We start from the raw sequence: 57,671 nt of genomic DNA on the forward strand, positions 1-57,671 counted from the left end.
TCAAATCAAAACGGGCCATGAGCCAACTCCTTTCAAGGAGCTTGAATCACGACCCGCCAGACTTGGGAATCCCGTTTATGGGTACAGAACCTAGGACCACCGATACATTGCGGGAGAATTCTCGAGTCAGCTTCGTCAAGCTAGAGCATCATCCAGACGGATTGAATCGGCCGGGGGCATCGTGCCCAAACTCTGATTCAGACTGTCCGCCAGATGAGGAGGCCGGCGGATATGTCGAAGGCGCCACCTGTTGATATTCACAGCCGTGTTGTCGCGGCGGGGAAAAGCGGGCGCGAGCCGCTGGCGTCACCTCGATCGCTCCGTTCGTGCTGTCTGGTCCGATTCGCCGGGACGCTTTCGAAGCTTATGTCGAACCGGTCACCGCTCCCCAGCCGTCTCGGCAGATCCATCTTCCGATTCTCTGGGTGAATTTGTTTTCTGGCTTCGGTCTCCCGTCGCTTTGATGTGGCAGGATAGTAGAATAACCCTACCTCGCGGCATTGAAGGATTGCGCTACTCCAACCAAGTGCGTTAAAAATTGTCGTACACACGGCTCAAGAATGGTTTGCCCTTTTTGCTCGACGCCCTTGCGAACGAAAGAGCGTAACACGGCGTTGCAAACGCGATGCCTGTTGCGTTTTATTGGCCGCCTTCGATACTGAGTGTCCGACAGCTTACCAGGTTATAAACAACGAGATCGCGTCAATGACCAAAGATGAACTCAACAAAAAAATCTGCACAGTTTTTGGCGAGGTGTATGAACAGCAAGAAGGAAGCCTGGCGCCTGAATTGGAAGCCAAAACGGTGCTTATGGAGACCGGTTTGGACTCCCTAGGATTCGCGATTCTTGTGACAGCACTTGAAGAAAATTTGGGTTATGATCCGTTCAGCCTTTCGGATGAGGCCTACTATCCGGTGACCTTTGGTGATTTCGTAGACTTTTATTTCAAGAGTCAGCCCGAATGACGCTCAAGGGCTGCCTTGCTGCACTGGATTCCGAGCGACTGCTTTTGAGAACTCCCGAGCGCTCTATCAGCGTTGCGGAGCTACTCTCTTATCCAGATGTCGAGGCATTAGCTGGGCTTCGAGTAGCTCTCTGCTTCAAATCTGCTGAACAAGCCATGCAGGCTATTGTCGCACTGGACGGCGTCGCGCAGCAGATTGTTTTCCTTTCAGCATACTCTGATGACAAAGATTTGGGCGCGTTGATTACCCAATCTGAATGCGATCTTGTCCTGACCGATCTCGGAGTACGCCTTAACGCGATCACGGATACTCCGGTCGCCGACTCTCTGGATCAGGTCGCGGAGCTCGACCTCGATACGCGGTCCAACCTTTGTGCGAGCCGATGGGTGATGACCACGTCTGGCACGACAGGTAATCCCAAGCTCGTCGGGCATACGTTTGAGAGCTTGACGCGATCTACCAAATCAGACCCGGAACGTGGTGCAACGCAGCGGTGGGGAATGCTCTATGAGTATTCAAGGTTCGCAGGAATGCAGGTTGTGCTGCAGTCAATGATCTCCGGTGCTTGCCTGCTTCTGCCGGCGAGCGGATCTGGCCTCGCTGAACAGATTGCGTTTTTTGCGGACAGTGGGTGCACTCATGTGAGTGCCACGCCCACACTATGGCGAAAGATACTCATGACACCAGGTCATGAGCGGCTCGATCTCAGACAAATCACCCTGGGTGGCGAGATCGCGGATGACCGGATCCTGCTCAGCCTGTGCAACACCTTCCCGCAAGCCCGGGTTACCCATATTTTCGCGTCGACGGAAGCCGGTGTCGGATTTGCGGTTTCCGATCGACGCGGCGGATTCCCGGCGAGTTTCCTCACGGACCCGCCGGCAGGGATCGGAATTCGAGTTGTCGACGGACGTCTGTTCATTCGAAATTCGCAGGTCGCCCCACGATATATCGGCACGGACACCAGTTTTGCCGAAGATGGATGGGTCGATACCGGCGATGCTGTTGAGCTGCGCGAGGACCGTATTCTATTCTTGGGGCGGGCTAGCGGCGTGATCAATGTTGGTGGCGACAAGGTTCATCCTGAAGAGATCGAGAGTTTGTTGTTAGCGCATCCCAATGTTTCCGCCGCCCGGGTGTACTCGAAATCCAACCCCATCATGGGTGCGCTGGTTGCCGCCGATCTTGTCCCTGTCGATTTGCAGGACAAGACGCCATCTCAGCTGAAGGCTGAAATCAAGTCCTTCATAGCCGAGCGTACCGAACGTCACAAGGTTCCCGCTTTCATCTCGCTCGTCGAAGGGTTTGATGCAAATGCTGCGGGCAAGATGCTGCGAGTGAAGCAATGAAAAATATTCTGTTGACGGGTGCGGCCCGAGGTTTGGGTCTGGCGATTGCTGAGCGGCTGGCCGCGTCCGGCGAGTATCGAGTTATTGGAATCGGGCGCACGCTCTCAGATGAATATCTGTCGCTGATGGATTCAAATGCCAGCCTATCATTTTACTCATTTGATCTCAATGACTTGGACGAAATATCAGGACTTGTGAGCTCGATCACCTCCGATTATGGTGCGCTCTATGGTGTGGTGAATAACGCCGGTATCGGACTCGACGGCGTTCTGGCGACTCAGCACAATAGCGAGATCTCGCGCGTCCTCAGGGTGAACCTGGAAGCTGCAATCTTGATGACCAAATATGGTTGCCGTTCCATGCTAAGGCATAGAACGGGGCGTATTGTGAATATCTCATCCATTATTGCCTCAACTGGATTTAGCGGTCTGGCCGCATATGCGGCTTCTAAAGCCGGGTTGGAAGGTTTCACGCGCTCATTATCCCGGGAGCTCGGGCGCGCGCGTATCACCGTGAACTGTGTCGCGCCGGGGTATATGGAAACAGATATGACGACCGGATTGGATGACGCCAAAATGGCTTCAATCCGTCGTCGTGCACCGCTTGGATTGCCGTTGGTGGAGGACGCTGCCGGTGCGGTTGCCTACCTGCTCTCCGAAGACGCAGCTCGTGTCACCGGTACAATTCTGACCGTCGATGGCGGAAGTACAGCCTAGGCGAATGCCAGGCTATCTCCGTTTGGGTTGTGGGGAAAAGTCATATGAACGCGCTTTCCATTTCGGCTACACCATGGGACGAGAGGCCATTAGGGTTGCGCACCGCCGAGTTTAAACATGCTCCGATCGAACCCGGTCAAAAGTGTGATTGGCTCGGCATCCAGAATACAGAGGTGGCCGGACGTCTTCCCGATGTGATCTATGGCCGGTTGCCGGCAGATGACATCGAGGCGCTAGCAGCTGCGCAACACGCCGGCTTCCATTTTGTGGAATGCTCGATGGATCTGGCATTGAAACTCAATAATGCTTGGTCGCCACCGAAATACGCCTCAAAGCCTTTGAGTATCGAGCCTGCCAAATCGGCCGACATCGAAGCTGTCGAGGAGTTGGCCGCGTCCATGTTCGAGTATGGCCGGTTTGCGGAAGACCCAGTCTTCGCGCGCGAGAAAGTCGCTTTACGGCAGCGCAGTATGGTCCGGGACCTGCACAAGCAGGGGGCTAGCGTCCATATTACGCGCGCTAATGGTCAAGTCGCTGGCTTTATGATCTCGAAGCGAGATACTGCTGTCGCGACATCGCAGCTTATTCTAGGTGGTGTTGATCCGAACTTTCGGATGCTGACCTATCGTTTTTGGGCAACCTGCCTCGAAAGTCAGCGTTCTACGGGGAGCACGCTCGTAACAACCCGCGTTTCGGCCGCAAATGTTCCGGTCCTCAATCTGTATAGCGCGTTCGGATTCTCGGTGACCTCGACACTGTGGGGCGTTCGCTGGCTTCGGCGAGGCGCCAAGAGCGAGTAGAGATATCGTGGACTGATACCTACCGGAGCCGAATGCCAGGGCTCGAAACTGTGCCTTCCAAGTCAAGACGGCGGCGTGATCTCAGCGTATTCCATATTCTGAACACACTATTTTATCGACAATGAAGATTGGCCGATCCTTGGTCTCCGCAAGAGCCTGACCGACGTACAAACCGACAAAACTGATGAGGAAAATCTGGACCCCACCGAGGAACGTCATCAGTATCGCCAGTGATGCGTAGCCTGGCACCTCGGTGCCCAGAATGACCGCGCTGAAAAATGTATAAACACCAAACAAAACCGCCATTGCGCTGACGGCCGATCCGATACCGGCCGCGAGCCATAGGGGCTTCTCGGAGTAGGCGACGATGGTCTCGATGCCCAGTCGAGCGAGCTTGATGAAGTTGTAGCTCGATTGGCCAACAGCGCGCTCATCGCGAGCTATCTTCACGAAAGCCTTCGAAAAACCGAGCTGGCTCATAATCGCGGGGAAAAGGCGCAATTGTTCCGGGTATTCGCGGTAGGCATGTGCGACGCGGTCAGAGAATATCCTGAAATTTCCCACTTTTGCGGAGACTTCCAGTCCGGATGCCCAGCGCAGAACTCCATTGAAGAGCGCTGAGCCCAAATTGCGTCCGGCGCCTAGTCCCGAGCTGATACGTTCAGCAATGACGATGTCGTCGTCGCCCTCTAATGCTGCCGAATGCAGCTCGGCTATCGCCTCTGGCGGGTCTTGCAGGTCGCAATCCATTACCACGTACCAGCGAGCATTAGCATGCGCCATCCCGGCCGAGATCGCTGCGTGTTGACCAAAATTCCGGCTTAGTCTGACTCCAGATACGCGTGCGTCACGGTAGGCCTGAGCTGTGATCAGGGGCCAGGACCCATCTGGGCTCCGATCGTCGACGAGGATGATTTCATACTCGTCCGTGATAGCGCCCAATGTAGCATGCAGCCGTTGACACATTTCATCCACAAAGGCCTCGCCCTTGTAGAATGGCACGATCACGGCGATCTCGGCCCGGTAAGCGGGTGCTTCATGGGCTTGAACATGTGGAGCAGCAAGTCTGGTCGGGCGCTGAGACAAATCGATTTCCTCAAAACTCTCGGATTTCGTTGCGACGGATCCACGTGCAATATTTGGCCGCATATCGCGGCGTGTAACCGCTTGCAATACAGGGCTGCCCGCAAGCGTCAGGACTGTGACAAGATTTTCAGGGCGCAACTTATAATTCGATCCTGATCGTTTTTGACGTTAAAATACACTGGCAATCTCACTAGTCGGTCGCTGAGCTGATTAGTATGAGTCATTGAGCCGACAAAACGCCCATACTTTTTTCCAGCCTCCGCGGTGTGCAGTGACGCATAGTGAAAAGGCGTCATGATGTCTGCTTCACGCATTGATGCGATGAAGGCGGATCGCTCATCTAGGTCATTTAGCAACATGTAGAACATGTGCCCGTTGGCTTCGCATTGCTCGGGCACCACCGGCAAGCAGACTCTCTTGTTTGCAGCTCAATCCGCAAGTTGTGGTGACGGATCGGTTGAAGTGCTACAAAGACACGATGAAACGGATCGGCAATGCCGGTCTCCAGGGCCTTGGGCATGGCTCAACAGCCGCGCCGAAAACTCCCGTCCGCCCTTCAGGCGAAGGGGCGGGCGACGGGCGGATTTCAGAGTGCTGAGACCCGGCAGAAGATCGTTTCGGCCCAATCATCCGTCCAAAGCCACTTTAGCCACGAACGTCACCCAACCGCAGAGCGGCATTCAAGGAGAGCGGCTCCGTCGCCTTGGCCAAATGGCGCCAGCGTGCGGCCTGATCCAGGTTTCAATCCCGTCAATCGAGACCGATCCGGTTTCGTCTGACGCCATCCGCCGTCCGGCGCCCGATCAACCGTGAGGGCAGGCGAGGCTATTCATCGATTGCGATAAAGACGCGACCTTCCCATGGTCGGAGCTCCAGCATGGTGTCGGCCTCAAAACGGATCGACTCGCCGGTTTGCCAATCGCGATACAAGCCCTGGTGCGGCCCCTCGTGCAGCACGGTTTGAACCGGAGCAGCGCTGAAATTGATGGCTGTCAGAACAGCATTTCTGCTGTCCTGCCTCAGGAAGCTGAAGACAGAGCTTTCGTGTGAGTTCTCGATGTTGTGCATCGGCGCGCCGGCGGCTCCGGCCCAAAGCGCGCTGTTCGCGTGCCGCAGGTCAACAAGGTCGCGGAACAAGGCATTCAATGGATGCTCGCGCCACTCGATCGGATCACGTTGGAAGAAGGCGAGGCGGTCCTGATTGCCGGCCTCTTGGCCGTTATAGATCAGGGGGATGCCGGACCCGGTGAAGGAGAGGATGATTGCTGCCTCCAGCGCGTCGCCGAAGCGCTCGAATTGCGTGCCCTCCCATGAGTTCTGATCATGGTTGGACGTGTAGCGCATGCGGTAGGCGTCGCGCGGCCAGCTATTGGCTTCTTCGTAGAAATAGTGACCACGCAGGGCGCCAGCATCGGCATGGCCCATCGCAACGTCATGCATTGTATTGTTCCAGGTCCAGGCATAGGTGGCATCGAAGGCATCGCGATGAAGGTCGCGTTGTTCCCACTCGGCGAGCATGAACACCGGACGGATTGCGTCGAATTCGGCGCGCACCCGCTCCCAAAAATCGATCGGGACGAAGCCGGCGACGTCGCAGCGGAAGCCGTCAAATCCGACCTCGCGAACCCAGAAGGCCATGCTTTCGGCCATGTAGTCCCGGAGGTCCGCATTGCCATAGTCGAAGTCGGCAACGTCGCTCCAGTCCGTGCCGGGCGGCGGCTGCATGTCGCCGCGCCAATCGCGGGAATACCAATCAGGATGGGCCTCGATGAGTGGATTGTCCCAAGCCGAGTGATTGGCGACCCAATCGAGAATGACATGGAAGCCAAGTTCATGGGCCGCATCGATAAAGGCGCGCATGTCCTCCATCGTGCCAAGCTCTGGGTTGACTGCGCGGTAATCGCTGATCGAGTAGGGGCTGCCCAGTTCGCCCTTGCGCTCAGCGACGCCGATCGGCTGCACCGGCATCAGCCAAAGAATATCAACGCCCAACTCTGCGAGGCGAGGCAGTTCGGCCTCAGCCGCAGCGATCGAGCCCTCACTCGTGAACTGACGCAGATTGATCTGGTAGAGCACTGCGTCATGGCTCCAGTCCGGGTGCTCGACGCGAACCAGCTCACTGTCGCGGGTTTCCGGTGGCACCGTCTGGGCGAGACTTGCCGAGGCGCTGGCAAGGCCAATGAGGCTGGCGGCCAATGCGTTGCGAAATGCGGACATGTGATCTCTCCCGTAACAGGCGGGCAATATGCGGTGAAATTGCATAAAATTGCAATGTCGATGTGGCGTCGTAATTTGTGCTTTGTATCGCGAAATGGGAAGGGTTCATGGTGCGGTGCATCAAAAATTTGGTATGTTTTGCAGCCCAATGGATATCGACAAGCCTGACCAAAGTCGGCCAAGCTGGCGCCTTGTTCCCGATCCAGATGAGGGCCGAGCTCAATGTCATCCCAATCCTTTGAACAAGAGAGCGGCTTGCCACGGATTGCCATCATCGGCGGCGGGTCGGCTGGCTGGATGGCGGCTGCCGCGATTATCAAAGCAACCAAGGGAGCGGCATCGGTCACGCTGGTTGAATCTGAACAGATCGGTGTCGTCGGTGTCGGGGAGGCGACCATCCCCCCGATCAAGCTGTTCAACCAGATGCTGGGTATCGACGAGAATGAGTTCGTGCGTGAGACCCAGGGCTCGTTCAAGCTGGGCATTGAATTCGTCGACTGGTCCCGCAGGGGGCAGCGCTATTTTCATCCGTTCGGAACCCATGGCCGGGACTTTGATTCCCTACCGCTTTACCAGTACTGGCTGCGGGAACGTCGGCGCGGCGATGAAACGTCGCTTGATGCTTATTCCATGGCCTGGGTGGTCGCGCGCGAGAACCGGTTTTCGCCTCCTGCCCGCGACCCGCGTCTCGTCCAGTCGACCTTCGACTACGCCTACCATTTCGACACCATTCTCTATGGACAGTTCCTGCGGCGATATTCCGAGGCGCGCGGCGTGGATCGTGAGGAAGGGCGGGTTGTGGAGACCCGCCTGTCCGAAACCGGTGATGTCGCTGCGGTTGTCATGGAAGACGGGCGCGCGATCGAGGCTGATTTCTTCATTGATTGCACGGGCTTCTTCGGTCTGTTGATCGAGCAGGCCCTCAAAACCGGCTATGAGGACTGGACCCATTGGTTGCCCTGCGACCGCGCGATGGCCGTGCCCAGCGAGACCGCAGGAGATTTCACCCCCTACACCCGGTCGACAGCGCGCGAGGCCGGGTGGCAATGGCGCATCCCGCTGCAGCAACGCACCGGCAATGGCCATGTCTATGCCAGCCAGTTCATCACTGACGACGAGGCCAGCGATACGCTTCTGGCCAATCTCGACGGCAAGCCGCTGGCCGATCCGCGACCGCTTCGTTTCACCACCGGCCGCCGCCGCAAATTCTGGAACCGCAATGTGGTGGCCCTGGGTCTGTCTGCCGGTTTCATGGAGCCGCTGGAATCCACCAGTCTTCACCTGATCCAGACGGGTATAAACCGCCTGCTCGCCCTGTTCCCCGGCACTGGGGATAACCGCCTTGAAGCGGCCGAGTTCAACCGGCTCACCGGCGAGGAATATGAGCGCATCCGCGACTTCCTCATTCTCCACTATCATGCGACGACCCGGGATGATGCGCCGCTTTGGCGTTACACGGCCAATATGGACATTCCTGACAGTCTGGCTTGGAGAATGGAGCATTTTCGCGCTACGGGACGTCTCGTCTCGCCCGGCACCGAACTCTTTCTCAACCCGTCCTGGATGGCCGTTTATGCAGGTCAGGAGATTGAGCCCGCCGGGCTGGATCCGTTGGTTGTGGGCAGGCAGGTCGATGGTGTCGAGCGCCTGGCCGGGTTGCGTCGGGTCATGGCGGAGGCGGTGGCGCCGGTGCCGGATCACCGCGCCTATATCGAGCGCTTTTGCAAGGCTGACGCCTAGCTGTCCATCGCCGCCGGGCAATGCTTGGCCAGAAAATCCGAATGTGTCGGTAGTGTTGCGGCGGCCTGGCCAACGATCTTCTGGATGTTGCCAAGGAAGTCGCTGAGCTGGCCCGCCGCCAGGGCGTCGGCCATTGGGTGATAGCCTTTCGGATTCACGCCCTGGCCCAGCATGACCTGAAGCCAGCTGGAGTCGGTGAACAGGTCTTCCTCGCGATGATAGAGGCGACCATTGGCGCGGAACAGGTCGAGCTTGGCGCTCAGCGTGTCGGGCACGGACATCGCGGCGCAATCCTGCCAGAAGTCGGAATCGGTCCGCTCATTGAGGTGGTAGTGCAGGATGATGAAGTCGCGCACGCGTTCATATTCGAGCGCCATCTGACGATTGTATTCATCGCGGTCAGCCGCCGCGAGATCACCATCCGGGAACAGGGCGATCAACCGGCTGATGCCAGACTGGACGAGGTGGATCGAGGTGGACTCCAGGGGTTCAAGAAAGCCGGATGCCAGGCCCAGGGCTACGACATTGCGATTCCAGAACTGCTTGCGCCGACCGGTCACAAACCGGATCACGCGGGGCTCGGCCAGCGCCTCTCCCTCCAGATTGGCCAGCAGCGTTTCGGTTGCCGCCGCCTCGCTCATATGGGCGCTGGAAAAGACATGGCCATTGCCGGTGCGGTGCTGCAGCGGGATACGCCATTGCCAGCCGGCGTTGTGGGCAATCGCCTGGGTGTAGGGGCGGATCGGCGCCTGTGCATTCGAACTGGGAACCGGGATGGCCCGGTCGCACGGCAACCAATGGGCCCAGTCCTCATAGCCGGTCTTGAGGGCTTGCTCGATCAGCAGGCCTCTGAAACCCGAGCAGTCGATGAAGAGGTCGGCCTCCAGGGTGCGACCGTCCCTCAGCCGTACGGCGGTAACATGGCCGCTTTCCGGGGCCATGATCGTGTCGTCGATCAGGCCTTCAACCCGGATGACGTCGCGCTGTTCGGCATAGTCGCGCAGGAATTTCCCGTAAAGCGAGGCATCGAAATGATAGGCATAAGCGATCCCGGACAGCGGGGAATTGCCAACTTTCTCGAGCGGGGCAAAGCGCATCTGGCGCGCAGCTGCGGTGTTCAGGCAGTAGTCCCAAAGGCTTTCGCTCGCGCCTCCGGCTCGGGCGCGCAGCCAGTAGTGATGGAAGGGAACTTGCTGCAGGTTGAGGCCGATCGACCCGAAATTGTGGAGGTAGGCTTCACCCTGGCGCCGCCAGTTGATGAATTCGATCCCCAGCTTGAAGGAACCGTTGGTGCGCGCCACGAATTCGCGCTCATCAATGCTGAGCGCGGAATTGAGGTGTTTGATCTGCGGGATGGTCGCCTCGCCGACACCGACGGTGCCGATCTGTTCGGATTCGACCAGTTGTATCTTGATCGTTTCACCGAGAAAGCGTGACAGCGCGGCCGCTGCCATCCAGCCCGCCGTGCCGCCGCCGACAATCAGGACTGATTTGATGCGATTGGGTGTCATGCGGACTGACCTCGATCTTGCGTTCTGAGCCCGGACCGGGACGCAGGCACGCAGCAGTCTGCCGCTCCGACCCGCAAAGAAAAACCCCTGCCGGCACGAGGCAGGCAGGGGCAAAGGGGGTGCGCTTCGGGAAGGAAGCGGCTATCGACGCCAGCTGAAGCCGACGAGATAAGTGGCACCATACTGCTGGTAGTCCTTCACCTGACGGGGGTCGTCATTGAGGAAGGTCACAAAGGCCTCGTCAGTCAGATTATTGCCCTGCGCAAAGATCGACAGGCCATCAAGCGGACCCGGTCCGAACTCATATCCGATCTGTGCATCAATGACCGATTCCGCTTCAACATTGCGGAATTCGCGATTGGCACCGAAGCCGGTAACTTCGCCGAGGAATTCAGACCGCCAGCGGTTCGAGACCCGGGCTTCGAAGCCGCCGCGCTCATAATAGACTGTCAGGTTGCCGACATTCTCCGACAGGCCGGGAATGGCAATTGGTGCTTGGTTGGGATCCGGTTGGACTTCACTTTCCGTGTAGGAGTAGCTGGCCAACAGGCCGAAACCGCCCAGCCAGGGCGCGACGGCGTCGCCCGGGATGTTGGTCGCCACTTCGATGCCGCGGATATAGCCGCCATCCGTGTTGACGGGCTCATAGAGGATGCCGGTCGTGACCTGCGGATTGGCCGCAATGAAGGCCGAGTCGAAGAGTGCGTTGGCAGCGTCCGTCATGTCGATCTGGCGTGCCGAGGAACCGAACACGTAGTTGTCGATATCCTTGTTGAAGATCGCCGCCGAGATGTAACCCCCACCGTCAGCGAAATAATGCTCGATCGACAGGTCCAGGGCGTCGGCAGTCACCGGACGCAAGCGCGGAGAGCCACCGGACACGGTCAGGCAGGACTGGCCACCGGCGAGGTCGTAATTGGCGCCGTTGAAAGCCGGGTTCCCGGTGCCGTCGTCGGTGGTGCAGACTTGGGTGTTGATGCCGATTTCCTGCGATGCCCGCAGTTCGTCCATGCGCGGGCGCGCCATGGTGCGGGCCGCGCCGACACGGATGAAGGTGTTCTCAGCGACTTCAAACGAGAAGTTCGCGCTCGGCAGAATGTGCGAGTAGCTATCTTCCTCGGAATAGCTGAGCAGGGCGCCTTGACCGGCTCGCGGGCCGGTGGATGACTGCTCGGTATGCACGATCTGGAGGCCGAAATTGCCGCGCACCGGGGTGTCGCCGAGGACCGAGTCCACATTGGCTTGCAGATAACCGATGACCTGCTGCTCCTCGACATCCCAGGACTTTGTGAGAACGTCGGCATTGAGGTTCGGCCGCAGCGCGTAGACACCGCTGTTCAGCATCGCGAGCGGATCATAGCTCACCATGCCGGTGATACCGATGAAGTCGAGGCTGGTCGGCTCGAGCAGCAGATCGCCCGGGATCGCGGTGGTGTTGGTCGCACCCGGATTGGCCAGGTCGATGAAGTCTTCGTCCGAGCGCTTGGATTTCTCGCGGTCCGTGACGTAGACACCAACTTCGACGCTGGAGAAGAAGCCTTGCGAAATTTCGCGCTCTGCTTCGACGCGCAGTGCCGTCAGCGTATCCTCGGTGGACGGGCGCTTGATGAAGCCAACCTGCCCCCAACCCTGCGGGTCAGTGAGCAGCATCAGGCTCGGATCGGCATAATCGAGGCTGGAACCGAAGACGAAACCGCCGCTACCGCCGACTTCAAATGCCAGCGTGTCTGACGCGCCATTGCCGAAGCCCGCGCCGGTGCCGGCATAGGATTCATAGTCGGTGTCATCGCGCTCGACGCTGGAGTAAGAAAGGTCGACCGTGCCGACCCACTGGTCATTCAGGCGTTGCTCGTGATTGATGCCAAAGGACATGACGTCGGCTTCGCGGAAGCGGGTGTCATTGCGGACAACGCCCTGGACGTCGGAGAAAGTGCCGGCCGTGACGAGGCCATCTTCAACCGTATAGCCAGGCTGCAAGGTCGCGCCGCCCCAGGCCAACGGCAGCTCGATTCCACGCAGGATGCCGGTGTCTTCGAACTGGGAGTAGAAGGCGTCAATCGTAGTGTGGGTATTGGCGTTCGGCTCGAATTCCAACGTGCCGACAAAGGCGGTCCGCTCAAGTTGGCGGCTCTCGACATACGGCTTTGCGCCACCAAGCAGGAGGTCGCCCGCACCGACGGTCGGATAACCCCACGCGTCCCAGCGCTCACTCTGCGTCGGAGAGGATTGCGTGGCAAAACCGATGGCCAGGCCGATCGTGTCGTCGGCAAACTGGTCGATATAGAAGCCGGTGACGCGGTGGCCGCTGTCTTCCGAACCGGCGTTCAGGGCGCCATACTGGTTCCACTCATAGCGACCGGAAATGGCAATCGTCTGCTCGTCATTGTCGAGCGGGCGCACGGTCCGAAGATCGGCAGTCCCGGCCAGCCCCTGGCCGACCAGCTGGGCGTCCGGGGTCTTGTAAACAACGACGGAGCTGAGCAGTTCCGACGGATACTGGTCGAATTCAACGCCACGGTTGTCGCCGGCCGTGACCTGTTCGCGACCATTGAGCAGGGCCGTGGTGAAGTCCGGCCCGAGGCCGCGCACGGAGATTACCTGGGCGCGACCGCGAAGGCGTTGCGCTGCGAGGCCCGGCAGGCGTGCCAGCGACTCGGCAATCGAATTGTCAGGTAGGCGGCCGATGTCCTCAGCGGAAATGGCTTCGACGATCGACGTCGATTCGCGCTTCACGGCGATCGAGTTCTCGATGGCACTGCGGAAGCCCGTGACGGTAATGACGTCGCTGGCGTCCCCGTCGGTCTCGTCCTGGGCAGAGGCCGGCGCGGCCAAGGCCGTCGACAGGGCCAGTGTGGAAGCCGCGCTGGCCATGAGCCAGCCACGACGCGTGGTGCGTTGATTGATCATTTAGTCCTCCCTCCGGCGTGTCGACACGAAGATTGTCGCCGCCATTCCAGTGCAAATTAATGAAAATCAATCCAGACGACAACTGGCAATATTGCGCTTTTTGAATCCAGCGGTGATGTGATGCGAGAATGTTACACAGCGTCCATGTGCATTGTCGCGTTGAAAACTTGACGATTCCCGCGATCCCGCCAATTGACAAGATTGCCAATGGGATGCAATTTTTTGCAAAATTGCTAAAACATGCGATTGCAAGCATGGTGTGAAATCAGCGCCTTGGTGCGCGAGGAGGACTGAGTGGAGTTGGACGCGCAATCCGAGGAGCGGTCGCAGGACCAGCCGGCGTCTGAATGGTGGAAGGGCGCGGTGATCTATCAGATCTATCCGCGCAGCTTCTTCGATTCGAACAATGACGGAATCGGTGACCTGCCCGGCATTACTGCGCGACTCGAATACGTCGCCTCGCTTGGCGTTGATGCGATTTGGCTATCGCCCTTCTTTACCTCACCAATGCGGGACTTCGGCTATGACGTCGCCGATTATCGCGGCGTGGACCCGATTTTCGGGACGCTCGACGATTTCGATGTGTTGTTGGAGCGGGCGCACGCGCTGGGCTTGAAGGTCCTGATTGATCAGGTCTATTCCCACACATCCGAGGTCCATGCCTGGTTCCAGCAAAGCCGCTCGAGCCGCAGCAATGAGAAGGCCGACTGGTATGTCTGGGCCGACGCCAAGCCCGACGGTTCGCCCCCGAATAACTGGCAATCGGTCTTCGGTGGCCCGTCCTGGACCTGGGATGCGCGGCGCGGCCAGTACTACATGCACAATTTCCTGCCCGAGCAGCCGGACCTCAATGTCCACAATCCGGCCGTCCAGGAAGAATTGCTCGACACCATGAGGTTCTGGTTGGACCGCGGGGTCGACGGTATCCGTCTTGATGCCGTCAACTTCATGATGCATGACCCGGCGCTGCACGATAATCCGCCGATCAAGAATACCGGCACCCGCCGAACCCGACCGTTTGATTTTCAGCACCATTATTTCAACCAGTCTCACCCGGATATCCCTGCTTTCCTCGAGCGCATGCGCGTGCTCGCGGACAGTTATGAGGGGCGCTTTCTGGTCGCCGAAGTTGGCGGCGAGCGGGCGCAGGAAGAGATGGAGCTCTATACGCGTCGTCCCGGACGTCTCCATTCGGCCTACGGATTTCTCTATCTCTATGCAGAATCGCTTGACCCGGCCCTTGTCGGCTCGGCAGTCGACCTTTGGCCGTCAGACGGGGTGACCGGCTGGCCATCCTGGACATTCTCCAACCATGATGCGCCGCGCGCGGTGTCACGGTGGGCTGCCGAAGGCGATCGTGAAGCCTTCGCGAACATGGCCTTGTTGTTGCTCGTCGCCATGCGTGGCAACGTCTTTATCTATCAGGGTGAAGAGCTTGGCTTGCCGCAGGCAATGGTGCCGTTCGACCGGCTCCAAGACCCTGAGGCGATCGCCAACTGGCCGCAAACGCTGGGGCGGGACGGCGCACGCACGCCGATGCCATGGACCCGTCGGGCTTGCCATGGCGGTTTCTCCGAGGTGGAGCCCTGGCTGCCCGTTGATGCCCGCCATTTTGATCTGGCAGTCGATGCACAGGAAGCAGACGCCGGCGCAACCTTGCATCTCGCTCGTCGCTTTGTACGGCTGCGGGAGCGCCATTCGGTGCTGCGCACTGGCGCAATGCGCATGGTCGAGACCGGCGTTGACGGGCTTCTGGCCTTCGAGCGAGGCTCTGGCGATCGGGTCATTTTTTGCGTCTTCAACCTGACCTGTGAACCGGTCAGCTGGGACATGCCTGCAGGCTGGAAAGTGATCGAACAGGTCAATGCCGCAGGCGGGGACGGGTGTCTTCCGGCCTATGCTGGTGTGCTCGCGCAACGCATCTGAAGTGTCAGCCGCCGCAGCTTTCACGAATGATCAGATCGGTGGCAAGTCGCTCCGAGCGGCGTGCTTGCGGGCCGCGGAAGTCGAGCAGTTTGGACAGCATCAGGCGCCCCGCAGCGACCATATCCTGGTCGACCGTGGTCAGGGCCGGGTGGGCGTAGCGGGCAAAGGACACATTGTCGTAGCCGACGACTGAAACATCATCCGGAACCGAGACCTTCGCGAGCTGCAGCGCCCTCAGGGCGCCGAATGCAAGGACGTCGCTGGCGGCGACGATCCCGTCAAACGGCACGCCATTCTTGATCAGTGCCTCGACCGAGGCTTCAGCAGACTCGATGTCGAAATGGGACGGGATGACCAGCGCGTCATCGGCTTGCAATCCGGCGGAGAGGAGGGCGTCACGATAACCGCGAAAGCGCTGCATCACTTCTGGCGCTTCGGACTGCCCCAGAAAGACGATCTTCTCCCGGCCAAGTCGGATCAGGTGTTGGGTGGCGCGGCGACCGCCGGTGACATTGTCGCTGCCAACCGAGCAATAGCGCTGTTCGGGCAGTTCAGCGCCCCAGACCACGAACCGCTTTTCGGTTTCGGCCAGACGATTGAAGGCGCCGTGAAGGTTGGATTGGCCGACAAAGATCACGCCCTCGGCGCGATGGGTCGTCATCGCCATGTGGAGGTCGTCATAGCTGGCGGGAGCGACGTGCGAGATGTGGACGTCGCATTCGCGCTCACGGGCGGCATCGCCAACCCCGGTCAGGAGCTCGAAAAAGAACGGATCCGACAGGCGTGTGTCGCGACCTTGCGGGCGCGGGACCACGATCGAGATCGTGGCCTTGGCGCCGATAGGCCCGGCGGGCATATGGCGTCGGAAGGGATAGTCGAGCTCGCGCGCCAGCTTCCAGATTGCCTGCTTGGTGCGCATATTGACCGACGGGCTGTCATTGAGCGCGCGCGAGGCCGTGGAGACGGAAACGCCGGCGCGTTGCGCCAGATCTTCCAAGCGTGTCGGCTTCTTGCTCACGTCTTGATCCAACCCTCTCAAATCATTGGTGTCAGCAATGCACGCGTGCGGCAAAACTGGCAAGTTCATCGCTCCGGACCGTGCGGCCCCGAGGATTTCCCATATTTGAAATCTTTTGCGCTTGTCTGGCAAGTTCGTGAACCGAACTGCGCCATGTTTCTCCGGCTGTTTGGAATTTTTCTACATTTTTTCAGGTAATTGCTTAGGGCTATCGACAAGCCAGTCAGACTGGATAAGGATGTGAAAAATTATGAAAAGGGGAGGCTGTCATGCAAAAACCGGCACTCGGTTTCTGGCAGATCTGGAATATTTCCTTTGGGTTCTTCGGCATACAGATCGGGTTCGCGCTGCAGAACACGAATGTCAGCCGCATCTTCCAGACGCTCGGCGCGCCGATAGAGACGCTACCGCTTTTGTGGTTGGCGGCGCCGCTGACCGGCCTTCTGGTTCAACCGATCATTGGCTATTTCTCCGACCGCACCTGGACCGGCCTCGGGCGTCGACGCCCATATTTCCTGGCCGGCGCGGTTTTCACGACGCTCGCCCTTTTGGTGATGCCTAATTCTCCCATGCTCTGGCTTGCCGCAATCATGCTGTGGCTGCTGGATGCGTCGATCAATATCTCGATGGAACCATTCCGTGCCTTTGTCGGTGACATGTTGCCCAGTCGTCAGCGCACGCAGGGCTTCGCCATGCAAACCATCTTTATTGGTGCCGGTGCGACCGTGGCGTCGGCAGCGACCTGGATACTTTCGGACGTGTTCGGTGTGTCAGATGTTGCGGCCGCGGGCGTTGTTCCGGACAATGTGAAGTATTCTTTCTATATCGGCGCCGTCGCACTGTTCGTGTCCGTCATGTGGACGGTCATCACGAGCCGCGAATATGCGCCGGACAAGCTGGCCGCCTATGACGAGGCCGAGCGTCAGTCGATGGGCTTGCCGCGCGATCCGGAGCGTCCGCCCCAGTCCAGCCGCCGCTATCTGGGCTCGGGCTTTGGCTATCTCGTGGCTGGCATTGTCGCGAGTGCGGCGGTCTATCGCTTCAATGGTGCCCAGGAGCTCTACGTCTTGACCGGCGGGGTGGCCGCGCTCGGGCTTGGATTTATCCTGCACACGGTTCTGCGGGCAATTGGCCAGACCGAAAACTTCTTCAGCCATGTCTTGGAAGACCTCAACACCATGCCGACGGTGATGAAGCGCCTGGCCTGGGTTCAATTCTTTTCCTGGGCCGCGCTTTTCATGATGTGGATCTATTCCACGCCGGCGGTGACCAGTTTTCATTTCGGGGCCACGGACCCCGGTTCGGAAGCCTATTCCGACGGGGCCAACTGGGTTGGTCTGTTGTTTGCCACCTATAACGGCATCGCTGCCATCTATGCCCTCTTGTTGCCGTTCATGGCGAAGCGTTTCAATCGCCGTGTGACGCATGCGATCAATCTTGTGATTGGCGGGGTCTCGCTGGCGAGCTTCTACTTCATCACTGACCCGACCCTGTTGTGGGTTTCGATGATTGGGGTCGGTATCGTCTGGGCCTCTATCCTGACCATGCCCTACGCTATCCTGTCCGATGCCCTGCCGGCCGATAAAATGGGTGTCTATATGGGGATTTTCAATTTCTTCATCGTCATTCCGCAAATCGTGGTCGGAAGCCTGATGGGGATCGCCCTGAGAATGCTCCTTGGCAATGAGCCGATTCACGCTTTTCTCGTGGCTGGCGTTTCGCTGGGGCTTGCGGCCGTGGCGGTTATCTTCGTGCCGGGGCGGCGCGTCGCAGTTGAAAGTAGCGCGGCGCCTGCCGAGTAGGCGTTTTCGCCCGAATGGATGCAAAAAGGGCCCCGGCGGAGATTTCCGCCGGGGCCCTTTTCATGACGGCTTCGACTGGGTTATTCGGCCAGACTGGCGCGGCAAATGACGTAGTCGAGCGGCGGAATGTTGAGGCTGAGGCTCCCCGGGGCGTCGCTGACCATGGGGCAGGTTCCCGCGAGGCTGTCCCAAGACGTGGCGCGGCCATCAACTTCAACGCGGATATCGCGGGCGTCGGTCTCGCCATTATAGGCGATCACATACTCCTCCCCGCTGTCGTAATCGACACGACTCATGACCAGCAGGCTGTCTTCATTGTCGGCGTGACGCACAATCTGGTCGCCGCGTCGCAGCGTGCGGTGAGTCTGCCGCAGGGCCGCCATCTCGGCGATCGCCTGGTAGAGTGGGTGCTCAGGATCGAAATTGCGGTCGGCGGTCGTGGCATCGGTGCCGATCAGGTCATTGTCATTGTATTCTGCGACCACACTCTCGAACATGTTTTCGCGCGCCAGCTGGTCGCCGCCATCGGACACAAAGCCCTGCTCGTCGCCATAATAGATGGTTGGCGTTCCGCGTGAGAAGAACATCAGCGCATTCGCGAGGCGCAGGCGGGCCAGCATCTCGCCATCGCTCATGTCGGGATGGGCTTCGCGCAGGAAGCCAGCGAGGCGCCCCATATCGTGATTGCCGAGGAAGGTCGGCAGGGTCGAGGCGGTGTCGAAGCCGCCTTCGAGAACATGGTCGATGCGGAAGAGTGACTGGAAGCGTTCGCCGGGTTCATTGCCGACAATAAAGCCGCGCGCCGTTCCCTGGAAGGCGAAGTCCAGATAGGCGGGCAGGCCGGCCTCGGTCGTGTAGCGAGCCAGCTGGCCGGCGTCGAATTCATAGACCTCGCCGAAAATGTGGAAGTGCTCGATGCCGAGCGAATGTGCGTGATCGAGGATTTCCCGGGAGAAGCGTACCCAGAATTCGGGCTGGACGTGCTTGGCTGTGTCGATGCGAAAGCCGTCGACCTCGAACTCGGTGATCCAGTCCTTGTAGATCTCGATCATGCCTTCGAGGACGCGAGGGTGTTCGGTGTTGAGATCATCCAGGCCGGAAAAATCGCCATAGAGCTCGCTCTCGCCAAACCAGAAGCTCTCGCCGCGATTATGATAGAGCGTCGCGTCATTCAGCCAGGCCGGTGTCCGGGTTGGTGCGCCGTCCGGCAGGTAGGGCGTGTAGGCCCAGTTCGGATCGGTCAGCCGGGCATAGTTTGCGGCCGTCTGGTTGATCGGGTCGTCGCCAACAAAGCCGTCATTGATGGGCGTGCCGTCGGGGCCGCCCTGCGTTGTCCACGGATAGTCACCAATCCGGCGGTAGGGGCATTGGCCCTGGGGGTCGATATAGAGTGCGGAGGTCGGGTCGTGGCACTCCCGATAGGCGAAGACGTCCGCTGTATGGTTGGTGATGATGTCCATATAGACACGCATGCCGCGGGCATGCGCCGCGTCAACAAAGGCGCGAAATTCCTCGCGAGACCCCAGATGGGCATCAGGCCGCGTGAAGTCGGTGATCCAGTAGCCGTGATAGGCTGAGGATTCCTGGCCGGGTCCGCCCTGAACCGCCTGGTTCTGGAAAATCGGTGTCAGCCAGATTGCGGTCATGCCCAGGCCCTGAATATAGTCCAGTTGCGCTGTCAGTCCGGCCAGGTCGCCGCCATGATAGAAGCCGCGCGCGGTCGGATCGAAACCGTGATCCAGGCGGTCACCCTCAATGCCGCCCAGGTCGTTGGACGGGTCCGCATTCTCGAAGCGGTCGGGCATCACGAAATAGATGATTTCGTCCGCCGGCGAGCGATCCGCTATTTCGATGTGCTCGGCACCACTTTCGGTTTGGCTGGCCGCACAGGCTGTCAGGCAGGTCGCCGCCAGCAGTCCGATCGTCAGTTTCGATATTTGCGAAGTCATGACAATGCGCCTCCCCGCGCGATATTCTTTTGTATGTATATGCTATCCTGATGTCATGTGAGGCGGCAAGGTCTTCGTGCGTCAATAGAATTGCATAAATTTGCAAGATGTGGGCACACTGGGTGAAAATACCGGGAGGACATCATGATCGCACGTCAATCACGCGCCGCCATTCGGCTTGGCGCCGCCTTGCTGGCCCTGTCCGTGGTGGCGGTACCCGCCAGTCGGGCCGAGCCGGGGCCGGACAGCCCGATCGCGGGTGAGGTCATCGAGGCTCCGCTGGTTGTCACGTCGCCGGACGGACGCTTGAGCGCGGTCTTCTGGAGCGAAGGCGGTTTGCCGCGCTATCGTGTCCAGTTTGATGGCGAGGATGTGATTTCGCCGTCCATGCTTGGTCTGCGTTTCGCTGTCGCCGGCAATCTCGACACCCGGCTCTGGCCTGTCGACAGCGAGACAACAAGCGCCAATACGCAGTGGGAATTGCCCTGGGGCGAGCGCCGGGTCGTTCATGATCAGCACAATGAGCTCCTGGTCAGCTATCGCCATGAGCGCGATGCCAGCCGCGGTTTCGACGTGCGCGTACGGGTCTTCGATGAGGGGCTTGGCTTTCGCTATGAAGTGCCGGTCCCCGATGGCGAACATCGCGCCATTGTCGATGAGGTCACCAGCTTTGCCATGCCACAGGAAAGCGAGACCTGGTGGACGCCGGCCGGGGATTATAACCGCTATGAGTATGTCTACCGCACCACACCCCTGATCGACGTCGATACGGCGCACACGCCCTTCACGGCCCGGCTGCCCAATGAAGGCGTGCATATCGCGATCCACGAGGCGGCCCTGGTGGATTATTCCGGCATGCGGCTGGACCAGCAACGCGAAGGCGTTTTGACCGCCGAGCTCGCACCGGGTCCGGACGGGATCGCGGTCCACAAGAACGGATCGTTCACCACGCCATGGCGTACCATCCAGGTCGCCGAAGAGGCTGTCGGCCTGATCAACTCCGATCTCATCCTCAATCTCAATGAGCCCAATGTACTGGGTGATGTCAGCTGGGTTGAGCCGGGCAAATATATCGGCATCTGGTGGGGCATGCACATCAACACGATGACCTGGGGCTCTGGTCCCGAGCACGGTGCGACGACGGAGAATGCGATCGAGTATCTCGATTTCGCCGCCGAAAACGGCTTCGCGGGGGTACTGATCGAGGGCTGGAATATCGGCTGGGACGGCGACTGGTTCAATAATGGCGCCCTGTTCTCCTTTACGGAAAGCTATCCGGACTTCGACATTGAAGCGGTCACCGATCACGCCCGGACGCGCGGTGTTCGCCTTATCGGACACCACGAAACCTCGGGCCATCTGACCAATTACGAGACCCAAATGGAGGATGCGTTTGATCTCTATGAACGTCTCGGTGTCACCCAGGTGAAGACCGGCTATGTCGCTGATGCCGGCAATCTGCTCCGGATCGACGAGAATGGCGAAGAACGCCATGAATGGCATTACGGGCAGTATGCGGTGAACCATCATATCCGCGTGCTCGAGGCAGCGGCTGCCCGTCATATCTCCATCAATCCGCACGAGCCGGTGAAGGATACCGGCCTGCGCCGGACCTATCCGAACTGGATTTCCCGAGAGGGCGTGCGCGGTCAGGAATTCAACGCCTGGGGCAATCCGCCCAACCCGCCGGAGCACACCGCGATGCTGGCCTTTACCCGCATGCTGGCCGGACCTGCCGATTTCACACCGGGTATCTTTGATCTGACCTTCAACGGCCCTGACAGCCCCAATCGGGTACAGACAACACTGGCCCGCCAGCTGGCGCTTTACGTGGTGCTCTACAGCCCGATCCAGATGGCGGCCGACCTGCCGGAGAATTACACTGCCAATCCCGAGCCCTTCCAGTTTATCCGCGATGTGCCGACGGACTGGGAAGAGTCGATCGCCCTGCAAGGCGCGGTCGGGGACTTCATCGTTACCGTGCGCCAGGAGCGCGGTGGCGCTGACTGGTATCTCGGCGCTGCCACGGACGAGGAGGCCCGGACCCTGTCCGTGCCGCTCGATTTTCTCGAGGCGGGCCGTGCCTACGCCGCCGAGATCTATCGCGATGGTCCGGACGCCCATTGGCATGACAATCCCTATGATGTCCTGATCGAGACCCGTACAGTTGATGCGGACACGGTTCTGGATCTGCCGCTCGCGGCAGGCGGTGGTGCCGCCATTCGCTTTGTGGCGGAGTAACGGCATGCGCCTCCTCCTGACTCTTTTCGTCCTGGCCCTGGTCACACCGGGTCTGGCAGCTCAGCCGGTTGCCGGAACGGTGCTTCGTCTCGAGCCGATGGGCGCCGACGGGCTGGAAGCCCGTCCGATCTCGATCTATCTGCCGCCCGGCTATGCGGACGGTGAACGGGCCTATCCGGTGATCTACGCCATGGACGGGCAGAACCTGTTTGAGCCGGGCTATTCCTATGCTGGCGTCGAGTGGGGGCTGGACGAGACGATGGATCGCCTGATCGCCGCGGGGCGGATCCGGCCGGCCATCATTGTCGGAATCTGGAACACGTCGGCCCGGGCCCGTGAATATGCTCCACAAGCGGTGTTCGACCGCTTCGCGGCTTCGGCGCGGGCGCAAGCGCTGGAGAGCTGGGGAGGCGGGGTCGTGTCCGACGCCTTCCTGCGTTTCGTGGTCGAGGACATCAAGCCTCTGATCGACAGCCGCTACCGGACCCGGCCCGAGGGTGCGGACACCGCCCTGATGGGGTCGAGCATGGGCGGGCTGATCTCGTTATACGGGCTCACTCAATATCCCGACACCTTCGCGGCAGCGGCCGGCCTGTCCACCCATTGGCCGATCTTTGCTGACGCGTCTTTCCAGGACCCGCACATCGCCGACGCCTGGCGTGAGCAGGCCCTCGCGGCCTGGTCGGACTATCTGGAAGATGCGCCGCTTGACCCGGCTCGTCATCGCATCTGGCTCGATCATGGCACGATCAATCTGGACAACCTCTACCCAGCCTACCAGGTCGCGATTGATGCCGTGATGGCGCAGCGAGGCTTTGATGATCGCGCCCATTATCGCTCAACCCGGTATGACGGCGCTGACCACAATGAGGCGGCGTGGAATGCCCGGCTTGCCGATCCGCTGGTCTTCCTGTTGGGTGTCGGACAAGCGGACGGGACGTCGTCGGCTGACCCGCAGGCAACGGACCGGACAAGCCGAGATGGTGGATGATGGATTTCCCGGAATAGCACCGGTTGCCGAGTTTGACGGCATCGACCGGACGCGTTTCGAAGCGGAAATCCAGCCGGCGGGCGAGCCGGCTATCCTGCGCGGATTGGTCAAGGACTGGCCCTTGCTCAAGGCGTCCCGGCAAGGTGCCGGGGCGCTTGCCGACAGGCTGAAGCAGACAGCGCCGGACACTCCGGTCCGTACTTTCCGCCAACCCCGTTCGGCGGGGACCCGCTTCTTCTACAATGAGGATTTCAGCGGTTTCACATTTGAGGTCGAAACGCCGCCGCTGGGGGTTTTGCTCGATACGCTTGTGTCCGGACAAGACGCGGCGGAACCGGATGCCCTGTTTGCTGGCGGCGTGCCGGTGCGCGAGGCCCTGGCCCCGATCGCCCGCGACAATCCAATGCCCTTGCTCGACCCCGCCGTTGAGCGCCTGACCTCCCTGTGGATCGGTAACCAGACACGCACCGCACCGCATTGGGACCTGCCGCAAAACCTGGCCTGCGTGGTATCCGGTCGGCGCCGTTTCCTGCTGTTTCCGATCGAGCAGATTGCCAATCTCTATATCGGCCCGCTCGATGTGACGCTGGCCGGGCAGCCTGTCAGCCTGGTTGATCCGCGTCATCCGGATATCGACCGCTTTCCGCGCTTTGCCGAAGCCATGAAACAGGCCCGCATCGCTGAGCTGGGCCCGGGTGACGCGCTCTACATGCCGTCCATGCAGGTCCATTATGTCGAGACGCTCGACCCGTTCGGGATGATGATGAATTTCTGGTGGCGTGACGGGCCTGAGCATCTCGCGACGCCCTTCATGACCCTGCTGCACGGCCTGTTGACACTGCGTGGCATGCCGGCGCGTGAACGACAGGCCTGGAAGCTCATTTTCGACCGCTATCTTTTCCAGGACGATGAAGATCCGATGGTGCATCTTCCGTCGACCGCACGTGGCCTGTTTGGCGATCCGACACCGGACAAGCTCGCACGTATCCGCGCTATTCTCGGGCGTTCGCTGAATCGCTGAACCGCGTCAGGGCACCCGGACACCGCGCCCCGCCTCAAGGATTTCATACCAGTCCTGCACGTCCATCTCGATGGCGCGCATCTCTTGCACCTGTCGTATCAAACGGTCCCGGCTGCCCGTTCCCAGGATCGGGATCGCGCCGAGCCGGCGCAGCCAGGCCAGGGCCAGTGCGTCGATGCCGGGACTGTCGGGGAGCCGCGCCTGCATGGCCTTCAAACAGGTGCGCACCCGTACCGACACCGCATCATCGGCGTTGAAAAGGCGCTGTCCGCCCAGCGGCGACCAGGCAAGGGCCGCCATGCCCAGTCGCCGGACGTGATCGAGCTGGCCATTGTCGAGCGGTGTTGTGTGAAACGGTGACAGCTCGATCTGATTGGCGGCGAGTGTCAGATTGCCGGCTGCGGTCAGCGTTTCGACCTGGTGGCACGAGAAATTGGAGACGCCACAGGCGGCAATCTTTCCGCTGCTGATCAGGCCTTCGAGTGCCCGGGCGGTTTCCTCGGCCTGCATGAGGTAGTCTGGTCGGTGCAGGAGGTAGAGGTTGATGCGCTCGACGCCCAGCCTCTCCAAGGAGGCCTCGGCCTGCTGCTGCAACCAGGCCGCATCGGCGCGATAATGATGCAGCCGCACGCCGGGTTGGCCGGGGGAGGCGAAGCGAACCCCACACTTGCTGATCACGCGAAGGCGCGACCGGTCACTGCTGGGGAGCGTTCGCGCGGCCGCACCATGCAGGGCTTCGACAGCGCCATCATCATAAATATCGGCATGATCAATCCAGGGGGTCCCCAGCTCCAGACAGGTCGCCAGCATGCGCGCAAACCCGTCAGTGCTGGCCGCGTCGCGGCTCCGGCGTGCACGCATTGCGCCCCAGATGGCCGGTGTGGTGTGGATGTCCATGAGGCGCTCCAAGGATTCGAATCAGGCGGTCAAGTTTCGCACAGAGCCGTGCCGACCTGTAGGCGCCACAAGCGTGCGGCATCGACACAATCCACGACGCGGCCCGCTTCTGGTGGAGCAGTGCCATCGCCCAGGCCAAATGGCGGCAACTCGCTACCTGAATTAGGGGCAATCCAAGGCTTTCGGGGCAATCCTTTTTTGTCCGACACCGTCCCGAGATGCGTTTCGACAAGAAATCCTTTGTTGGGTGGGAAATAGCCAAGCCGAAAGGCGATTTGACTTTTTTCTTTCAGGCTTTGGTTGTAGCTTGACGGTGCTTCGTTGGCGGCGGAATCCTAGATCGTCCGGGGTGTGCTGTGGTCAGGCGGGCGAATCGCCGGACCGCGTGGGGGGAATATGCGCAAAATTTTGGATATCGTTTCGTCATTCGGTTGGGCTGCACACGAGGCGCGGATGCACCGTCGGGTAAAACGCGCCTCCGGCGCCACGCAATTGGTGGCGATGGTTGCCGCAGGTCTGGCGGGTGGCGTGCTGGTTGCGACGGATGCGACAGCCCAGTTTTTTGGGACCTTCTCCTCCGCCAGTTACGAAACAGGCGACGAGCCGCGTATCGATCCCGGTGAAAACGCAGCCATCACGCATACTATCTGGCCCAACGGGTCGGAGGTCCTGACGGATTTGACGTTCACCGTGGACTATGATGCGGCGATAACCGGTGCCCGACTCGACCTGGCATCGATCTCGACTTTTAATTGCGGTACGCCGACCGTTGCCTCGAACGGGTTGGGCCTGGTCACCGTCTCGGATGTTGATCCGAGCGGGCAGTGTTCGATCCGGTATTCGGTGACAACGCCTGTCTCGACGGCATCGGGGGCCTATGCGGTTTCGCCAAGCAATATTACCGGAACCGGGTCTGTATCCGGCGCAATTGATCATGACTGGGCGGATTTCAACATCGAGGTCGGTGTTGATAGCAGCGCGCCGGCGCCCGTGATCGCCGGGCCTGACGGCCCGGTGAATGCGGCCTTCAATGTCAGCATCAGTTTTGTCGAGTTGGGGTTGTATGCGGAGGAGATTGACGGTTTTTCAGTGTCCGATCTGAGCGTGACGAACGCGACCGTCGCCTTTGCGGATCTCGGCGGGGATGGCGGACAGTCGGGTGATGATGTTTCCTCGGTCACAATCGAGGTCACGCCCACAGGCGCCGGAACGCCGATTACCGTCGAGTTGCCGGCCGCCACTGTGGTCGACCAGTCGGGCAATGCAAATACCGGTTCAAATGTGTATAGCGTGGTCTACGACGTCGATGGTGATCCGCGAGACGATGTGGATTTCACGGCGGTCTTCGTCAGTAATCCGGTTGATGTGTCGGACCAGGCGACCCTGCGCTTCACACTGACCAACAATACGGACGACGATCTCACGCTCGGCTCCTTCGCTCTGGACATTGACGCAGCATCCGACACCGATTTTGTCGGCGTGCCGTCCATCGTGACGCCGTGTGGCGCAAGTTCTGTTGCGTCTTTCTTTAGCGCCGATCGCTATCTCCTGCTGTCTTCGATGGAAGTTCTGGCGGGTGCGAGTTGCAGTTTCGATCTGCTCATCGAGATCGACGATGCCTTGGCCGCGGGGAGTTATGGATTTAGCACAACCAGTCTGACCTATACGCTCGACGGCGTGAGCTACACGGATACGGGGGCGGCTGACACCCTGGCTGTTGATTTTGCCGAGGGCCTTGGTGGCACGATCGAATTCACCAAAACCTTCGCCGAAGCCGAGGTCGCGCCTGGTGACACAATAGATGTCGAGTTCGACATCGCTGCGACGGGCGCGTTCACGGTCACTGGCATCGCATTCACGGATGATCTCGACGCGATGTTGAGTGGCGCCGTCGCGACCGGTTTGCCGATGGCGGATGTCTGTGGCGCCGGTTCGAGTCTTTCGGGCACGAGTGTCCTCTCCCTGACCGGGGGTAACCTTGCGTCGGAGGGGTCCTGTGCTTTCACGGTTACAATCAGCGTGCCAGCCGGCGCTACGGGCGGCACCTACACCAATACAACCGGCAATCTGACCGCGACCCGCTCGGATGATGGGGCCGTCACGATTGACCCCGCGTCCGACAGTTTTGATGTCAATGTGCCGGGCGGAACGCCGCCCAGTGTCACGATTTCGGGCGATACCACCGATCTGGGCGTGGCCTTCTCTCGTGATCTTGGGGTGCGCTTCGGCGAGCCGGTAACCGGCCTGGTTGCCGGTGATTTTGACCTGACCAATGCGACGTCGAGCGGGCTCTCGGGCTCCGGGTCCGACTGGACGCTGACGGTTACCCCGACCGGCGTCGGGGCGGTTGAGGTTTTCCTTCCGGCGGCAGTCGTTCAGGACGCCGAAGGCGATGACAATGCCTTGTCGAACGTCTTCGCATTCGATGCCGTCGCCGGTGATCCGGAGATCGATGTTCAGGGCAACTCCCTCTCGATTGCCGATGGCGATGTTACGCCCGGCCTGGCAGATCATACCCAGTTCGTGCCGACCGATGTGGCTGCGGGTATTACGTCGCGGACCTTCACCATCGAGAATACGGGTACGGATACGCTTACGATCACAAACGTGGCCCTGTCGGGGGCTGACGCAGCCGATTTCTCGATAACGTCAGCCGCAGCAGGCAGTTTGACGCCGGGTGCGACCACGACATTCACGATTCAGTTCGACCCGTCAGTTGCCGCGTCGCGCAGTGCGACTGTCACGGTGACCAGCAATGACGCCGACGAGGCCAGCTATGATTTCGCGATCGCCGGTGTTGGTACGGCGCTGCCGGAAATTCGTCTCGCTGACGGAACCGACACCGTCAATATTGCCTTCGGCGACTCGACGCCATCGGTCGCTGATGGCACTGATTTCGGAAGTCTCGCCGTTGCCGGAGCCATGTCTTCGTCAAGCTTCACCATCCACAATGATGGTGGCGCGGCTCTGACGCTGGGCAGTGACGCCGTGTCGATTTCGGGGTCGGCCGATTTCACGGTGACAGTCCAGCCTTCGACCAGTGTCGCTGCCTCCGGTTCGACGACGTTCACAATTCAATTCGATCCGTCCGCGGCAGGCGATGTCAGCGCGACGGTTTCGATTGCGAACGATGACACGGATGAAGCCCCTTTCCTGTTCGGCATTGCGGGTACCGGCACTGATGACGTGCCGCCTGCCGGCCATACGGTTGCCTTTGATGCGGCACTCTACGGACCGGTCAGCTCGACAACGGCATCGTTTACGATCGACGATCCGGAGACGCTGACCGATTTCAGTTACACGATTTCGTCTGATGGTGGCGGCACGAATGTTACGGGTTCGGGAAGCATTCCTGTGCCAGGTGCCGGTGATCCGTCTGAATTCCAAGTCTCTGGAATTGACCTTTCCAGCCTCAATGGTGGCGCACTGACGGTGAGTGTCGTGCTCACGGATGCCGCCGGCAATGCCGCGACCGCGGTCACGAATACATCAACCCTGGATCTCACCGGGCCGACTCCGGTGATTTCGACCGGTTCAGCGGACCCTGTTTCAGGCGCGTTCACCGTTTCCGTTGATTTCGGCGAGACCGTCACCGGTTTCGTTGTCGGTGATATCAGCGTTGGTAATGGCGCATTGTCTGCCTTTTCCGACAATGGCGGTGGCGATTACTCCGCGACGTTGACCCCGGTGGCTGACGGTTCCGTTACCGTTGATGTCGCTGGCGGCGCTGCGCAGGATGCGGCAGGCAATGACAGTGCAGCAGCAACGCAGTTCACGATCGAAAATGACGAAACAGCGCCGACGGTCGCTCTGACGACTGGATCGGCTGATCCGGTGTCGGGTGCCTTCACGATCACGGCGACCTTCTCGGAAGATGTGACGGGCTTTGCTGTCGGCGACTTCACGGTCGGCAATGGTGCGGCTTCCAGTTTCTCGGCGACCAGTGCGACGGTTTATACCGCCACGATCACACCGACCGCTGATGGTACGGTGACGGTTGATGTCGCTGGCGGGGCCGCTCAGGACGGTGCCGGCAATGGCAATACGGCAGCGACGCAGTTCACGATCGAAAATGACGAGACCGCGCCGACGGTCGCTCTGACGACTGGCTCGGCTGATCCGGTGTCGGGTGCCTTCACGATCACGGCGACCTTCTCGGAAGATGTGACGGGCTTTGCTGTCGGCGACTTCACGGTCGGCAATGGTGCGGCTTCCGGTTTCTCGGCGACCAGCGCGACGGTTTATACTGCCACGATCACACCGACCGCTGATGGTACGGTGACGGTCGATGTTGCTGGCGGCGCTGCGCAGGATGCGGCAGGCAACGGCAATACGGCAGCGACCCAGTTCACGATCGAGAATGACGAAACAGGGCCGACGGTCGCTTTGACGACTGGCTCGGCTGATCCGGTGTCGGGTGTCTTCACGATCACGGCGACCTTCTCGGAAGATGTGACCGGCTTTGTTGTCGGCGACTTCACGGTCGGCAATGGTGCGGCTTCCGGTTTCTCGGCGACCAGTGCGACGGTTTATACCGCCACGATCACACCGACCGCTGACGGTACGGTGACGGTTGATGTTGCTGGCGGGGCCGCCCAGGACGGTGCCGGCAATGGCAATACGGCAGCGACGCAGTTCACGATCGAGAATGACGAGACCGCGCCGACAGTGACGCTGGCTGGTCCTGCCAGTGATCAGGTCGGGACCTTTACCGTATCCGCGACCTTCTCGGAGGACGTTACGGGGCTGGTGCTCGCGCACTTTACTGTCGGAAATGGCAGCGCCTCCAATCTGTCGGGATCGGGAAACAGCTACACATTCGACATCGCGCCGTCGGCGAGCGGCAATGTTACGGTCGATCTGGCCGCAAACAGCGCCCAGGATGCTGCCGGAAACGGCAACACGGCCGCGGCCCAGTTCACCGTCGGCGCCGATCTCAACCTGCCGGAACTTGCCAGCCTGGTCGTCTCGGATGCCGATCTTCGTCTCGAGGACGTCGGCGGAAGCGTCACGCTGACTGCAACCTTCAGCGAAGCGATGGACCCAAGCCTGGCGCCGGAATTCAGCTTCTCCCCGGACGTGTCCGCAACCTTGTCGCTGGATGGCGGTGCCTTCTCTGCGGGCGACACCGTCTATACGGCAACATTCAGCGTGGCCGATGGCGGCCAGATGGTTACCGATGTCGACGCAACCGTCTCCGCGGCCGCGGACGTCGCGGGCAACGCCTTGCCGGACAGCCCGGTGGCTGACCTGTTCAGCGTTGAAATGCGTCGTGGGTCGCTGTCGGTGGCGGTGGCCATTACCGGCGCGACCGATGGGGTTTTCGACTTCAGTGGCGATCTTGGAGACTTTTCAATTGCCACGGTCAGCCAGGCTGGCGCGATAAGCTTTGAAGATCTTGCGGAGGGAAGCTACACCTTTGCAGCGACGACGCCGGATGGCTTCAATCTCGATACCATCAGTTGCTCTGGTGGCACGTCCTCAGTGGACCCGGCATCGGGCAGTGCGACGGTGACACTCGGGCCGGCGGACTCCGTCTCCTGCGAGTTCACACAAATCGCCGAGCCGGATGTTGATGAGACCAGCATCCCTGAAGTGACGATCGAACTCCCGACCTTGACGGATGATCCGACCAGCGCGACCAGCAGCTTCGAGCTGCAGAATGTTGGTGGTGAGGCCTTCTACTTTACAGCCTCGACCGACCAGCCTTGGCTGGTGATCGATCCGACCTCCGGTTCCATTCCGGCGACCGGAAGCCTGGAATTCACGGTCAGCTTCACGTCTGCGGTGTTGGACCTCGAACCTGGCGACTACAGCGCCACGATCACGGTGGTCGAAGTCAGTCCTTCAGCGCAACGCGGCGGCAACAGCAAAGCCAACACGCTGGAAACGATCAACATCCCGGTGGCGATCTCGATCGAGCCACGCCTGGGTGACCTGACGATCATTACGCGCACGACGGCACCGGAAGAAGGCGAGGGTAGCTTCTCCTACGCGTCCACGCTTGCCGCGTTGGACGGACAGAGTGTGACCACTGCCGGCGGCAGTGTGAGCACCACCGTCAACGATGTGCTGCGCGGTCGTTATACCTTGACGCAATTGGCGGCCGAAGGCTGGGATATCGCTTCCTTGTCCTGTGACGGCGATCTGGATGGCGGCAATGTTTATGATCTGGCCAATGGTCAGATCACCATCGACCTCGATGCCGAAGAAAACATGGTCTGCACTTTCACCAATCGGCGGAATGAGGATTACATCCGCGGCGTGACTCTGTCTGCGATCCGCAATTTCATGGCAACACGTGCGGATCTCATCCTGACCAATAGTCCGCGACTGGCGGGCCGCATGCGGAGCAACCGGAGTTCGGCAACACCAAACCTTTTCGCGGCTGATTTCCGCGATGGTCGACTCGACGCGCAACTGTCGACAAGCCTCAGCGCGCTTCGTCAGGCCGTGGAAGAAACCACGCCGCAACAGCCGGGCGCCGAGCGTTTCTCCCTGAATGGCCGGACCGGAATGTCCAGTCTGGATATCTGGATGCAGGCCAGCGTTTCGAGTGTGTCCGACAACCGGGCAGGGCTGGGGTCTGACGCGGACTTCTCCATCGTTCATGTCGGGACTGATATAATGGTCTCCGAGAACGTCCTCGCCGGTATTTTGATCCAGTATGACCAGACGGACATGACCACGGGCGACTGGAATAGCGCGGTCGAAGGCAATGGCTGGATGGTCGGCCCCTACATGGTCGCTCGGATGTCGGATCGGACGTATTTCGATCTGCGCGCGGCTTGGGGTCGGTCAGACAACTCCGTGAACCCGATTGGCACCTACTCGGACAATTTCGAAACGGATCGCTGGTTGATCGAGGCCAATCTGGCCGGTGACATCCTCCATGGCGGTTGGCGCGTCACGCCTGGCATCGGTCTGGCCTATTTCCATGAAAGCCAGGATGCCTACACGGATACGCTTGGCATCTTCATTCCCGGACAGACCATCACGATCGGGCGCTTGTCGGCCGGGCCGGAGTTGGCGTACCGCTTCGAGAATGCGGACGGCGGGTATGTCGAGCCGTACCTGAACATCACCGCACTTTATGACTATGACGATGCGGACGTGTTCAACGCTGCGGGTACGCTTCAAACATTGGGCCATCTCCGCGGCGATGCGAGATTGGGCCTGACGGTTGAAATGTCGAATGGCGGCCGTATTTCGGGTGAGGTGTCGATGATCGGCCTCGGCGAAGGTGAATTCGAAGCAAACAATGCCATGCTGCGGATCCGACTGCCGCTGTCCATGCATTGACGCGTCGGACCCTGCGTCGCTCATCGGGATGCCAATCGGGCATGTCGCCGCCAGGTCTGTGATCTGGCGGCGACGCTCGCTTCAAACGATAGCGCGAGTTAAGCTGGAACGAGATGACCCGATCGCGCGATGATTTCGAACAGACGCGGCTTGACCGTCTCGTGGAAGCGGGGATGTTGAGCCGAGCGGAAGCTGCGCATGCGACGGCTTTGAAAGCCGGATCGCGGGAGCCGCTGGATATAGTCCTGACGCGTGCGGGCCTGGTCAGCGAGTCCCGGATCGCTGCCTTTTTCGCCTCGGAGACGGGTCTCGAACATGCGGAGAGCATTGACGAGATCCGTGGTCTGGATACCGCACTCGACCTGACTGACTTCAATCCCGACTTTCTGGTCGCCGAACGAGTGATGCCGCTGGGCCTGCGCAATGAGGCGTGTGTCGTCGGGCTCGTTGATCCTGCCAATCGGGCCGCCGTTGAAGGTGTTCGATTTGTTGGCGGCCGGTCGGTTGAGTCAGTCGTCGTAACCCAGTCTCTGTTCAGCGCGCTGTGTGCGGATCGGTTGAGGTCCGAGGCCGGCGCTGATGACGACGAGGCCGATGGCATGCTTGATGTCAGTCTTGACGCGGAGCGCTTGCGCGATCTCGCATCTGCCGGTCCGGTGGTGCGACGCCTCGACGGCCTGATCGCACGAGCGACCGAGGCGCGCGCGTCGGATATCCATATCGAGCTTCGGCATCGTGAAGCTCAGATACGCCTTCGCGTTGACGGCGTGTTGAAGGATCACGCGGCCTGGCCAACGTCCCAGGCGCTTGCAGTGATTTCGCGGGTAAAGGTTCTGGCCGAACTGGATATCGCAGAGCGGCGACGGCCGCAGGACGGACGGTTTTCGATGCCGGTCGCGGGCCGCACCATCGACCTGCGCGTGTCTGTCGTGCCCGGCCAGTATGGTGAAAGCCTCGTCCTGCGCTTGCTCGACCCCGAAGCGAGTCTGCGGGGCATCGAAAACCTTGGTCTCTCGGCTGCCGTCAGCGAGCCTATTGAGGCCATGCTCAGCATGCCGCATGGATTGATCCTTGTTACCGGTCCGACCGGTTCGGGCAAAACGACATCGCTATATGCTTTTCTCCGACGCCTCGCGAACGGAGAGCGCAAGATTCTGACGATTGAGGATCCGATCGAATATCGATTGCCGGGAGTGGCACAGTCGCAGACCAATCCCGCGATCGACCTGACATTCGCAAACGCCTTGCGGGCCTTTCTTCGCCACGATCCGGATGTGGTCATGGTCGGCGAGATCCGCGACGCGGAAACGGCGCGTACTGCCATTCAAGCCGCCATGACGGGCCACCTGGTCCTGTCAACATTGCACACGAATGATGCGCCGTCCGCCATCAGCCGCCTGCGGGATATGGGGGTTGAGGATTTCTTGCTTGCGGCCACCCTGGTCGGCGTCGTCGGTCAGCGCTTGGTGCGCCGAACATGCGAGAAGTGTGGTGGCGCGCGGTGCAATCATTGTGACGAGACCGGTTTTCGGGGTCGAATGCCCGTCGCCGAAGCCTTCCGCGTGAACGACAATGTTCGGGCCTCGATCCGCGATGGCGGGCGCGAGGCCGGCCTCATCCCTGTGCTGGCACGCGCTGGGTATAAAACCATGTGGCAAGACGGCCTGGCCCTGTGCGAAAAAGGTCTGACGACGCGCGACGAGCTAATGCGGGCGCTGGAGGATACGGGCCAGGCCGACCCGGAGCAGTCCATTGTCTGATCTGCGACTTTGGCGTTACCTCGCAGAGAACGCATCCGGCGGGGTCGAACGGGGTGAAATTCTGGCAAGCAGCTCCGCGCAGGCCCACCAGCTGCTGGCAGCGCGCGGCGTGGTCGCGGTTGAGATTATCGCCCTCGGCTGGGCGAGCCGCTCGCAACAGGCTGGCGGGCTGACAGGCAACCACATCGCCGATTTCACGGAAGACCTTGCGGAACTGCTTGGTGCTGCTTTGCCGATTCATGATGCCTTGGCGAGCTTGGCTGATGGGGAGGGGCGGCGTGTCCTGCGGGGATTCATTCTCCGTCTTGAGGCTAGCGTACGCGGAGGGCGTTCGCTCAGTGAAGCCATGAGAAGCGATCCGGCGCGTCCACCCCGCATACTCGTCGCCATGACAGCAGCCGGTGAAGAATCCGGGCAGCTGGCGGCAACATTGTCTGATCTCGCAGCGCGTCTGAGGGCGGAGCAGGTTCTCAAGCGGGACCTCGCCGGGCAGCTGGCCTACCCGGCCGTCCTCGTTTGTCTGATCTATCTGACCCTGGTGTTTCTCGCTTTTATTGTTCTCCCGCAGTTCGAAACAATCTTCGCCGATGCGGTTGTCGAGCCGCCGCCGGAAACCCGCTTTGTAATCGCCGTCGGTGCTTTTCTGCGCATCTATGCGGTCTGGATTCCCGTCGGACTCGTCGGACTGGCCTGGTTGGCGCGCACGGTGCTTGCCCGTTTCCCGATTGGCGCCAGTCGGCTCCGAAGAGCCATCCCGATCGTCGGGCAGGCCTTGTGGAAACTGGATGCTGCGGCATTTGCGCGAACCCTGGGTGTGCTGCTGAAGGCCGGCCTGCCCGTGAATCGCGCTGAAAGTGTAGCGCGCGACGCGGTCGGTGATCCGGGTATGAGGAATGGGATGTCGCGGGCCGCGGATCGGATCCGGGCCGGAATCACCTTGTCGCGCGCCCTGGATGAGCAGAATATCCTGCCGGATGACCTGGTACGTCAGGTTCGCCTTGGTGAGGAAACCGGTGAGCTCGACACCTTTCTGCTGCGAACCGCTGATCGATACGAACGAATGGCACGGTCGCGGCTGAGCCGGGCTCTGGAGTTGCTCGGGCCGATTTTGGTTGCCATCCTCGGGATATGCGTCGCAGGCGTTATCGCCGCGGTTATGTCGGGAGTACTTAGTCTTAATGATGCTGTTTTCTAAGTCGAAGGTTGAATGCCGCCGACCTCCCAAGGAGGCCGGGATAACGCTGTTCGAGCTTCTGGTGGTGCTGGTCATTATCGCGCTTCTGGCCACAATCGTGGCGCCGCGTGTGATCGGCTATGCCGGCCGCTCCAAGGTGAATGTCGCAACGGCGCAACTGGCATCGATCCAGACCTCGCTGGAATTATACTATCTCGACCTGGGCGAATATCCGACCGAGGATGAGGGCCTCGTCGCGCTCGTTGAGCCGCCGGAAGACGCCACGGGCTGGCAGGGGCCTTATATGCGCAATGCCTCGGGACTCACGGACCCTTGGGGCGTGCGCTATAGTTATACCCTGGACGAGACGGGCGAGCGTTTTACCATCGGTAGTCTCGGGCGGGACGGTGAGCCCGGCGGCGAAGGAGAGGATCGTGACCTGTTTCGCAGCTGACCGATGACCGCGTTCAGAGGCAATCACGGCTTCTCTCTTTTCGAGATGCTCGCGGCTCTGGTTGTCTTGGCGCTTGCGGCAGGATTGGTCGCGAGCCAGCTACGCGGACCTGGTGCGGCGGGGCGGCTTGATCAAGTCGCCGAAATCCTGGTCGATGACTTGCGGCAAGCCCAGCTCCTGGCGCGGCGCGGCGCGGCGCCCGTGCCGGTCACCGTGACCGAGTTCGGGTATCGCATCGATGCGCTCTCCGTTGATCGGGAGTGGCCGAGCGGACTTGCTGCGAACTGGCAGAGGCGCGACCGTCGTGGTTGGCGCGATGCAGGGATGCTGAGTATGGCCGGGCGGCCGCTGTCGCGGGAAGAGGCTAGAATTGTGTTGCGACTTGAGTCCGCTGAGCGCGTCGTCAGGCTAGATCCAATCTCGGGGCAAATTCATGTCGACCGATCGACGCAGTGATGATGGATTCGCCATCCTTGAAGCCCTGGTCGCGCTGGCGATTGCGGCTGGCGTATTGACGGCGACCATGGCGGGGCTGGCAAATCTGGCGCGGGGTGCGCGCCAGGTGGACCAGGTGCAACAGGCACTATTGGAGGCGCAAAACATAGAATCCCGATTGCGGGCGGGTCTGCCAATTGACGCGCTCTCGGGACGATATCCGGACTGGCGGATTGAATTCATGCCGGTCGACCGACCTGTTGATCCGCGCACGGGAGCGGTGCTGACCGGTGTGACCTTGGAACGCGCGGATCTGCCTGGCTGGCAGGTCCGCCTTGTCTATGTAGAGACAACCAGAGCGCCGGACTTCGGAGGGAGCCCGCATGAACCGGGATAGCGGTTTTACGCTCCTCGAGGCGTTGATCACGGTTGGGCTGCTTGCCCTGCTCGCCGTGTTGCTGGCCCCCGCGGTCAGGGCTGTCAGTCTTGCGGAGGCCCGCGTGCGCGAACATGTGGAGTCGCGGGAAACGGCAGGCCGACTTGCAGCACTTCTGCGGGACAGTGTCACGCGCGTTCAACCCATGCCAGACGCAGCCGCTCGAGGCGGAGTCTTCGGGACTGCGGACACTTTGTCGCTGTGGGTTCGGATGCCGGCGAGCGGCGAGTTGGCGCGGCTCGACTTCGTTTTTGGCGGTGACGATGTTCTCGTTACCTTGGCAGGTCCCGGCTCGAGCCCCCGCATGACACAGACGTCCAGACTCGCCGGCGTCGGACGCGATGCCCGCCTCTATTATTATGGTGAGACTGAAACGCGCGACGCGTTGGCCTGGACCTCGCGGTGGGAGTATAACCATTTGCCACGGCTCATAGTTTTGGACTTGGCGCCAATAAATGGCACAATCCGCCGGATTGAGCTTGATGTGCCGGCGCAGGCGCGGTTCGACTGTGATTTCGATTCTGGCTTCGGCGTTTGCCTGGGGGGCGGCTAGTGGACTTGCGGATGAGCGGAAGGGTGTTTGGCGAGTCCGTCGCCGACCTTATCGCCTGGGCGGTTGAAGAAGTGCGCCGCGATCTGCCGCGACCGGTCGCGCATCTGGGGCGGCGCGTTGTCGCCGACCGGTATGAATTGTCACCCCAGGGTCGGCTCTCGCCAACCGGACAGGTCCTGCGTTCATGGTTGGGTGTTCTGTCTCGGACGGACAACACCACTGCGGCGCGGGGTGGTCGCGCCGACGGCGTCGAACTCGCCCTTTCCGAAGCTGCGGTCTTTCGCACACAGGCCGATGTGAATCCGGTTATTGCGCGCCGCGGAGATGCTGCTCTCCGGGCGAGGTTGCAGCAACACTCTCCCTTGCCGCCGGAGCAGGCCGTGCTGGCGTATTCTCTGGCCGGATTGGGGCGTGACGGACGGATTGTCGTGGATGTCGCCGTCGCACACCGTGCGGCGGTCGAGACCGCCCGGCACCTCGCCCGCGAGCGCGCCGCCCGATGGCAGGTCGTTGCCGACCGGTCACAAGGGGCGCCGCTCGTGTTCGCCGATTCAAAGGCGGGTGAAAAGCGGAGCCTGTGGCGCAATGTGGTCTTGCGATCGCTGATCATTGCGGCAGCAGCTCTGGTCTGTCTTTCTGCTGTCTCGCACCGTTTTGAGCGGGAGGCTGACCATATTGTCGCCCAGCGGGATCGGTTGCTCGAGGAGGTGCGTCATCTTCGACTGCAGCGTGCGGCGCAGGATGATATTGAGCCGGCCTTGTTGTTCGCACGGTCCCATACAGGGCTTCCCGATCTGCTGGATGGCCTGGCGGATGTCATGGCACATCCTGATATGCCGGCTGCCGTCGCGCGCATCGACCTCCAATCGCCGGATGCCGTGCGTATTCTTCCGACAGAGTCAGGGCTTGGTTCGTTGTCTATTGCCCTGGACGTATCGCCGACCGAAGAGTCAGGATCATGAGGGCGTTCGTGCTGACCCTTCCGGGCCCCTGGCCGCGATTGCTGGCCTGGGCTTTGGTGGTACTTCCTGTCCTCCTGGTCGGGGTGTTTGCGTGGCTTTCTCTTCAGCAAGCGGTCACCGGTTGGGCGCGTCGCGCGGCGCTCAGTGACGAGGTCGCACAGCTGAGTGAGGGTTTGGTCACTGCGGAAATGGCGAATGCGCAGTGGATGCGCGCGCGGCAACTAACGGTCGAGGGAATGGCGGAAATGTCAGACCCGACGCGTGCTCGTGAGGCCTTCGGCGCGCGTTATGGCGCGTTCCTGTCGGCCCTGGAGGCTGCGGGTGTCGAGACTGGCCAAGCGACCGGGATTGGCGAAAGTGCTGTGACCGGGCGGGTTGGCGAGCTTTATGCCGTCTGGATCGGGGTGGCACCGGTCGAGACTGTCTTCTCCATCCTGGAAGATCCACAATTCCGTCCACTCCGTGTATCCGAAATGAGCATTATCGCCACCGGCGCGGGTGGCGAAGCCGAGTTTCTTGTGGAGTTCCGTCAGCCGTACGTGATCGGGCGCGCCGAATGAGCCGCAGTGCTGACATGATATGGGCGGGCATGGCGGCCTTGCTGGTGTTGGGCGCGGCATGGGCCAGCGTCTGGCCTTTGCCGGCGATGGAGCCGACGGAAACGCTGCAATCGGCCGTCGTCCCAGAAGACACGCGCCCCGAGGGTTGGCGCGATGCGGTTGCCCAGGCGCTGCAACCGCGTTCGGCGCCGACAGCTCGGGCGGTGGCTCCGGCACAACCATTGGCGCGCTACGAGCTGGTCGGGGTCGTGGAAGCGGATTCCGGTGGTTGGGGCCTGTTTCGCGGGAATGATGGGCTCATCACCATTCCGTTGGGCGGAAGTCTCGATGGTTATGTGTTGAGATCGCTGACGCCGCATACAGCGGTCTTCGAGCTTGGCGAGGACCGCGTGACACTGTCGCGTCCTCAAAGATAACGCAGATTGTTTTGCTAGAGCTGCGCTGTATGTAGCGCTAGGGTCAGCGCCAGCAGGATCGGCGAGGGGATGGGTTCGTGTCACAGCGTTTTGTCTTAATCAGTATGGTGTGCGGCGGGCTTTTTCTGAGCCTGCCGGGGTGCGCGCAACTCATGCCCGATGCTGCTCGTGTGCATGAAGGCCGCTACCCGGGCACGACGCTTCCGCCCGAGGAAATTGACGCGGGTTCGACGGGCGTCAGCGAGTCGGGTGCGCAACCACCTGTTGCCGATACAGACGGACAAGCCGCGACCGGCCAGGACCGGCTTGTCTATTTTGACGCGCGAGACGGATCTCGCCTCAGCCAAGCGCCCAGCCGCGCGGATCTGGATAGCCGGACCCTGCGGTTGAATTTCGTGGATGCGCCGGTCGCTGATGTTGTGCGTACGATTGTCGGCGATGCGTTGGGCCAGACCGTCATGGTGGCGGACGGTGTGTCCGGGCGGATATCGCTGACATCCGCCGAGCCGGCACCTGCCCGCGCTGCGCTCGCTGCATTGGAGACGGTGCTGGGTGAATCCAATCTCGTGCTTGCCGAGCGTGCCGAGGGTTATTTGCTGACCCGGCTTGATATGGCGCGTCCGGGGCTGACCGGCCTGTCGTCGGAGCTGGGCTATGGTGGCCGCGTTGTTCCCGTCACCCATACGACCCCGAGCGCCATTGTGACGTTGATCGACCCGTTCCTGTCGGACCGGGTGGAAGTCGTGCCACATGACGAACTCGGTGTGCTGGTCCTCGCCGGCCCCGGCCCGGACGTCGATGCGGCCCGGCGGGCTGCCATCCTCTTTGACCGTCCATTCCTGACAGACCGCGTGTTCGGCATGTTCGAGCTGCGCTATGTGTCTGCTGAAACGGCCAAGAGCGAAGTGGACATGGTGTTGTCCGGCACCGGCATGTCGACCGATGCCATACAGACCATCGCCATGCCGCGTCTCAACATGTTGTTGGTGACGGCCCGGGATCGGAGTCAGTTCGATCAGGCCCAGGCTTGGATCGAGCGTCTGGACCGGCCGTCGGCCGGGTCGGAGCGTCGGTTGAGATACTACGTCGTTCGCAACACGCCAGCCTCCGCGCTGGCTACCCAGATCACTGCGGCTTTCGCCGGTGGGCAGACGGGGGCCGGCCAATTGATCGAGCCGCGTTTCCAGGGGGATGACGCGCACGGAGCGACAAATACTCCCGGTGAGGAGCAAAGTCGGCTCACAATCATTGCCGATGAACTCAACAACGCACTGATCATTCGCGCGACAGATCAGGAATATCGGGAAATTCTCGACCTGGTTCACCGCATGGACGTTATGCCGCCGCAGGTTCTCATTGAGGCGACAATCGCTGAAGTCCGTCTTGAGGACGGCCTCGATTTTGGTGTGCGATGGTATTTCGAGAATGCAGGATCCAACGAGACCTCAACCGTTCAGTTCTCGGATTCGACGACCGGCTCGACCGCGCCGGTTTTCCCCGGTTTCAATTATGCCTTCTCCGGAACCGATCTGACGGCGACGCTCAGCGCGCTCCGCTCGATTACCGATGTGACTGTGTTGTCGGCGCCCTCGATCATGGTCCAGAACAATCAAACCGCGCATCTCCAGGTCGGTGATGAAGTGCCGATCGTCACGCAGACCGCGACTTCGGTCTCGGAGACAAATGCTCCGATCGTTTCGTCCGTCGAATTGCGGGAAACCGGCGTGATTTTGCAGGTGACGCCGCGCATCAACGCCAGCGGCATGGTGGTGCTTGTGGTCAACCAGGAGGTCTCGAGTGTTCGCCCGACCACGACGTCGGGAATTGACTCCCCGACCATCCAGAAGCTGGAATTCACAAGCACGGTGTCGGTCCGAAGTTCGAATACGATCGCCTTGGGCGGGCTGATCCGGGAAACGACGTCCGACAATGAGTCGCGTACGCCCTTGTTGGGGGACATTCCCGGGGTCGGCAATCTGTTCCGGAACCGCGCCATGTCCAGCCAGAGGAGCGAGCTGATAATCTTTCTTACGCCGCGCATTATCTGGACGGATGAGGATGCCGGCGGTGCGCTCATGCATGTGCGCCGACAGTTTGAAGCCCTGGAGGCCCGGCAGCCTGGCCTCTTTGACAATTGAGATCCCATCGGGTCGCCTGCGCCGCGCGGGATCGCGAGCGCGGGTCGGCCTTGGTATTTGTCCTGTGGATGTCGCTCTTGCTGGCGACGATACTGCTGGCGATCACTTCACTGACCCATACGCGGCTGCGTTTGGTGGCGGTGGAGCGAGAGGGCATGGTGCGCGAAGCCGCGCTACGTTCGGCTCTGGATATCGTCGCCTATGATATCGCCCTGATCGGCCGCAGCCATGTCGCGGCTCTGCCGGTTGACGTGCAGATCGGCGAGCACATCGTGCGCGTCGAGGCCGGACCGGGCCAACGGCTACTCGATCTGAACATGGCCAACAATGAGCAGCTGACGGCGTTGTTTGTGCGTCTCGGCGAGAGCCAGGTCACAGCGGAGACCATTGCCGACCGGATACTGGACTGGCGTGATGCTGACGATGATGAGCGCGCGCGGGGCGCCGAGCGGGCAGCCTATGCGGCGCGCCCCGACGACGCCCCGCAGAACCGGCCATTCATGTCGGTGGAGGAGCTGAGGCACGTCTTGGGCATGACGCCGCGGCACTATGCGTGTGCGGCGGCATATCTGACGGTCGTTGGCGGGACACCGGCTCCGGCGCGCGACTCCGCTCATTTTGGTCCGGACACCCGGATTGACGGCATGCGTGTGTCGCTGCGTGCCTTGGTCGCGGATTCAGTCGGACGAAGCCACGAAATGGTCGGACTCGCCGAGTTCGAGACCTCACCGGAGCGCCCGTTTCTGTGGGTTGCGTTCGGCGAGGATCAGCTCCAGAACCTTAATTGTCCGTCGGGGGAGGGAAGTTGATGATGGCGTCTGGACTGATCCGGATGGATCAATGGAAGCGGCTTGTGCTTGCGGCAATCGTGATGGCCGTTGTCGCCACATTCTTCTGGACGACATCCCGGTATCCGTCCCTGGACGAGAAGGCCATGATGAGCGGCGCCATCCAGCTCGAGGATCCGCTCGGGTTCGAGGCCCTGATTGCGCTGGACCCGGCGGCATCGACCGTCGAGCGAATTGGAGTTTCAACGGTCAACTGGATCAATACAAACAAGAAGGGCATGACCTTCGGTTGGCTCTTTGGTGCGATCTTCCTCACCTTGCTTGGCTATTTCCGACGGCGAAATTTCAGGGGCGGGTTCGCGAATTCGTTCTACGGAATGGTCATCGGTGCGCCACTGGGGGTTTGCGTGAACTGCGCGGCGCCGATTGCGCGGGGCCTGTTCCAAGGCGGATCACGGGCAGAAACAACACTGTCTGCGATGATCGCATCGCCGACCCTGAACGTTGTGGTGCTGACGATGGCGTTCTCGCTTCTGCCTTTCTACATCGCGATCACGAAGGTTGCTCTCAGCCTTGCGGTCATCCTGGTGGCGGTGCCGCTTATCTGCCGGGTCTTGCCGCAGGAACGTCTCCTGCATTCGGTGGAACCGGTCCCGGCGCCACAAGCCCCCGGAATGCCGGAGCCGGAAAGGGAAAACCTGCGATCCTCCCTGATCGGGTTCATGACTGATTTTGCCAGGAATTTCTGGTTTATCCTGCGCATGACTGCGCCGCTCATGCTGTTGGCCGGCTTTCTGGGAGCGGTCGCCGGCACGCTGTTGCCGGCAGATTTGATAAATGACCGGGAGTTCGGTCTGGTCGGTGCGCTGGCGGCAGGCGTCTTCGGGACGTTTTTACCGGTCCCGATCGGGTTCGACGTTGTCGTATCCGGCGCGCTGCTCAATGGCGGGGTTGGCCATGGTTTCATCATGACCCTCGTGTTCACGCTCGGCAGTTTCAGTGTTTACTCCTTCATGATCGTCGCGACCTCGGTCGGCTGGCGGGCGGCGGGCCTGCTGGCGGCAACCGTTTGCGTGTTGGGGATCGGAAGTGGCGTGGCCATTGACGCTTATCATGACTACCAGACCCGGCGGGCGATTGAACTGCTGACCGGCGAGGATGACGTCGCGTCCTTCACGCTCGGTGCCATCAGCCCTGCGGTCATAGCCACGGCCCGCGGCTCGACGGTCGCGGTGGTGCGCCAATCGGTCTCTGACATCGAGCTGGAGCGTTTACCTTACGCCGAAAACATCGCCCATGGTGACGCGCCCTTCACACGTGTTGAAGCTTGGCGACTTGGCATCGAACACCCGGTGGAATTCTCGATGGCGGATATGTGGCCGCCTTTCTGGGAAGGTCGGAGCGTGGCGTCTGGCGATATTGATCGTGACGGCGATGTGGACCTGATTTTCGCGTCAACACGCATTGGTCTTTATATCTATCGCAATGACGGCGTCGGGGGCTTTTCGGGCGGCGCGATCGATGATCCGCGAATTCAGGACCTTCCGGTTTTCAATGCGGCCCTGCTGGACGTCGATAATGACGGGTTTCTCGATCTCTTCCTGACCACATTCCGCCAGGGTAATTATGTTCTTCCCAACAGGAATGGTCAGTTTGTTGCTGACGGTCTTCGTCCGGTCGCCAATCGGGATGACGCCATTTTGACGCTCGCGGCCAGTTTCGCCGATGTGGACCGGGATGGGGATCTTGATGTCGCGCTCGGAAATTGGGCGGCTGGCTGGTACCGTCGTATTCCGGGCGAGGAATCGCGCAACCGGTTGGTCCTTAATGATGACGGCGTGTTGAGCGGGCAGGACTTCCGTGACCTCCCGGGTATTCCCGGCGAAACCTTGTCCATCTTGTTGTCGGACCTGAATGCGGACGGCGCTGCGGACCTGCTGGTCGGCAATGACTTTGAAGTGCCGGATTATGTCTATTTTGGTGATGGTGCAGGTCAGTTCCGGGCGGTGACGCATCAGGACGGTCTGATTCCGATGACGACCAATACGACGATGTCGGTTTCGTCCTTTGACATCCGGAATACCGGGCAGATGGCGTTATACTTTGCGCAAATCGCGGGCCGCGCCGATGGGGTGTCGGACCGCCTCAGAATGCAGCCAATTGAACGCTATTGCGATGGCGTTGAGCGCGATTTGGACCGCGACATCTGTCAGCGCAACATGGACATCAAGGTCTGGTACAGATCCGGCAATAGTCTGGATCCGTCAAATGCCCGGCGCTGCTCAACCTTCGAGGAGCCCTACCGATCCGAATGCCGCGGCATGATGCTCAAGGACCTGGCCATCCAGAACGGTGATGCCGAGATGTGCGGGCTTATTCCGGTCAGCCAGACGACGATCCGGTTGCTGTGCGATGTCCACTTCCTGCCGTCGCGTGTGATGACGGGGCGTGAGCAGGATGAGGCTCTGCCGCAAATCATGTCGCGCAATGTCTTGTTGGAACTCGGCGAGCGCGACGTCTACGCAGAGACCGCGCAGGCCATGCACGTGGAAGTCGGCGGCTGGAGCTGGGATGTCTCACACGGTGATTTTGACAATGATGGTTGGCAAGACATGTATATCGTCAATGGCACGTGGGTCCCCAACGAAGTGACACCGTCAAATATCTTCCTGCGCAATCGAGACGGCGCTCGGTTCGAGGAGGTCACCGACGCGTATGGGTTGAGTGACTTTGCCATCACTGCGGCTGCGACGCTGGCGGATATCGACAATGATGGTGACCTTGATGTGATCGCGGTCCCGGTGAATGCGCCGGTCACGGCTTTTTTGAACAACTCGGATCAGTCCGCCATCAGCTTCCGGCTCATCGACGAGCGGGGAAATCGGGACGGAATCGGCGCGCGGGTGGAAATCCGTCACGAGGGCTTTGGCACCGGCTTGCAAACCCGTGAAATTCAGCTTGGCGGCGGCTTCATGTCGTTCGACGCGCCGATCGCTCATTTCGGACTCGGTCAGCTCGATCATGTCGACAGCGTAGAAATTCGTTGGGCCGATGGTTCACGCACAAACATTAACGAGCAGCTGGAGGCGGGCGCCACCTATGTGGTTCACCGGCGAAATCGCGGCGGAGGCTTAGAATAATGCGAACACGTTTTTTGGTTGGTGCGGGGCTTTTGGCGCTTGTGATTGCGCTGGGTTTCGCCGTCTACCCATGGCATCAGCAGTCCGTCTTGTCGGAAGAGGACATGGCCGCGCGGATGGATGAGGCAGAGGAAGCCTTTGCCCGCACAGACTATGCAGAGGTCGCCGAAATCCTTGCGGAACTGGCGGATGCGGGTCTGCCGTTGGCGCAATATCGACTTGGGCTGATGTATCGGGAAGGCCGGGGCGTGGAGCATGATCTGGATCGTGCAGTTGCATTGCTCGAAGACGCGGCCGGGCAGGAGTGGGGCGCTGCTGAGGACGCGTTGATCGCGATCTATCTGGAGCGTGCCGAGGCCGCGTCGTCGCCGGCGGACGAAATCGTTTGGCTCGAGCGGGCTGCTCGCCGTGGCGATGCCGGTGCGAGGGCTGTAATGGGCTCCTACTATTTTTCCGGAACCGGGGTCGAGCGCGATGTCGAGCGGGGCATTCGGCTGCTTACCGAGGCGGCAGAAGCCGGCGATGTTCGGGCCCAGTCCAATCTTGGTTATGCCTACTCCACAGGGACCGGCGTCGCGAGAGACGACGCCCGCGCCTTGCAATGGTACCTGATGGCGGCCGAGGCGGGCATGGTACGCGCCCAGGCGGCCGTTGGCTTGTTCTATGAAACGGGCCGAGGCACGGACCGGGACATCACCCAGGCGGTGCGATGGTATCTCAATGTTGTCGGAGAAGGTGTGCCCGGCATCAGCGCGCGGCTGGGCGCATTGATTGCATCTGATGCGATCAGTGCCGAGAACTACCCGGACGCGCAGCTATGGGTGCTGGATGCAGCGCGCGCCGGCGACAGTGCGTCATTGCGCTGGCTCGAGGAGCGGGCCGCTGCCGCCGATGCGGCTGCCCTCAACGCGCTGGCAATCATGTATGAAGTCGGAGAGGGCGTCCCTCAGCATGACGGGCGTGCGCTTGATTACTTTCGCCGCGCTGCGAATGCCGGGTCACCGTCCTCTCAGCTGTCCATGGCGCGCCGTTTTGCAGCAGGGCAGGGTGTCACCCAGGATTATGTGCAGGCACACGTCTGGGCAAATCTGGCCGCCGCGCGCGGTGCGAACGAGGCGGCTCGCGAGCGCGATGTGTTCGCTCGCTTCTTGACTCCGGAGCAATTGGCTGAGGCGCAAGAACTCGCGGCCGAATGGCAACCGTCACAATAGGGCAAACGGTGATGCGCTATCGGACATATTGGGGTTGCTTGGTTCTCATCGGGGTCTTTGTCGCGTCGGCGTGGCAGGCGGCCGCTCAATCGGACGATTCGATCGAGGACTTGTTGGAGCGTGGCCGATATGCCAACGCGCTTCAGCAGGCGCATGACCTGTCGGCGACCGGGGATGCAGTGGCACGATCATGGCTGGCCCACATCTATCGGCAGGGACTGGGGGTGCCGCAGGATCTCAGCCGGGCGATCGAGCTTGACCGGGCCTCGGCGGAAGCCGGCGTTGCGAGGTCACAGAACGCGCTCGGCCACTCATTGATCATGGGGTTGGGCGTTGAAGCCGACATCAGTGCCGGACAGGCCTGGCTCCATCGCGCCGCCCAGACGGGCGCGGCGCAATACGAATTTGACTACGCCCGAAGTTTGACGTCGGAACTGGCGGACCCACCCGACTTCGTCGAGGCTGCCGTGTGGTATCAACGGGCCGCAGATCAGGGCTTCATCGAGGCGCAGACAAATCTCGGCATTCTGTACATGACGGGTCAAGGTGTGTCGCAGGACGTCGACCGGGCTCGCGCCCTCTTTCTGGCGGCCGCCAACGCTGGCGACGCACAGGCCCAAAACAATCTGGGGCTTCTCCATGTTCGGGGAGAGGGCGTGCCCCGGGACTATGATGCCGCCTTCAACTGGTTCCGGTTGGCCGCTGAGCAGGACTTGCCGCAAGCGTTGCGAAATCTCTCGGTTCTTTATGAAAGCGGTCAGGGTGCGCCTGTCGATGAGGAGCGGGCGCGCCGGCTTCTTGCAAGGGCCCGCGCGCTGGAGGGGGGCGCACTGGAGCCATTGCTGTCGATCATCGGCTTTCCGTTCGATCCGCGCCTGCATGAGCCCGACTGGGACATGGCGCCTGATAGCGCGGAGATCGCTGCCGTTTTGGGCGGTGATCCTGTTGCCGTGTATATTCAGGGGCAACGCTTCATGCGGGGGGGCAGCGAGCGTCAGGATTTTCGTTTGGCTTTTTCCTCATTCGAAGCCGCGGCACGCCACGGCATGAGCGGCGCAGAATTCAGCCTTTGCCTGCTTCATGCAAACGGGTGGGGGGCGCCGCAGAATTATCGATCCGCCTATGTGTGGTGTAGCTTGGCGGCTTATCGTGGTTATCCTGGCGCCGACGTGTTGCGGGACAATCTGGCGCTTCGAATGACGGCTGCGCAGATCGATGCCGCGCGGCGGGACATCGCGCAAAGGTTGTCACAGGACTGAGGCCGCGCCGTCGGTCGTCGTTTGAGCAATTTCGCGTGTGACGATTGTATACGGCGGGGGGGCAGTGTATCATTGTAGTTGAGGAGATCGTTCATGCATCGAAACCGGGTTGCCCAGATCGTAGTAATGCTCAGCCTCGCGTTTGCTGTGCCGGTCGGCGGGGCTGCTGCGCAAGGGCTTTCGGCTGCATCGGACGTCGGCCTGTCGGCACGGTTTGCGGGAAGTCGGATCTATTTTGATGCTGATCCGACCTATTTCAACATTACCGTCTCCGTAAGTGGTCCGGATGGTTATCACGGACAGGTGTTTTCAGAGCGCCGGGCGCCAAGCTTTCGCTTGGCCGACTTCGGTGAGGTCGCGGACGGTGTTTACCGGTTTGAAGTGACCGCGGCGACGCAGGCGTTCGCGCGTCAAGCGGTGCGGGAGCCGAGTGGCTATAATGGGCGCGACTCCACAGCACAACGCCCGCGCGAGGGTGTGAGTTTTTCAGGAAATTTTCGGGTCGAGAACGGTCAAGTACTTGTTTTCGATAATGCAGATCAAGAGACGTAATCCAGGCACCGGGGGCCTCACGCAATGAAACATCTTCTTTCCGCAACAAGTGCAGCAGCTGTGTCGATGGCGCTCATGGCGATCGCCCCCAGTTCGGCTCGGGCGGACATTCAGCATCTTGATGATGTCATCATCACGTTCAGCTTGTGCGTGGGCAATGACTGCGTGAATGGGGAAAGCTTCGGGTTTGATACGCTCCGTTTGAAGGAAAACAATCTCCGCATTCATTTCGATGACACAAGTAGTTCGGCAAGCTTTCCTGCCAATGATTGGCGTATTGTTGTCAACGATAGCAATAATGGTGGAGGTTCCTATTTCGCCATCGAAGATTCGACAGCCGGGCGGCAGGTATTCCGGGTAGATGCCGGTGCGCCGGCGAACTCGTTGCGTATCGACTCGGCTGGTGATGTCGGCATCGGCTCATCCAATCCCGTCGTGGATCTCCATGTCGTGAGTGGAAACACGCCGACATTGCGCCTGGCGCAGGATGGATCAAGCGGTTTCACCCCACAGACATTCGATGTCGCAGCAAACGAAGCGAACTTTTTCATCCGCGATGTCACTAATGGCAGCGCGTTGGCATTCCGGATCCAGCCGGGTGCGGATGAAAACGCCCTCTTTATCGCGTCTGACAATGATATCGGCCTGGGGACGAACAGCCCGCAAGCGGCGCTTCACCTTCGTCGAACCAACGCGACAGCAAGTATTCTTGTGGAAGAAACGAATGGGACGGCCGCGTCCCGGGGTCTTATGACCCTCCGGAATAATGGCACTGTCTACCTTGGGCTCGAGGATCTGTCGATCTCGGGCGGTGCCGATACGGGTCAGATCTGGAACCTGCAGAATGATACTGGCAGATTTCGCATCACGACCGCTCCAGGTGGTGCCGATGAGGTGGAGTTGGAACTCGATCATGACGGCAATCTAACCATAGAAGGCGAGTTGGTAACGGCCGGCTCGTGTTCGATTGGTTGTGACCGTGTGTTCTCAGACGACTACGAACTGCTTGATATTAGCGAGCATGCGGACCTGATGTTTCAGCTGGGGTATTTGCCGAATGTTGGGCCGACGCCTGAGGATGGTCCCTTCAATGTGACCGACAAGATGGGGCGTATGCTCAATGAATTGGAGCACGCGCATATTTATATTGCGCAGCAACAGTCGTTGATCGATCAGCTTTCCGTGCGTGTCGCGGCGCTTGAGGTGGCTGAAGCTCCCTAAAAGCGGTCCTTATGGACTAAAAAGGGGCCTGGCGCGTCAGCGCCAGGCCCCTTTTTCTTGAGAATACTCGACTAGGATGTGGCCCGTGACCAGTCGATACCGGTGGCGTCCAGAGACGGGCGAAACGCCCGATATATAAGTGAGCGCTGGTCCGGCGTGACTTGCTCGACCGTGACCAGCCGGTTTTGAGAATACGTTGATTTCGCGCGTGTGGTGAGCGTGAATCCTTCAATGCCGACCTGCGACAGGACGCGTGTCAGCTCTTTTTCAAGTTGGTCATATCGCAGGACTTCGTCGACGATCAGGTGGCGTTTCCCGTCGCTGACGTCTGTATACCGCTCAATATCAATGGGAAATCGACCCTTTGCGAGGAAGTCTTCCCAACTGGCGGTGTAATGTCCGTCGGGGTTGTGAAGGGGTGAATTTCGAAGCATGTGAAACTGGCTGATGCATTTCGCAACAGGCTCGCGTTCCACACAAAATTTGAACATGCTGTCATAGGTATCTCGTCCGAGAAGGTCGCGAATTTTCTGTCCGGTCATATGGTTGTAGAATTGCTTTCTCCCGGAGGCATTGAGATAGTTTCTTGGCTGATGCTCGTCCTCTTCGGGGAGTATAGGGGTCACGATGGCATCCGGCCCAGCCACACGGCTGAGGTCGACTTCGATACTGGTTCCAGCCGTCTTCACTGTTTTGATGAAAATGAAATTGTGGCGGAAGCTGATTATGGCCATGAGCAACCCTATTCGATGTTGGGTACCGACAGCCCGGCGCGGGTGATTTCTTGATGTCTCGTGCGGCGACCATACGCGTAGAGCCGGTCATGGGGTTCCGAGTAAAAAACACGGACGTCGTCAAAACCGGCTTCATAAAGCCATTCCTCAAGGCATTTTGCCGACGGCCAGAACCAAGCCCAGCCGCTCCGGTTCAGATCGTCCGCAGTGCCGCCGAAATGGCGTCCATTGCCCTTGAACCAGCACATGGATTGTTCATGCTGGATGCCTGCGCTCTCCACAAGAATATCGCCACCATCCTTCAGGCGGTTGAATAGCCTGCGCAGTCCGAGGACCGGGTCCGACAGATGATAGACGACGCCGGGTACATAGACGCAGTCAAACTTGCCCTCTTCCAGGTCATACAGGGACAAGGCGAGGCCCTCCACGTCGGGCAGTTCGAACACGCGACTCGCGAGGGCATGGGCTGTGTTGGCGTATTTGCGGACTTCATCAACCGCGACGACCTGAGTGGCGCCGAGCAATTTCAACATCAGGGTTGTGCCGCCCGTCCAACAGCCGATATCCAAAACGGATCGACCTTTGAAGAAGTCGTCGGGTAGTTCAAAGCCTTCAGTGAACTCCGAAATCAGCCGAACATGCCGGTCGCCCATCCGCCCCTTTACAAACTGGTCGTCGCCAAAGCGGTGATTGTGACCCCAGCAATACTTGATCGACAGATCGCGCTGTCTTTCCGGAGATTGATAACCTTCTCCTTCCCAGTCGACGGTTCCAATCTGCGCCAGGAGGATATCCAGCTCGGCTTGTTGTTGTGGTGAGGTCACCGAAAAGGCCTCATCAAATTTGGCCTGCAGGGCTTGCATGCGCGCAGTGACGCGTTCGGCATAGCCTTCTTTCGGTTTGAAAACAGCCATGGATTCCCCCCACGATTGGCGACAAGATTGTAAAGTGAACGCGCCGAACTCGCTGGAATTCGTGCCAGACTCTCAATCCATAACCCAAACATGTGACCGCTGTTGCTTCAAGGCGCAACGGCACGTTCTGAGTTGCTGGTGGTGGGCTGGTCCGCGTGGCGCGTCGGCATGGCGTGCCGCTTTCGTCGGACAGCACAAATCAGAAATACGGCCGCCGATCCCCGCTCGATCAAGGACGCTTTTCGGACAGATCGTCGAGATAAAGCTCGGCAATGTGATGCCGATACGCGCTTTCGGCACGGCCTTTCTGGAGCTCTGCGACGGTTGTCAGGAGCGTTCGCACTATTCGGCGGACCTTGATGGCGAGGCCCAGGGTCAGGCCGACCGAACCACTGATGCCGCCCGCCATCAGTATCCAAACGGCCTTGGTCGGGAAGGCCATCGCGGCGGCCGCACAAATAGCAACGGCGATGATGCCAGCACAGAGAAAGCGCCAGTTTCGCTGGCCCACGCGTAACCACGGCTTCAAGCGGGGCGATGCCGGTGGCTCCGGTGCCTCCGGCTGGCGCGGCGCCTTGAGTGGTGTTTGCTTGCGAAGGCCGCGGCGCGTGATGGCCGGAGGATCGTGGCGAGCAAGGATTGTATGTAGTGCGGCGCGTTCGCTGGCTTCCAGCAAGCGAGGTGAGTGCGGTATCATGTTGTTGAACTTCGCGCGGAGCGCCGGGTCCAACTCGTCGAGTTCGCGTCTGAGCACGGTATCGACTTCGCGCATATAGAGCGCACGACTGGTTTCCGAGCGCTGCCCTTCGCGAATCCGAAAACAGCCCAACATTGAGTCGACCGAGTAGAGTTCGGCTTGTCTGAAAAAGCGGGACCAAAGTTCGAAATCGTTGGCGACCTTGAAATCGGTGTCGAGGCGCCCGCCCGCCTGTTCCCACAGACTGCGGCGCCAGAATGTAGACTCCTGCTGGATCCAGAGGTGGTCGCCGGCCAGGAAGCGAAGCTGCGACCATTTCTTGAGCGGGCCGACATAGGTCAGTTTGCCATCAAGGTCGCACGTCGTCGGCAGGCCGGTGATCCAAGCGACTTCCGGGTAGGTCGCGAAGATGCGGCCAACGATTGAAAGGCACCCGGGCATTAGAAGGTCGTCGGAATTAATCCATCCCATGATATCGGCCCGCGACCCGGCGAAGCCCTTGTTCAGCGCGTCGGCATGGCCATTATCGGGCTCAATGATGACGGCGGATACTTGGTCGCGATAACGGTCCAGCACCTGGCGCGAATTATCAGTGCTTGCGCCGTCGACCAACACATATTCGAGGTTCTCATATTCTTGCTCGATGACCGACGCGATGGTGTCTTCCAGAAAGTCCGCGCCATTGAAGTTGGGCGTAACGAGATGGATCGTGGGGAGTGTTGAGTTCGTCATGCCGTTCGACGCCTGGATTGCAGCGTGTGGGCTGCGAGTGAAGCCGTGGACTTCAAGGCTGACCAATAGCCCGAATGACGACGAACCAAGTTGAAAACTTCCGCCAACCTCTTCGGTGAGACTGCCCCGGTTTTGGTGTCCCGACCAATATAAACTTCCGAATACGTCTGGTTTGTATGGAGAAATTTGGATCCGTTGCTGTAAAGGCGGACCCATAAATCCCAATCCATCACATAGTGCAGCTTGCTGTTTATGCCGTGTACGGCGTCAAGCGCAGAGCGCCGTACAAAACATGACGGCTGCGAGATGATGTTGGACCGGTACAAGATATCCGAAATGTCACTGATCTGGTCGTGCCGGCCAATATGGTGTCCGTGCGCATCAATGAAATCAGAGTGCCCGTAGACGACATCGACGTCCGGATTGCTGTCGAGGAGGGCACGTGCATTTGCCAGGGCATTCGGCGTGAGACGATCATCGCCATTCAGCCAGAAAACAACCGACCCTTCGGTGCGGCGCCATCCCTCGTCGATCGCGGCTGCCTGCCCTTCGTCCGGGCCATGACGGCGATAGGCAAAATCCAAGCCGCAGCTGTTGGCAGCCTCGGCAACGCGCGGATCTCCCGAGGCATCGAGCAGGGCTAACTCCAGGTCGACATCTTGCGCAGCGAGGCTGTTAAAGGCGTGGGGGATGAAGTCATGCCAAGCGCCCAAGGGAATTGCCGCTGCAAAGGTCGTTGTCGAAGTCATTGCCACAGCGTCTCTTGTGCGCAAGCAAAAGCTAACGAAGGCCTGACAAGACCTTCTTGAAAGATCGCGCCATCTCTACAACGAATTGGCGGTCAACCAAAGCGCGCAAACAGCGCATGACACGGGATGCGAAACCGGTTGGTCCGGTGCGCGGTGCGGTGTGTGAGGTGTGGTGGCCTTCGCGGCCGGGTGCCGGCGAGGCAAGGGCAGGATCTGACCGATACAGATGGGAAATGTTTCGTGATTTCAAAGCGTGGCGCGGTGCCATTATGTAGCTCGACAGATAGTTCTCGCCACCGCTTTGCCGCTTGGGAAGGTAGTTCCATTGCCCGATATGATCCCCTTTATTGACCTGAGTGCCCAACGCGCCCGCATAAAAGACCGAATTGATGCCGCTGTGATGAAAGTGCTCGACGAGGGGCGCTACATCCTGGGTCCGGAAGTCACCGAGTTGGAAGACAAGCTGGCAGAGTTTGCCGGCATGGGTCGCGCGCTGAGCTGCGCCAATGGCACCGACGCCATACTGATTCCGTTGATGGCCATGGGCATTGGTCGTGGCGATGCAGTCTTTGTTCCCAGTTTTACCTTCGCCGCCACAGCGGAAGTCGTTGTGCTGGCAGGTGCCACTCCGGTCTTCGTCGACATCGAACCGGATACTTACAATATGTCGGCGGCAAGCCTGTCAGAGGCGATTGAAGCGGTTCGGCAAGCAGGCGAACTCACGCCTCGCGCGGTGATCGCGGTGGACCTTTTCGGTCAGCCGGCAAACTATCCCGTGCTCGCTCCCATTGCCCGCGAGCATGGCCTCAAACTGATCTCGGACTGCGCCCAGGGCTTTGGCAGCACACTGGATGGCAAAGCCTCGCTGCATTGGGCTGATGTGTTGACCGTTTCCTTTTACCCGGCGAAGCCGTTGGGTGCCTATGGTGACGGCGGCGCCATCCTTTGCAAGGATGACGACCTCTACGCGACTATGAAGTCCGTACGTGTCCACGGCGAGGGGGTTTCGCGTTATGAATACGCCCGCATTGGCCTCAATTCGCGACTGGATACCATTCAGGCGGCAATTTTGTTGGCCAAGCTGGATGTGTTCGGTGAAGAGATCCGGATGCGGCAGGCGGTTGCTGACGCGTATGCAGCCGGGTTCGGCAATGCGGTGAAGCCGCCGCACATCATCCCGGGAGCGCAATCGACCTGGGCCCAGTACACGATCGAGGTGAGTGACCGGGACGCGTTCCGGGCTTATCTCGCGGACCAGGGCGTCCCGACTGCGATCTACTATCCGATCCCGTTGCATATGCACGAACCCTACGCCGAATGCCCGCGTGCGCCCCGAGGTTTGCCGGCAACCGAGGCGGCAGCCTTGCGCGTGGTGTCGCTGCCCATGCATCCGGACATGCCGGGCAGTGACATTGACCGTGTAACCGGTGCCGTGACGGGCTTTGCTATTGATGATTGATAGGTGCGAGTGCGGTCTGGGCTTGGATTGCCCGACCGGGCGTATCATATAGCGCGGGAATGCTCTCGGTTGTCGGTGGCCAAAGGGCGTGTTTGTGTAGTCGGTGATGAGGAATTGGGCCCCTCAAGGTCGATCGAAAAGGAAGCTGGTAGGTGACAATCGACAGTTCCGAACAAATCGGGGCCTATGCGGCCCGGTTTGACGCAGGGCGTAGCTCTCGCGCTCGCCCCCTGTCCGCTCATTTGCGGAGATTGGAGGCCGAGAGTATCCATATCATGCGCGAAGTCGCGGCCGAGTTTTCCAATCCGGTCATGCTCTACTCGATCGGTAAGGACAGTGCCGTCATGCTGCACTTGGCGCTGAAGGCTTTCTATCCCTCGCGCCTGCCTTTTCCTCTCCAGCATGTCGATTCGACGTTTAAATTCCGAGAAATGATTGCTTTTCGTGACGCCATGACGACCGCGCTTGGCCTCGAATTGCGGGTTGAAATCAATGAGGACGGTCGGGTCCGGGGGATCAACCCGTTCGACCACGGCTCGCAATTGCATACGCAGGTCATGAAGACCGAGGCGCTACGAAATGCCATGACACGGCACGGCTATGACGCTGCTTTCGGTGGTGCGCGCCGGGATGAGGAAAAATCGCGCGCCAAGGAGCGAATTTTCTCTTTCCGTGACAACAATCATGGCTGGGATCCCAAGAATCAGCGTCCTGAGCTTTGGCGAAACTACAACACTAAGATCAAACAGGGGGAATCGATCCGGGTTTTTCCACTCTCCAACTGGACCGAGTTGGATATCTGGCAATATATCCTGGAAGAGGACATTCCGATCGTGCCGCTCTATTTTGCGGCCGAGCGTCCGGTTGTGGAGCGGGATGGTCAACTGATCATGGTTGATGATGATCGCCTGCCGCTGAAGCCCGGCGAAACACCGACAGTGAAACAGGTGCGTTTCAGGACTCTTGGCTGCTATCCGTTGACCGGTGCGGTTGAGTCCGGCGCGAGCAATCTTGGCGAGATAGTTCTGGAAATGCTCACCGCGCGGACTTCCGAACGCTCAGGACGGCTGATCGATCATGACGAAGCCGGGTCGATGGAGAAGAAGAAGCGGGAGGGCTATTTCTGATGGCTGATGAAATCCCTCAAACCGACGTAATGGAACGCCTCACCCAGTCCGGCAGTCAGGGTGTGCTCCGCTTTTTGACCTGCGGTTCGGTCGATGACGGAAAATCGACATTGATTGGTCGCCTGCTCTACGACAGCAAGCTGTTGTTCGAAGACCAGATCAATGTTCTTGAGCGCGACAGCCGTAAACACGGTACGGCCGGTGACGAAATCGACTTCGCCCTCCTGCTCGACGGTCTCGAAGCCGAGCGCGAGCAAGGCATTACAATTGATGTGGCCTACCGGTTCTTTGCGACCGAAAAGCGGAAATTCGTGGTCGCCGATACGCCGGGGCACGAGCAGTACACACGCAACATGGCGACCGGGGCGTCGACTGCCGATGTGGCGGTGATGATGATTGATGCGCGCAAGGGCGTGCTTATCCAGACGCTGCGTCATACTTACATCGCGCGAATGATGGGGATACGCCACATCGTGCTGGCGATCAACAAGATGGATCTGGTCGAGCATTCTCGCGGTCGTTTTCACGAAATCGTCGCGGACTATCTTCGCAGTGCCGATGCACTCGGTTTCGAGTCCATTACGCCGATCCCGATGTCCGCCCGCTATGGTGACAATGTTACCAAACGCAGCGAGAGCATGGTTTGGTATGTTGGACCGACGCTGATCGAACATCTGGAAGAACTGGATATCGACAGCGACATCCAGAATGAAGCGTTCCGCATGCCGGTTCAGTGGGTCAATCGACCAAACCTCAATTTCCGTGGTTATTCAGGCACCATCGTCTCTGGGTCGGTGAAGCCGGGTGATGCCGTTGTTGTCGCCGGCTCCGGCCAAGCCGCGAAAATAGACCGAATTGTCACCGCCGATGGGGATGTCGACGAAGCCGTGGCTGGCGATGCCGTCACCTTGGTGCTGACGCGTGAAATCGACATTTCGCGCGGTGATGTTATTGCCGCCGCTGATGCGCGTCCAGAAGTGACCGGCCAGTTCGCTGCCGAAATCCTGTGGATGTCTGAGGACAGTCTCCTGCCCGGCCGTTCCTATCTACTCAAGATCGGTACAGCCACCACGCCCGCAACTGTGTCGGCGTTGAAGCACCGCGTCGATGTGAACACCTATGAGAAGAAGCCGAGCCGCCAACTCGAAATGAACGGGATCGGCTATTGCAACATGTCGACCGCGCGCCCGATTGCCTTTGACCCCTATCACCGGATTCGGGATATGGGGGCCTTCATCCTGATCGACCGGTTCACCAACCAGACGGTTGGTGCGGGCATGATTGAATTCGGACTGCGGCGGGCCTCCAACATTCATCATCATGCGATGGATGTAACCAAGTCAGACAGAGCTCGGATCAAGGGGCAAAAGCCGGCCATCCTGTGGTTCACGGGGCTGTCCGGTGCCGGAAAGTCGACGGTCGCCAACCTGGTGGAAAGCAAGCTGTCACAGGCCGGGCATCACACTTATTCACTGGATGGCGACAATATCCGCCACGGCCTTAATCGCGATCTCGGCTTTACCGATGGGGACCGGGTCGAAAATGTTCGGCGCATTGGTGAGGTCGGCAAGCTTTTTGTCGATTCCGGCCTGATCGTGACCTGCTCCTTCATTTCACCGTTCCGGGCGGAGCGGCAAATGGTGCGCGAACTTGTCGATGACGGAGAGTTTATCGAAGTCTTCATCGATGCGCCGTTGGAAGTCTGTATCGAGCGGGACCCGAAGGGGCTCTACAAGAAGGCCCAAGCGGGTGAGATCAAGA

42 protein-coding genes (1 of these 42 running past the window's edge) are annotated in these 57,671 nt (G+C 60.1%); 30 read left to right on the forward strand and 12 right to left on the reverse strand.

The genetic code is table 11. The annotated features are described in order from the left end of the window. The first annotated feature begins 705 nt into the window (after window positions 1–705). The 4 genes from C7435_RS15285 to C7435_RS15300 are packed head-to-tail and all read left to right on the forward strand — an operon-like array spanning window position 706 to window position 3,831. Window positions 706–966: an acyl carrier protein gene (locus C7435_RS15285; RefSeq protein WP_075189419.1), complete on the forward strand. Its 261-nt coding sequence runs from the start codon at window positions 706–708 to the stop codon at window positions 964–966. Further along, complete coding sequence (locus C7435_RS15290; RefSeq protein ID WP_121212364.1) at window positions 963–2,315, forward strand: ANL family adenylate-forming protein; 1,353 nt, start codon at window positions 963–965, stop codon at window positions 2,313–2,315. The genes C7435_RS15285 and C7435_RS15290 overlap by 4 nt, the downstream gene beginning before the upstream one ends. Then, entirely contained in the window at window positions 2,312–3,031 is a 720-nt protein-coding gene (locus C7435_RS15295) for an SDR family NAD(P)-dependent oxidoreductase (RefSeq protein WP_075189421.1), read from the forward strand. Before C7435_RS15290 ends, C7435_RS15295 begins: the two co-directional genes overlap by 4 nt. 44 nt (window positions 3,032–3,075) lie before the next feature. Next, window positions 3,076–3,831 carry a GNAT family protein gene (locus tag C7435_RS15300; RefSeq protein ID WP_121212365.1) on the forward strand — a complete coding sequence of 252 codons (756 nt, stop codon included), beginning with the start codon at window positions 3,076–3,078 and terminating at the stop codon, window positions 3,829–3,831. An 81-nt stretch (window positions 3,832–3,912) separates the two neighbouring features. Here C7435_RS15300 and C7435_RS15305 read toward each other — a convergent pair whose 3' ends face one another. The 3 genes from C7435_RS15305 to C7435_RS15315 form a co-directional block, all read right to left on the reverse strand. After that, window positions 3,913–5,055 carry a glycosyltransferase family 2 protein gene (locus tag C7435_RS15305; RefSeq protein WP_147422726.1) on the reverse strand — a complete coding sequence of 381 codons (1,143 nt, stop codon included), beginning with the start codon at window positions 5,053–5,055 and terminating at the stop codon, window positions 3,913–3,915. Continuing rightward, window positions 5,025–5,285, reverse strand: a complete 261-nt coding sequence (locus C7435_RS17405; protein ID WP_121212367.1) for a DegT/DnrJ/EryC1/StrS family aminotransferase — start codon at window positions 5,283–5,285, stop codon at window positions 5,025–5,027. Before C7435_RS17405 ends, C7435_RS15305 begins: the two co-directional genes overlap by 31 nt. A gap of 457 nt (window positions 5,286–5,742) precedes the next feature. After that, complete coding sequence (locus tag C7435_RS15315; protein WP_121212368.1) at window positions 5,743–7,134, reverse strand: alpha-amylase family glycosyl hydrolase; 1,392 nt, start codon at window positions 7,132–7,134, stop codon at window positions 5,743–5,745. 222 nt (window positions 7,135–7,356) lie between these two features. Between C7435_RS15315 and C7435_RS15320 the strand changes: the two genes are divergently transcribed. Beyond that, window positions 7,357–8,874 (forward strand): tryptophan halogenase family protein, encoded by a 1,518-nt coding sequence (locus C7435_RS15320; RefSeq protein WP_121212369.1) that lies wholly within the window; start codon window positions 7,357–7,359, stop codon window positions 8,872–8,874. Here the strand turns inward: C7435_RS15320 and C7435_RS15325 are convergent. Both C7435_RS15325 and C7435_RS15330 read right to left on the reverse strand, forming a co-directional pair. Continuing rightward, window positions 8,871–10,385: a tryptophan halogenase family protein gene (locus C7435_RS15325; protein ID WP_121212370.1), complete on the reverse strand. Its 1,515-nt coding sequence runs from the start codon at window positions 10,383–10,385 to the stop codon at window positions 8,871–8,873. The genes C7435_RS15320 and C7435_RS15325 overlap by 4 nt on opposite strands. A 141-nt stretch (window positions 10,386–10,526) precedes the next feature. Then, window positions 10,527–13,292, reverse strand: coding sequence for a TonB-dependent receptor (locus C7435_RS15330; protein ID WP_075189427.1), 2,766 nt, complete (start codon window positions 13,290–13,292; stop codon window positions 10,527–10,529). Between the two features lie 294 nt (window positions 13,293–13,586). Here C7435_RS15330 and C7435_RS15335 point away from each other — a divergent pair, with 294 nt between their 5' ends. Beyond that, window positions 13,587–15,218, forward strand: a complete 1,632-nt coding sequence (locus tag C7435_RS15335) for an alpha-glucosidase (RefSeq protein ID WP_121212371.1) — start codon at window positions 13,587–13,589, stop codon at window positions 15,216–15,218. A gap of 4 nt (window positions 15,219–15,222) precedes the next feature. On the opposite strand, the gene C7435_RS15340 is transcribed toward C7435_RS15335, so the two are convergent. After that, the gene (locus C7435_RS15340) at window positions 15,223–16,236 is read right to left on the reverse strand and encodes a LacI family DNA-binding transcriptional regulator (protein ID WP_075189434.1); all 1,014 of its coding nucleotides are present in this window, start codon (window positions 16,234–16,236) and stop codon (window positions 15,223–15,225) included. 269 nt (window positions 16,237–16,505) lie between these two features. Between C7435_RS15340 and C7435_RS15345 the strand changes: the two genes are divergently transcribed. Further along, complete coding sequence (locus C7435_RS15345; protein WP_121212372.1) at window positions 16,506–18,038, forward strand: MFS transporter; 1,533 nt, start codon at window positions 16,506–16,508, stop codon at window positions 18,036–18,038. An 80-nt stretch (window positions 18,039–18,118) separates the two neighbouring features. On the opposite strand, the gene C7435_RS15350 is transcribed toward C7435_RS15345, so the two are convergent. Next, window positions 18,119–19,987 carry an alpha-amylase family glycosyl hydrolase gene (locus C7435_RS15350; RefSeq protein WP_121212373.1) on the reverse strand — a complete coding sequence of 623 codons (1,869 nt, stop codon included), beginning with the start codon at window positions 19,985–19,987 and terminating at the stop codon, window positions 18,119–18,121. A gap of 144 nt (window positions 19,988–20,131) precedes the next feature. Here C7435_RS15350 and C7435_RS15355 point away from each other — a divergent pair, with 144 nt between their 5' ends. From C7435_RS15355 to C7435_RS15365, 3 genes are read left to right on the forward strand one after another with little or no spacing between them, the layout of a single operon-like run. After that, window positions 20,132–22,228, forward strand: coding sequence for a glycoside hydrolase family 97 protein (locus C7435_RS15355; protein ID WP_121212374.1), 2,097 nt, complete (start codon window positions 20,132–20,134; stop codon window positions 22,226–22,228). Between the two features lie 4 nt (window positions 22,229–22,232). Further along, on the forward strand, window positions 22,233–23,219 hold the full coding sequence (locus C7435_RS15360; RefSeq protein ID WP_170150505.1) for an alpha/beta hydrolase: 987 nt from the start codon (window positions 22,233–22,235) through the stop codon (window positions 23,217–23,219). Further along, on the forward strand, window positions 23,209–24,240 hold the full coding sequence (locus C7435_RS15365) for a cupin-like domain-containing protein (protein ID WP_121212376.1): 1,032 nt from the start codon (window positions 23,209–23,211) through the stop codon (window positions 24,238–24,240). Before C7435_RS15360 ends, C7435_RS15365 begins: the two co-directional genes overlap by 11 nt. A gap of 6 nt (window positions 24,241–24,246) precedes the next feature. On the opposite strand, the gene C7435_RS15370 is transcribed toward C7435_RS15365, so the two are convergent. Further along, window positions 24,247–25,137 (reverse strand): aldo/keto reductase, encoded by an 891-nt coding sequence (locus tag C7435_RS15370; protein WP_121212377.1) that lies wholly within the window; start codon window positions 25,135–25,137, stop codon window positions 24,247–24,249. A gap of 396 nt (window positions 25,138–25,533) precedes the next feature. On the opposite strand from C7435_RS15370, the gene C7435_RS15375 reads away from it, so the two are divergent. The 17 genes from C7435_RS15375 (at window position 25,534) to C7435_RS15455 (ending at window position 49,498) form a co-directional block, all read left to right on the forward strand. Continuing rightward, entirely contained in the window at window positions 25,534–32,439 is a 6,906-nt protein-coding gene (locus C7435_RS15375) for an Ig-like domain-containing protein (protein ID WP_121212378.1), read from the forward strand. Between the two features lie 113 nt (window positions 32,440–32,552). Next, the gene (locus tag C7435_RS15380) at window positions 32,553–34,199 is read left to right on the forward strand and encodes a GspE/PulE family protein (protein ID WP_121212379.1); all 1,647 of its coding nucleotides are present in this window, start codon (window positions 32,553–32,555) and stop codon (window positions 34,197–34,199) included. Continuing rightward, a complete protein-coding gene (locus C7435_RS15385; protein ID WP_121212380.1) occupies window positions 34,192–35,394 on the forward strand; it encodes a type II secretion system F family protein in 1,203 nt (400 codons plus the stop codon). The genes C7435_RS15380 and C7435_RS15385 overlap by 8 nt, the downstream gene beginning before the upstream one ends. Further along, window positions 35,378–35,827 (forward strand): type II secretion system major pseudopilin GspG, encoded by a 450-nt coding sequence (gspG, locus tag C7435_RS15390; protein ID WP_233350806.1) that lies wholly within the window; start codon window positions 35,378–35,380, stop codon window positions 35,825–35,827. Before C7435_RS15385 ends, gspG begins: the two co-directional genes overlap by 17 nt. A 3-nt stretch (window positions 35,828–35,830) precedes the next feature. Continuing rightward, window positions 35,831–36,283, forward strand: a complete 453-nt coding sequence (locus C7435_RS15395; RefSeq protein ID WP_075191171.1) for a prepilin-type N-terminal cleavage/methylation domain-containing protein — start codon at window positions 35,831–35,833, stop codon at window positions 36,281–36,283. After that, window positions 36,261–36,659, forward strand: coding sequence for a type IV pilus modification PilV family protein (locus C7435_RS15400; protein ID WP_121212381.1), 399 nt, complete (start codon window positions 36,261–36,263; stop codon window positions 36,657–36,659). The genes C7435_RS15395 and C7435_RS15400 overlap by 23 nt, the downstream gene beginning before the upstream one ends. After that, a complete protein-coding gene (locus tag C7435_RS15405) occupies window positions 36,646–37,251 on the forward strand; it encodes a prepilin-type N-terminal cleavage/methylation domain-containing protein (RefSeq protein ID WP_075191173.1) in 606 nt (201 codons plus the stop codon). The genes C7435_RS15400 and C7435_RS15405 overlap by 14 nt, the downstream gene beginning before the upstream one ends. An 11-nt stretch (window positions 37,252–37,262) precedes the next feature. Next, window positions 37,263–38,213 (forward strand): hypothetical protein, encoded by a 951-nt coding sequence (locus tag C7435_RS15410; protein WP_147422728.1) that lies wholly within the window; start codon window positions 37,263–37,265, stop codon window positions 38,211–38,213. Beyond that, entirely contained in the window at window positions 38,210–38,773 is a 564-nt protein-coding gene (locus C7435_RS15415) for a hypothetical protein (RefSeq protein ID WP_121212383.1), read from the forward strand. Before C7435_RS15410 ends, C7435_RS15415 begins: the two co-directional genes overlap by 4 nt. Then, complete coding sequence (locus C7435_RS15420) at window positions 38,770–39,189, forward strand: hypothetical protein (protein ID WP_121212384.1); 420 nt, start codon at window positions 38,770–38,772, stop codon at window positions 39,187–39,189. Before C7435_RS15415 ends, C7435_RS15420 begins: the two co-directional genes overlap by 4 nt. Window positions 39,190–39,341: 152 nt before the next feature. Beyond that, window positions 39,342–41,327, forward strand: a complete 1,986-nt coding sequence (gspD, locus tag C7435_RS15425; protein WP_170150507.1) for a type II secretion system secretin GspD — start codon at window positions 39,342–39,344, stop codon at window positions 41,325–41,327. A 50-nt stretch (window positions 41,328–41,377) separates the two neighbouring features. Next, a complete protein-coding gene (locus C7435_RS15430) occupies window positions 41,378–42,136 on the forward strand; it encodes a type II secretion system protein GspK (RefSeq protein ID WP_147422730.1) in 759 nt (252 codons plus the stop codon). Continuing rightward, a complete protein-coding gene (locus C7435_RS15435) occupies window positions 42,136–45,255 on the forward strand; it encodes an FG-GAP-like repeat-containing protein (protein ID WP_233350807.1) in 3,120 nt (1,039 codons plus the stop codon). Before C7435_RS15430 ends, C7435_RS15435 begins: the two co-directional genes overlap by 1 nt. Further along, the gene (locus C7435_RS15440; RefSeq protein WP_121212387.1) at window positions 45,255–46,466 is read left to right on the forward strand and encodes a tetratricopeptide repeat protein; all 1,212 of its coding nucleotides are present in this window, start codon (window positions 45,255–45,257) and stop codon (window positions 46,464–46,466) included. The genes C7435_RS15435 and C7435_RS15440 overlap by 1 nt, the downstream gene beginning before the upstream one ends. Before the next feature lie 11 nt (window positions 46,467–46,477). Then, window positions 46,478–47,725: a tetratricopeptide repeat protein gene (locus tag C7435_RS15445; RefSeq protein WP_325048664.1), complete on the forward strand. Its 1,248-nt coding sequence runs from the start codon at window positions 46,478–46,480 to the stop codon at window positions 47,723–47,725. Window positions 47,726–47,818: 93 nt separating this feature from the next. Then, complete coding sequence (locus C7435_RS15450) at window positions 47,819–48,277, forward strand: hypothetical protein (RefSeq protein ID WP_147422731.1); 459 nt, start codon at window positions 47,819–47,821, stop codon at window positions 48,275–48,277. Between the two features lie 24 nt (window positions 48,278–48,301). After that, a complete protein-coding gene (locus C7435_RS15455) occupies window positions 48,302–49,498 on the forward strand; it encodes a hypothetical protein (RefSeq protein ID WP_143743080.1) in 1,197 nt (398 codons plus the stop codon). 71 nt (window positions 49,499–49,569) lie between these two features. On the opposite strand, the gene C7435_RS15460 is transcribed toward C7435_RS15455, so the two are convergent. From C7435_RS15460 to C7435_RS15475, 4 genes are all read right to left on the reverse strand, one after another. Beyond that, window positions 49,570–50,232, reverse strand: a complete 663-nt coding sequence (locus tag C7435_RS15460) for a sulfotransferase family 2 domain-containing protein (RefSeq protein WP_143743081.1) — start codon at window positions 50,230–50,232, stop codon at window positions 49,570–49,572. 8 nt (window positions 50,233–50,240) lie between these two features. Next, the gene (locus tag C7435_RS15465) at window positions 50,241–51,146 is read right to left on the reverse strand and encodes a class I SAM-dependent methyltransferase (protein ID WP_121212390.1); all 906 of its coding nucleotides are present in this window, start codon (window positions 51,144–51,146) and stop codon (window positions 50,241–50,243) included. Window positions 51,147–51,375: 229 nt separating this feature from the next. Continuing rightward, complete coding sequence (locus C7435_RS15470) at window positions 51,376–52,575, reverse strand: glycosyltransferase family 2 protein (protein WP_075191185.1); 1,200 nt, start codon at window positions 52,573–52,575, stop codon at window positions 51,376–51,378. Continuing rightward, window positions 52,572–53,324, reverse strand: a complete 753-nt coding sequence (locus C7435_RS15475) for a glycosyltransferase (protein ID WP_083635225.1) — start codon at window positions 53,322–53,324, stop codon at window positions 52,572–52,574. The genes C7435_RS15470 and C7435_RS15475 overlap by 4 nt, the downstream gene beginning before the upstream one ends. A gap of 334 nt (window positions 53,325–53,658) precedes the next feature. On the opposite strand from C7435_RS15475, the gene C7435_RS15480 reads away from it, so the two are divergent. The 3 genes from C7435_RS15480 to cysN form a co-directional block, all read left to right on the forward strand. Continuing rightward, entirely contained in the window at window positions 53,659–54,783 is a 1,125-nt protein-coding gene (locus tag C7435_RS15480; protein WP_075191187.1) for a DegT/DnrJ/EryC1/StrS family aminotransferase, read from the forward strand. A 275-nt stretch (window positions 54,784–55,058) separates the two neighbouring features. After that, on the forward strand, window positions 55,059–55,910 hold the full coding sequence (gene cysD, locus C7435_RS15485) for a sulfate adenylyltransferase subunit CysD (protein WP_233350808.1): 852 nt from the start codon (window positions 55,059–55,061) through the stop codon (window positions 55,908–55,910). Continuing rightward, window positions 55,910–57,671 carry the 5' portion of a sulfate adenylyltransferase subunit CysN gene (gene cysN / locus C7435_RS15490; protein WP_075191188.1) on the forward strand. Its footprint extends 134 nt past the window's final position, so the window shows 1,762 of its 1,896 coding nt (coding positions 1–1,762); its start codon is at window positions 55,910–55,912; the stop codon falls past the right edge of the window. The genes cysD and cysN overlap by 1 nt, the downstream gene beginning before the upstream one ends.

The sequence above is a fragment of the Maricaulis maris genome (assembly GCF_003634045.1).
Taxonomy (GTDB): Bacteria; Pseudomonadota; Alphaproteobacteria; order Caulobacterales; family Maricaulaceae; genus Maricaulis; species Maricaulis maris.

Coding starts and splice junctions, on each gene's coding strand:
- C7435_RS15285 (WP_075189419.1), top strand. CDS start 706: ATGACCAAAGATGAACTCAACAAAAAAATCTGCACAGTTTTTGGCGAG.
- C7435_RS15290 (WP_121212364.1), top strand. CDS start 963: ATGACGCTCAAGGGCTGCCTTGCTGCACTGGATTCCGAGCGACTGCTT.
- C7435_RS15295 (WP_075189421.1), top strand. CDS start 2,312: ATGAAAAATATTCTGTTGACGGGTGCGGCCCGAGGTTTGGGTCTGGCG.
- C7435_RS15300 (WP_121212365.1), top strand. CDS start 3,076: ATGAACGCGCTTTCCATTTCGGCTACACCATGGGACGAGAGGCCATTA.
- C7435_RS17405 (WP_121212367.1), bottom strand. CDS start 5,285: ATGTTCTACATGTTGCTAAATGACCTAGATGAGCGATCCGCCTTCATC.
- C7435_RS15315 (WP_121212368.1), bottom strand. CDS start 7,134: ATGTCCGCATTTCGCAACGCATTGGCCGCCAGCCTCATTGGCCTTGCC.
- C7435_RS15320 (WP_121212369.1), top strand. CDS start 7,357: ATGTCATCCCAATCCTTTGAACAAGAGAGCGGCTTGCCACGGATTGCC.
- C7435_RS15325 (WP_121212370.1), bottom strand. CDS start 10,385: ATGACACCCAATCGCATCAAATCAGTCCTGATTGTCGGCGGCGGCACG.
- C7435_RS15330 (WP_075189427.1), bottom strand. CDS start 13,292: ATGATCAATCAACGCACCACGCGTCGTGGCTGGCTCATGGCCAGCGCG.
- C7435_RS15345 (WP_121212372.1), top strand. CDS start 16,506: ATGCAAAAACCGGCACTCGGTTTCTGGCAGATCTGGAATATTTCCTTT.
- C7435_RS15350 (WP_121212373.1), bottom strand. CDS start 19,987: ATGACTTCGCAAATATCGAAACTGACGATCGGACTGCTGGCGGCGACC.
- C7435_RS15355 (WP_121212374.1), top strand. CDS start 20,132: ATGATCGCACGTCAATCACGCGCCGCCATTCGGCTTGGCGCCGCCTTG.
- C7435_RS15360 (WP_170150505.1), top strand. CDS start 22,233: ATGCGCCTCCTCCTGACTCTTTTCGTCCTGGCCCTGGTCACACCGGGT.
- C7435_RS15365 (WP_121212376.1), top strand. CDS start 23,209: ATGGTGGATGATGGATTTCCCGGAATAGCACCGGTTGCCGAGTTTGAC.
- C7435_RS15370 (WP_121212377.1), bottom strand. CDS start 25,137: ATGGACATCCACACCACACCGGCCATCTGGGGCGCAATGCGTGCACGC.
- C7435_RS15375 (WP_121212378.1), top strand. CDS start 25,534: ATGCGCAAAATTTTGGATATCGTTTCGTCATTCGGTTGGGCTGCACAC.
- C7435_RS15380 (WP_121212379.1), top strand. CDS start 32,553: ATGACCCGATCGCGCGATGATTTCGAACAGACGCGGCTTGACCGTCTC.
- gspG (WP_233350806.1), top strand. CDS start 35,378: ATGATGCTGTTTTCTAAGTCGAAGGTTGAATGCCGCCGACCTCCCAAG.
- C7435_RS15395 (WP_075191171.1), top strand. CDS start 35,831: ATGACCGCGTTCAGAGGCAATCACGGCTTCTCTCTTTTCGAGATGCTC.
- C7435_RS15400 (WP_121212381.1), top strand. CDS start 36,261: ATGTCGACCGATCGACGCAGTGATGATGGATTCGCCATCCTTGAAGCC.
- C7435_RS15405 (WP_075191173.1), top strand. CDS start 36,646: ATGAACCGGGATAGCGGTTTTACGCTCCTCGAGGCGTTGATCACGGTT.
- C7435_RS15410 (WP_147422728.1), top strand. CDS start 37,263: ATGAGCGGAAGGGTGTTTGGCGAGTCCGTCGCCGACCTTATCGCCTGG.
- C7435_RS15415 (WP_121212383.1), top strand. CDS start 38,210: ATGAGGGCGTTCGTGCTGACCCTTCCGGGCCCCTGGCCGCGATTGCTG.
- C7435_RS15420 (WP_121212384.1), top strand. CDS start 38,770: ATGAGCCGCAGTGCTGACATGATATGGGCGGGCATGGCGGCCTTGCTG.
- gspD (WP_170150507.1), top strand. CDS start 39,342: ATGCCCGATGCTGCTCGTGTGCATGAAGGCCGCTACCCGGGCACGACG.
- C7435_RS15435 (WP_233350807.1), top strand. CDS start 42,136: ATGATGGCGTCTGGACTGATCCGGATGGATCAATGGAAGCGGCTTGTG.
- C7435_RS15440 (WP_121212387.1), top strand. CDS start 45,255: ATGCGAACACGTTTTTTGGTTGGTGCGGGGCTTTTGGCGCTTGTGATT.
- C7435_RS15445 (WP_325048664.1), top strand. CDS start 46,478: ATGCGCTATCGGACATATTGGGGTTGCTTGGTTCTCATCGGGGTCTTT.
- C7435_RS15450 (WP_147422731.1), top strand. CDS start 47,819: ATGCATCGAAACCGGGTTGCCCAGATCGTAGTAATGCTCAGCCTCGCG.
- C7435_RS15455 (WP_143743080.1), top strand. CDS start 48,302: ATGAAACATCTTCTTTCCGCAACAAGTGCAGCAGCTGTGTCGATGGCG.
- C7435_RS15460 (WP_143743081.1), bottom strand. CDS start 50,232: ATGGCCATAATCAGCTTCCGCCACAATTTCATTTTCATCAAAACAGTG.
- C7435_RS15465 (WP_121212390.1), bottom strand. CDS start 51,146: ATGGCTGTTTTCAAACCGAAAGAAGGCTATGCCGAACGCGTCACTGCG.
- C7435_RS15470 (WP_075191185.1), bottom strand. CDS start 52,575: ATGACGAACTCAACACTCCCCACGATCCATCTCGTTACGCCCAACTTC.
- C7435_RS15475 (WP_083635225.1), bottom strand. CDS start 53,324: ATGACTTCGACAACGACCTTTGCAGCGGCAATTCCCTTGGGCGCTTGG.
- C7435_RS15480 (WP_075191187.1), top strand. CDS start 53,659: ATGATCCCCTTTATTGACCTGAGTGCCCAACGCGCCCGCATAAAAGAC.
- cysD (WP_233350808.1), top strand. CDS start 55,059: ATGCGCGAAGTCGCGGCCGAGTTTTCCAATCCGGTCATGCTCTACTCG.